Below are 50,139 nucleotides of genomic sequence, written 5' to 3'. Positions count from 1 at the left end.
CCACGACTCCACCAACTCCCGCTCGGTGTCGCCGAGCAGGACGACGTCCCCGAACGCGGTGTCCGGTTCGCAGACCATCGACTCCAGCACCCGCACGTAGTAGTCCCGCATCAACGCCACCTGGTCCTCGACCAGAACACCGAGGTGGTAGTCGAGGCTCAGGAGCAGCCGTGTGGAGTACGGATTGCGGATCACGCCGACACTCAGCGGGAAGTTGGTCGGCTCGGCACGCAGCGTGCTGAAGCTGTCGATCTTCCCGTCCACGATCGTCAGGCGACCCTCACCGAACTCGTCGGTGAGCACGTGGAAGTGGTTGTACACGAAGCTGGTCTCGAACAGGGCCTCGCCACCCATGCGACGCTGCAACGCCCCCAGCGGATATCGGCGGTGCGGCAGCATGTCCTGCTCGGCCTCGAACACCGCGCGTACGAGGTCCAGCCAACTGCCCTCCGGCAGTTCCAGCCGGAACGGGACGGTGTTCAGGAAGAGCCCCCGCACCTCGGTCGCCCCGGCCTCCTCCAGCCGTCCGTTGGACGAGAGCCCGGCCAGCACGTCCGTGCTTCCGGTGACCAGACTCATGACCCGCAGATGCGCTGCCAGCATCACGGACTTCAGCGGCACCCCACAGCGCTTGGCCAGCGCCAGCAGTTCGTCGCACAGCTCCGCCGGCAACAGCGTCTCGATCGAGCCGTGCTTCTCCGCCGTGTGCAGCACCCGCCACTCGTTCTCGCGCTCGGGCGTGGCCAGCCGGGCGTCGTGCCGGTCCGGCCAGCGCGGCAGCCGGCCCGTGGGCCGGTCCGTGAGCCGCTCCAGCCAGAACGCCTCGCTCTCCTCGGAGCGCAGCACCTCCCGTTCCGCCGCGATGAAGTCGCGGTACGCGGACTCGGGCGGGTCCAGGGCGACGACCGTACCCGCACCGGTCGCGAGCCGGTGGTAGAGGCCGGTGATCTCGGCGAGCGTGGAATGGAGGCTCCAGCCGTCGAAAATGGCGTGGTGCTCGGTCACCGTCCACTGGAACGCATCGTCGGAGAGCCAGTGGATACCGAACCGCAGCAACGGCGGCCGGGAGTGGTCGAACACATGGGAGCGTTCGAAGGTCACGTATGCGGCGATCGCCGCCTGTTGAGCCTCGTCGTCGAGTGTGCGCAGATCGGACACCACGCACGGCATCTCCGCCGTGGCATGCACCAGCTGGAGCGGCTCGCTGTAACCGCTCAGCTCCAGGGACGTGCGGAGAATGGGGTGGCGTTCCACGACCAGGCGGAGCGCCTCCTTGAAGCTGCGCTCGTCGAACCGGCCGTTGATGCGCATGCTGTCCACGTTGTGGTACGGCAGCCGTTCACGGTCCAGCTCCATCTCGTAGATCATGCCGACCTGGAGTTCCGCCATCGGATAGGCGTCCACGAGGCCCTGCGGCAGCCGCGCTTTATCTTCGGTGCTCACCATGGAGAACGGCTCATGGTCGCGCTGCGGGGTTTCGGAGGCCGAGTGGGTGGAGGCGGCCTCGGCCAGCCCCGCCGGGGTGGGCGTGCGGAAGAGGTCCTGCAGCTCGAAGCCGACCCCCTGGTTACGAGCCAGCCCCAGTACCTGGATGCTCCGGATGGAGTCGCCGCCGAGGTCGAAGAAGTTGTCGTGGCGGCCGACGCGGTCGACGCCGAGAACGTTGCTCCAGATCGTCGCGAGCAGCTCTTCGGTCCCGGGCAGCGGAGCGATGAACTCGGCTGTCAGTTCCGGGCGTTCGGTCGTCGGAGCGGGCAACGCCCGGTGGTTGAGCTTGCCCTGCGGAGTGAGCGGCAGGGCGTCGAGGAAGACGAAGTTCCTCGGGATCATGTAATCGGGGAGGTGGCCGGCGAGGGCGTCTCGGAGATCGCTGGTGGTGGGCCGGTCGGCGTCCGGCTCCGGCACGAGATAGGCGACGAGATCCGTGTGGTCGCCGAGATCGTCCCGGACGACCACGACGGCCTGTCGGATCTCGGGCTGCCGCCCCAGCCGGGCCTCGATCTCGGGCAGTTCGATGCGGTAGCCACGTACCTTTACCTGGGCGTCGGCCCGGCCGAGGTATTCCAGGTCGCCGGCGGGTGTCCAGCGGGCGAGGTCCCCGCTGCGGTAGAGCCGGGCTCCCGGCGTACGGCCGAGACGGTCCGGCACGAAACGCTGTGCGGTGAGCGCAGGTTGGCCTGTGTAGCAACGCGTCACGCCGGGCCCGCCGACGTAGAGCTCCCCGACGACACCGATCGGACTCGGATCGCCCGACGGATCCAGGACGTAGAGACGGAGATCGGGCAGCGCCCTGCCGATCCGGCTGAACGTACCGTCGAGCTGGCCCTCGTCCACCTCGGTGTACGTCACGTGCACGGTGGTCTCGGTGATGCCGTACAGGTTGATGAGAAGCGGTGAGGCGTAGCCGTGACGGGCGCCCCAGCGACGCACCGACGCCCGGTTCAGCGCCTCGCCCGCGAACAGCACCGCCCGCAGGGCCAGTTCACCACCCTCCATCGCGTCGACCGTCTCGAACTGCCGGAAGGCCGAGGGCGTTTGGCTGAGCATCGTGACTGATCGGTCGCGTACGAGTGCGTAGAACGCCTCCGAGTCCCGGCTGGTCAGGTACGGCACCACGACTAGACGCCCGCCGGTGGTGAGTGCGCCCCACATCTCCATGACCGACACGTCGAAGGCGTAGCTGTGGAAGAGGCTCCAGGTGTCGTCGGGACCGAACGGGAGGCGCTGTTGCGTGGCACTGAAGAGGCGGGTCACGTTGGCGTGGGTGACGGTGGTGCCCTTGGGCTGTCCGGTGGATCCCGAGGTGAAGATGACGTAGCAGGCGTGGTCGGGGTCGAGGTGCTGGGGGAGGGAGGCGAGGGTCTGGTCGAGGTCGGGCGGGGTGGTGGCGGCCTGGAGGGTGTCGATGTTCAGGGTGTGCCAGGGGCCGTGGGGGATGGTGTTGTGGGTGGGTTGGTGGGTGAGGACGAGGGTGGCGTCGACTTCGGTGAGCATGTGGTGCAGGCGGTCGGTGGGGAAGGCGGTGTCGAGGGGGACGTAGACGCCGTGGGCCATGAGGACGGCGAGGGTGGTGATGACGGTGTCGAGGGATCGCTCGACGCACACTCCGACGCAGACCTCGGGTCCTACACCGCGTTCGGCCAGTAGTGCGGCGATCTGGGCGGCGCGGCCGGCGAGTTCGGCGTACGTGAGGGTGTCGTCGTCGCAGACCACGGCCACGGCATCGGGGGTTTCCAGTGCCCGGCGTATCACCAGCTCGTGGATCGCGGCGACCGGGAGTTCTGCGCCGTCGCCCGCCCACGACTCCACCAACTCCCGCTCGGAGGGTGCCATGAGCGGCAGCCGGCTCACCGGGAGGTCGGGCGTGGCGAGGATCTGACCGAGCAGGATCTGCCAGTGGTCCACCAGGGTACGGATGGTGTCGGCGTCGAACAGGTCCGTCGCGTATTCGACCTGGAGATGGAGCCCGTCCGGGCGCCGATACACCGACCAGGTCAGGTCGAACTTCGCGGTCCCCGTGGCCACCATGGAGCGCTCGACGCTCAGCCCCTCACCGAAGGGCTCCAGCGGCTCCTCCTCGTGGAACGCGAAGAGCGTCTGCACAATCGGGTTGTGACTGAGCGACCGCTCGGGGTGCAGCTGCTTCACGGCGAGATCGAACGGGGCCCTGCTGCGGGAGAGCGCGCTCAGCAGCGACGCGCGGGAGCGCGCCACGAGTTCCCGGAAGCCGGGATCGTCCCCCAGATCCACCCGGAGGACGAGCGTGTCGACGAAGAAGCCGACCAGATCGTTGAGCTTGGCGTTGTCCCGGCCCGCCACCGGCGAACCGACGACGACATCGCTGCTCCCCGAGTGGCGCGCGGCGAGCACCTGGAAGGCGGCGAGCATCACCGTGTACAGGCTGACGTTCTCCTCGGCGGCGAACGCCTCCAGTGCCCCCGAAGACAATCCGGTGAGCGGGAAGTCGTCCGTCTCGCCCCGGTAACTCATCTCCGCCGGACGGGGGCGGTCCGTGCCGAGGTCCAGCACGGCCGGAGCGTCGGCCAGCGCGTCCGTCCAGGCTGCCAGGGCCTTCTCCGTGCGAGGGCCGCGCAGCGTCTCGCGCTGCCACAGCGCGTAGTCGGCGTACTGGACCGGCGGCGGCTCGGCCGACCCGCCGCCGGCACGATACGCCTCGTTCAGCCGGCGCTGGAACACATCGAGCGACCAGCCGTCGCAGGCGATGTGGTGGAAGGTCAGCTGCAACCAGTGGTCGTCCTCGGACAGCCGGTACAGCGACGCACGCAGCATCGGATCCCGGGCCAGGTCGAACGGCCTGCGGGCATCCGCCTCGACGGCCTCCTGTGCGCTGCGGACGCGGTCGGCGAGTGCGAGGCCGGTGAGGTCGACGAGCGGGCAGTCCGTCTCACGGGCGTCCAGCAACCGCTGGCGCGGCTCCCCGTTCCCGTCCGCCTCGAAGACGGTGTACAGGGCATCATGACCGGCCGCGGCTGTACCGACGGCGGCCGTCAGGCGGGCGGCGTCCAAGGGGCCGGTGAAGCGAAGAACGACCGGAATGTTGTAGACGGCGTTGTCCCCGAGCCAGCGGTCGAGGAACCAGAGCCGCTGCTGGCCGAAAGAGAGCGGACCGCGCTCATCCGGCCTGGCGCGGAGCCGGCCGGCCGACGACGGTCTCCTTCCGCCTCCCGTACGCGCGTCTTCTTCGGCGTTCTCGTCGGTCGTGGGGATGCCGTCCATGATGACGCCCTTCTCACCGGTCCACTAAAGGTCCAATAAAACGAAACGCGGCCGCGGTTTCCTGAAGAGCACACAGAGCAGTGCGTACGTGCATCGCCGAAGAGAACCTGTGAACGCTGCGAAGAACTGCGGGATTAATTGCACGGGACATGGAGGAGCGGTGTCACATTAGAGAGGCGCATCAGGGCCGGTCAACCCCCATGATCGGCTCCTGACCTGCGACTTTTAACGAGCGGAAGGGTTTTGGATCACATACTTAGCGTAAATTTAGGGAAGTAATAGAGCTAAATAAGCGCACGTTCGTCTTGTATATGAACGGCAGATTGAATCGCGTTCGGACGCGGCGTTCCTGCGCGGTCCGTCGAGGTTCGCGGGGGAGTTGCGAGGGACCGTCGGAGGGGCTGTCAGCAGGGCAGCCGTGACGGGATGTGCGCCGATATCGGGCCGGCGAGAGGAAATCGGTGTCCACGGCCGAACCGCCGCGCTGCCACCCGAGGGGGGATCACTGCCGAGCCAGCACGGTCGAACTGCTCGCCAGGCGACAGGAAATGGTCCACAGGCCGATTTCGGCCGCCTGCCGGCCCGCCGCCTCCACCTGGGCACGCTCCTGCTGGTACCAGGCGAACGGGTCCGCCAGCAGACGGTCGATCAGGCTCCGCGGCATCGCATGGCAGCGGATGGGCTCATCCGGTACGGGCGGGTCTCCGTACCCGCCGCGGCGCTGCGCTTCTCCGGTGAGATACGCCAAGGTGTCGAGCACGCGCCGCAACGCCGCCCGCTGGTCCTCCGGCGACTCCTCCGCAGCCAGGCGCTCCAGGGCGAAGGCCCGAACAAAGGCGGGGAAGCGGTACCGGACGGCTCTGGACGCCTGGTCCACCACCGCGTCGAGCAGGTAGGACTCGGTGAGCTCGTCCAGCAGGTCCTGGGCGCGGTGCGGTTCGCATTCGAGGAGGGGGGCGCCGACCCAGGGGGCGAAGTCGGGTATCTCCAACTGCGCGAGGCGGCGCAGAGCCCGCTGGGCCTCCGGGCTGAGCGCCTCGTAAGCAGGGGTCATGCATGTGCGGACCGCCTGCTCCACGTGGCGCAGTTCGTCCGGGCGGCGGGTCGTGTCGGCGCACCGGTCCACCGCCTCGGCCTGGATGACGGCGTCCGCCACGGCCCGGTGCGGCCGGGCGGCCAGGCGTGCGGCGGCAGCGCGCAGCACGAGCGGCAGATCGTCACAGGCACGGCAGAGCTCCTCGACGGCCAGCGGTTCGGCGGTGACCCGCCGCCTGCCGATGATTTTCATCAGCATTTCCACGGAGCTTTCCCGCCGGAACCGGGAGAGCTCGATGCGGGTGTCCGCGGGCAGCCCGGTGAAGCGCCGCCACGAAGTGATCAGCACCCGCGATCCGGACGACCCGGGGAGCAGCGGGGCGACCTGGCACTCGGACGCCGCGCCGTCCAGCACGACGAGGACCCGGCGCTCCGCCAGCAGGTCACGGTACATCTCGGCGCGCTCCTCGACGCTGCTCGGGACGGCTTCGTCGGCCACCCCGAGCGCGCGCAGGAAGCGCCGGAGCACCTCGGCGGCGTTCGTCGGGTGGCCCGGGGCGCCGGACAGTTTCGCGAAGAGCTGCCCGTCGGGGTAGTCCGGGGCGAGCCGATGGGCGACATGCACGGCCAGGGTCGTCTTGCCGGAGCCACCGCGTCCGGTGATCACGGTGACGGGGACGACAGTCCGGGGTGCGTCGGTGCGGGTGGGAGCGGCCAGAATGCGCTGGATCGCTCGCGTGCGGCCGGTGAAGTCGGCGATATCGGCGGGCAGCAGCCGCGGAATCTTGTGCGCCGGAACTGCCGGAACTGCCGGGAACGTCGGACGTACCGGGTCCGCCGGGCCGCTGCCGGGTCCGTCCGGCTCGGCGGTGGGCTCCGTCACCTTGATGAAGGGCTGGACCCGGAGCGGTGTGCCCCACTCCTCCTCCCCTGCCAGGATCATGCGGTGCAGTCGCTGCAGTTCCGCGCCGGGCTCGATGCCGAGCCTCTCGACGAGGGCCGCCCGCGCCTGGCGGTAGGCGTCCAGGGCCTCGGCCTGCCGTCCCGCGCGGTGGAGGGCGGTCATCAGAAGCACTCGCAGGCATTCCCGGAGGGGGTGGGCGGCGACCAGAGCGCCGAGTTCACTCACGGCGCGGTGGTGGTTGCCGAGCCGTAGTTCCAGTTCGAGACATTGTTCCTGTACGGCGAGGCGGCGCTCGTCGAGTTGGACGGCGTTTGCCCGTACCGGCTTGCTGCTGACATCGGTCAGGGCGTGGCCCTGCCACAGCCCTAACGCGGCCCGTAACTCCTTGACCGCTTGTTGGGGTTGATGGGCGGCAGCGGCTCTTGCGCCTGCGGCGACCCGTTCCTCGAAGACGTGGAGGTCGAGCTGCCCCTCGGCCAGCCGTAAGAGATAACCGGGAGAGCGCGTCACGATGGGCCCGGGATGGGGCCCCGAGCGGAGTATGCGCCGCAGCGCGCAGATGCCGATCTGTACCTGGGTGCGGCTCGTCGCCGGCGGCTTCCGCTCCCATATGGCCTCCACCAGACGGTCATTGGAGACGACGCGTCCCGATTCGAGGAGCAGCATCGCCAGAACCGTGCGTTGGCGCTGCCCGCTGACATCTATGTGTCTGCCGTCGTCCACGACTTCGAGCGGCCCCAGAATCCTGAACTGCATGGGTCCCCTCCGAGGCGGTGCCGGCTCGGAGAGGGTGATGGCGACCGGCCTGACGCACAGGCCCGCCGACCTCCACCGTGCCTGGCGTGTTCGAATGATGGAGCAGAGTGTACGAAAAGCGGATACAGGATGTGCATTCGAATGATTGCATGATCGAAAGGGGCCAGTCAACGACTCACTGCCCTGGCCTCGTCCGTCAACTTCTTTTCTGTTCAAACGCGTTATGAGGTGCCGCTATCCGTGAGTTCCGGAAAAAGAACGTCCGAAATTCCACGTTTGAAGTGCGGGCACCCTGGCTCTCTCCGGGCGTGCAGGAGTCGTTCGGGCGTGGGTCCGTGGCCGTAGCCGCACGGGGCGTGGGGAGTCCGTCCCGGAGTGGCGGAATAGGCGACTTCGCCCGTTGTCGTGAGCTGCCTGTGCTGGTCAGGGGGATGTTCGTGGCCGCGCCCGGCTTCTGGCCGGCTGGCAGCCGTTCGTCGGGAATGAGCTCGACGCGCGAACCGTGCGTACCTGGCCGCTCTTGTAGAAGTCGGTCAGCGGGTGAAGGACGACAAGGCCCGTGGGTGTGTCAGGGCCGCCGCGAAGGAGGGAACCCAGGGGGCGGTCGGCGCCGAGGACGACGGTGGTCGTGCCGCTGAGTGCTGGGGGATCGGCTTGCCGGAGTGGTGCGGAGATTTCTTCCGCGGCATCGATCCAGGGGACGTCGCGGGGGGCACCTTCGCCACCAGTAGACCTTCCGCCCCTCAACCTCGGCTTCCGGCCCTCCGGAGGCTATGTGCCCCGGCGCGCGAACCGACAGAACCCGGTCAGGCGGTCCTACGTGACTGCAGACTCAGGAGCGACGGCGTCCCCTACGCCATGCTCGATGCAGCCCGCCTGCGCAACTTGCAGTGACTGCCGCTCGGGCGACGACCGACATTCCCAGGTCGCCGCCGCCGACGCCCTCTTCTGCGCAACGGTCTCCTACGCCGTCGCCCACGCCTTCGAGCGAATCACCGGAGCTGCTGAAGAGGACTTCTACGAGGTGTTGGACCGGCACCGGGCCGTGGAGGCGGTCCAGGAGCATGACGCTGTGTTCCTCAGGCCCGTGGCGGGCCGAGGTATCCGTCCGTGGCGTCAGCCCGCCATCGGCAGGACCCTCCGCGACGGCACCGCGCCCAGTTCGTCCACGGCCACCGCCTCCCCGCTGTCCGCGTCGACATAACTGACACGGACGATCGGGTCGTCACCGGTGTCGCGGCCGGCCGTGGCGTCGAGTGCGAACACCACCGTGACCGGGCGCGCGCTCTCCCGGTCCCCGTACACACCCGAGTACTGGAGAATGCGCCAGCCGTCGTCCTCCCAGTGGTCCAGCAAGGCGGACCGGACCACTGGTGCGGCGGCCTGCCAGGCAAGGGAGTTCTCCAGGAGTTCGACGCTCGCCGCGACCGGCACCTGGTCGGTGGCGGTGCCGAGGAGGGGGTGACCGAAGACACGCAGCCTCGTCCGGCGCAGTGGCAGCAGCCACCACCGGTCGAGGTCGGCCGAGAGGGCGACCAGTACCGCCGCCGCCCCGGCCAGGAAGACAAGGGCACCGGCAGGCCGCTCGGAGACGGCCGACCACCAGGTGCCCTGTGCCACCGCCACCGTGGCCCCGCCGATGAGCACGACCGCCGCCCGCGCGAACGCCCGCCAGGTGATGGGGGTGTCCTCACTTGCCGAGCAGCCGCAGGAGGACTCCGGTGCCACGGCCCGGCCGTAGCCGAGGTAGCCGAGGAAGCCCGCCCCGAGGACCGCGGCGGCGGCCCCCGGCACCGGGTTCGCCGGGACCACCAGCAGACCTGCGGCGATCAGGAGTTCGGCTGCGCCGGTCGCCCGCAGCCCCGTCGTGGCCCGCTCACTGCTGCGCAGCATGCGGGCCAGCGCCGTCTTCGGCGCCTGCTGTGCGGTCCCTCGGCCGAACGCCTTGACCGCTCCGGTCCACCCGAGCAGGCCCGCAAGGACCAGCGGGGCGAGGCCCGTTGTCAGTGACAGCATCTCTTCCTCTCTCTGTGTCCTTGGGCCTGCATCAGTGCCCGACGGAGATGCGGACGACGTCCACGGAGTTGTCGGACGGCCGCCAGGCACCGAGCACCTGGGCGCTCTGTCCGATGCGCAGCCGGGACAGGTCGGACGTCAGTGCACGGCCCGCGTAGGAGGCGCTGGCGTCCGGGGCGACGTGACCGACCAGTTCGTGCTGCCCGTGGGCGAGGTGCAGCCGGTTCTTCGCGATGCCGCGGATCTGCGTGTCCAGGTTCACGATGTTCACCCACACCGCGTCGGCGGCCACGGTGCCGTCGGGCATCTTGACGCCGCGTGCGTAGAGCCCGTCGCCGACCTCGATCACTTCGGCCGTGGTGGCGCGCACCTTCCACACGCTGGTGACGTTGGTCATCTGCACCCGGGAGTGGCCGCCATTGGATCCGGCCACCTCCAGGATGCTGCCGGTGATTCCCGTGATGCGGCCCTCCACGAAGGTGGACCTGGCTATCGCGGGGTCGAGCGAGGGTTCCGCGGCGAAGGCGGCCTCGGCGTCGAGGCCGCCGAGCGCGGTCGCACCGATGATGGTCGCACCGCCGAGGGCGGCATTGGTGAGGAAGCGCCGGCGGCGCATCCCGTCGGCCCGGTCGTGTCGTACGGTCATGTCGGTCCTCCTCACTCGTAGATGTAGACCGGCAGCTTGCCCGAGCTCAGGTTGCCGATCGCCGAGAAGGCGGCCGGCGTCAGGTCGAGGACGCGGTTGGTGCGACAGGTGCCGTTGCAGCAAGTCGCCTCGCCGCACCAGTCCTTGGTGCGCGGGCCGCAGTCGGTGATCGTGATGCACACCGTCGCGCCCGAGCACTGGTGCTTGACGTTCATGACCGCACCGCAGCCGCGTCTGGGGATGTTCTCGCCACAGAGGTCGGGCCGGGTGATGTTCCAGCACGCCTGTGAGGCGTTGGGCCACGCACCGTGGTGTGCGCTGGACTGGCAGTTGCCGCAGGCGCCGCCGCCGGCACTGGAGCATGGCCCCCAGGCGTTGCCGCAGCAGAACCAGCTGGTTTCACCGGCCCACAGGCTGGTTGATCCGCAAGCCATCGTGTTGCCCCTCCTAGGAAATGACAAGTGCATGACAAGCACTGGACCGGCCGTCGACAGGCACATGCGAAGCAGGGATGCCCGTGTTGCGGCCGGGGATGGTTGTGCGAGCGAAGCAAGTCAATGATGCGCGTAGATAAGCCGGTTGCATAGATGGCCTGGTTCCGCATGGCCGAGGGCCTCGCTCCGCGTCGATCGATGGAGGCGAATCCGTCCGCGCGGCGCGCCGACGCTTAACTCCCTGGTCCTGCACGACGACCGAGGTGACTGGCGAACCACTCTCTGGCCAGGTCCGCCACCTTCCCGAGGGCACCGGGCTCCTCGAACAGATGAGTGGCGCCGGCGACCACGGCCAGTCGGCTCTCGCAGCGCAGCAGTGCCTGGGCCTGGCGGTTGAGGTCCAGCACCACCCCGTCTTCGCCTCCGACGATGAGCAGCGTGGGCGCGGTCACCGCCGGCAGCCGGGGTCCGGCCAGATCGGGCCTGCCGCCGCGGGAGACGACCGCCACAGCCGGGGAGTCCGGCTCCGCCGCCGCCCACAACGCGGCGCCCGCGCCGGTGCTGGCGCCGAAGTAGCCGACCGCGAGACCCTGCGTCTCGGGCTGGTCGAGCAGCCAGCGGGTGGCGTCGGCCAGGCGGCGGGCCAGCAGGGCGGTGTCGAAGACGTGGGCGCGGTCCAGTTCTTCCTCCGCCGTGAGAAGGTCGAACAGCAGCGTGGCCAGGCCGGCTTTGTTCAGCGAGGCCGAGACGAAGCGGTTGCGCGGGCTGTGCCGGCTGCTGCCGCTGCCGTGGGCGAACACCACGATGCCCGTGGCCCCTTCGGGGACAGACAGTTGCCCGTGGAGCCGGACCGGTCCGGCATGCACGACGACTTCCGGATCCGCGGCCGCCATCGCCGCTCCTCCCATGATTGCTGCGTCTACGCGCCGCTGCTCAATGACCTCAAGAAGGCGGGCTCCACTGACCGACGCTGTCCGAAAGGCGCAGGACGCCAAACTGTCATCACGGCTCTCGGCTGTCGACCGGACTTCTTGCCGACCCTTTACCCACGCTACTCGCGTTCCGCCGAGGCGCGAGCGGCTTCACCACCGGAGTCCACCGTGACCGCCTCTTCGGCGCGCCAGGGATCCATGCCTCTGCACCGGCTGGCCGCGGACACTACCGCCTCGTCGCGGACACCGGCCGCGGGCACCGCGGACCAGGTCCTCCGGAGAAGCTGCGCCCATCTCTCCCGCTCCGTACCGGCTCATCCCTTGATGACGCCCAGCGGCACCAGGCGGGCGACCGGCCGGGCGAGTCCGGCGCCCTCGGTGACGTAGGCGACCGCGTCGACGTCCTTGTACGCCTGCGGCGCCTCCTCGGCGAGACCACGCCACGAGGAGGGGCGCACGGCGATGCCTCGCGCCTCCAGCTCGCCGCGAAGCTGCTCCCCACGGACCATGCGCAGCGCGTGATGGCGGCTCCAGACCCGGCCGGCGCCGTGGCAGGCGGAGTGGAAGGCGTCGTTGCCGGGCAGGCCGACCATCACGTACGAGGCGGTGCCCATCGTCCCGGGGACCAGTACCGGCTGGCCCGCCTGGAGGAGGTCCTCGGGCAGGCTCGGGTCGCCGGGCGGCAGCGCCCGCGTCGCGCCCTTGCGGTGGACGCACAGTGGACGTGCCACACCGTCCACTTCGTGGGTCTCGATTTTGGCGGTGTTGTGCGAGATGTCGTAGACTAGTTCAAGACCGACTCCCGCAGCCGTCGCGAAGGCGTGGCGGGTGGCTTCGGACAACAGCTGGCGGTTGGCCCGGCCGTAGTTGGCCGCCGCCGCCATCGCCCCCAGGTAGGCGCGGCCCCGTGGCGAGTCGACCGGCGTACAGGCCAGCTGCCGGTCCGGGACCTGGATGCGGTGCCGGTGCATTTCCTGGTCCATCACGCGGACGTGGTCGGTGCACACCTGGTGTCCCAGGCCGCGCGAGCCGCAGTGGATCATGACGCACACCTGGCCCACCCGCAGCCCGAAGACCGCGGCGGTGGCCGTGTCGTAGATCTGGTCGACCGCCTGGACCTCCAGGAAGTGGTTGCCCGAGCCGAGGCTTCCCACCTGGTGGAGGCCGCGCTCGACGGCCCGCGTGCTCACCTGCCCCGGGGCCGCGCCGTCCAGGACGCCGCAGTCCTCGCAGCGCGCGAGGTCGCGCGGCACACCGTGCCCGCGCTCGACCGCGTACCGAGCGCCGCCGACCAGCAGCTCGTCCATCTCACCGGTCCCCGACAGCTTCCACAGGCCGCCGCGCCCCATGCCGCGCGGGATGGTGCTGTCGAGGATGTCCATCAGCCGCCGCATCCGGTCGTGGCCGAGCGCCTCGCGGTCGATGCCGGCGGCCAGCAGCCGTACGCCGCAGGAGATGTCGAACCCGACGCCGCCGGGCGAGATGACCCCGCCGTGGGAGATGTCGGTGGCGGCCACCCCGCCGATCGGGAAGCCGTAGCCCCAGTGGACGTCGGGCATGGCGAAGGAGGCGCGGACGATGCCGGGCAGCGTCGCCGCGTTCGCCACCTGCTCCATCGCCTTGTCCCCGGCCGCCTGCGGCAGCAGCGCCCGCGAGGCGAACACCACCCCGGGTACGCGCATCGGCTCCCGCTGCTCGATACGGAAGCGGTACGGGCTCTTCTCCACCAGTGCGATGTCCACGTTCCTCACCTCCAGTCGACCGTCAGCCGTCCGGTCCGGTCGGCGACGGCGGTGCCGAACTCGGCGCAGGCGGCTGTGAGCCGCTCGCGGATCCACTCCCGGTCCTCGCCGCACGCCAGGCGGGTGTGGCAGTAGTCCAGGGCCAGCGGCACCGCCTGCACCCGGGCGGGAACCAGATGCGCGGCATCCGGGCCGTCCAGGGTCACCAGGAAGAGGAGCCCCAGGTCGTTGCGGAGGACCGGGTCGACGGCATAGTCGTCGACGAAGTCGCCCAGGTCGTAGAGGATCCGGTCGGCGACCCCGTGGAAGACATGGGCGGAGTGCCCGGCGACCAGCGTCGCTCCCGCCGCCAGCAGTTCCGGGGCCGCGGCCGAGATGTGGCGCGGAGGCCGGGAGGTCATGTTGGGGCCCCAGTGCGGAGTGACCAGTACGACATCCGCCGCCGCGGCGGCCCGGCCGACCGACTCCGTCAGCCAGCCGGGCACCCCGGCGTGGAGATCGGCCCAGGCCACACCGGTACGGTCCGACCCGGCCGCGTACTCCTGCGGGTGGTCCGTGACGCCCACCACCGCGAGCCGCACACCGCCCGCCTCCAGCACCGTGAACTCCCGGGCCGCGTGTACGTCCGCCCCGGCGCCGACCGCGTGGACGCCCGCCCCGACCAGCAGGGTGCAGGTGTCGGCCAGGGCGTCGAACCCGTAGTCCAGGGCGTGGTTGTTGGCGAGCGTCACACAGTTCACCCCCAGTTCGGCCAGTACCTTCGCGGCGGCGGAGGGAGCGCGGAAGAAGAAGGCCTTCCGCGGGTCGGGCCAGCGGTGCCCGCGGTCGGAGACACAGCACTCCAGGTTGAGCACGAACAGGTCAGCCTCCGCGAGCGCTTTCCTGACCCCCATGGAGACCAGCGTCCCCGGCACCGGCGAGCGGCGCAGCTCCTCGGCGACGCTGCGCCCGAGCATGGTGTCGCCTGCCAGTGCCACCGTGAGCGCCATGATCCTTATCCCTTCCCCGCCCTGCACTCAGACGTCGAGGGTCACCCGGCAGGTCCAGCCGCCGGGGCCGCCCCGAAGCTCCAGGTCGTGCAGCGAAACGGCCTTCGGTACCGCACCGACCGCCACGGCGGTGTCGGCGTCGGCCATCCGGAAGCGGACCGACAGGCCCCGGCCGTCCCCCGCCGACCGGATCGCGCCCACCTGAACACCGAGCGGGATCTCACCGTCGGCATCCATCCGGTAGACGACCTCCTCCAGGACGGACACCAGCAGATCCTCGTCGGACTCCGCCGTCACCGCGCATGTGCGTTCCCCGACAACCGCGGCCCCGGACGTGTCGGCGAAGCCCTCCACCACCGCGCACACGGCCTCGCCGATGCACCCCTCGGCCGTCGGCGACCACGCCTCCACCCGCATGTCCGCGGTGTGTGGCACAGTCCAGTGTCCACTCGCGCCGGGCTGCTTCCCCACAGGTTCCCGACCGTCCACGGTCGGCGCCTCTCCGTCGTCTCCGGATGCACAGCCTGATGCCGAGTTTCCCGAGCCGCGGGCCGTGCCTCCTCCAGAGTCGTCCCGTACACCGCTCCAGGGCAACCTGCACGAGGCGCGACCACCCGTCGGCGTTGCACACAGTCACTCGTCTTTCCCCACCTCGTGACCACCGGCAATCGACAGATGACATACGGTAGTTGTCTCTCGCCGTTCTCGTGAAGGAGTGCCGGTGGCACACGCGGCGGACGACACCGGGTATGAGCGACTGTGGGTCTTCGAGCGCGTGCTCCTTGCCGAGCCGGCCACCCACGGTCTGCCTACCCCGTGGCCCGCCGCTGTGGCGCAGCGTACGTCCACAGTTCGCTTGCTCAAGCCTGGGCCCGGGCCTGCACGTTGCTCGGCCGAGGCGGCAGCGGCCCCGGGCGGATGACGATGACGTTCAGCTCGTGAGCCGCCGCGGCAGTGCGATGCTCCTCTCCGTGGTTGCCGTGCCGGACTCGCTGTGTGCGAGGTACGAGAGCTCGGCCGTGCCGGTCCCCGTGACCGCGTAGGTCACCTCGGCGGTCGGGACGGCGTGGAACTTCGGCGCGTCAGGAGTGGTGAAGACCCCGTAACCGGTGAGTCCGCCGCACGCGAGCAGTAAGGCGGCCGCGATCGCCAGGCCGCGCCGGTCCGGGCCGTGCTTCCCGGTGTTCTCCGGCTCAGGGATGACGACCAGGGGGATATCGATCACCGGGGCCAACGGTTCTCGTCCTTGAACTGGGACCACCTGCCGCCCCCGCAGTCGCCACCGCCGCGGTGCTGCACGCTGCGGACCACGTGCTCGCACTTCACCGGGCCTGGGCGAACCGGCTGTCGCGGGCCACCACGCCGGCGTCAGATGGCGACCTGGGGAGCGCCCTCCGGGGCACGCAGCAGGCCTTCCGGTAGATAGCCGGACCTGATGCGCAATTCCCACCCGTGCACCTGGACAGCCAGCGCGGCCAGAGCGATCGTGCCGACCGGCAGCAGGCTTCGGGGGACGGCATCGGCTGCTGCGTTCTCGCGGTGCTCGACGAGACGGCCGGCGAGGGCCCGCTCGAAAGCCGGCTGGTCGTCCTCCAGGAGCATGCGCAGGAGCTGCTGATCCGGTGTCAGCGTACTGAGGGCATCCAATCGCCGAGCCGCCTCGGCGCGCTCCTCGACGTCCGGCTTGCACAGCGTCACGGAGGGCCAGTCCCGGGGCAGGTGCCCGCGTGCCTTGGTCAGGTAGCCGCACAACGCATCCATCTCCGCGAGGCCCGCCGGATCCGACCGCGACTCCAGCGGCGAGTACGGTACTCCGTCGCGGATCGCGGGCGCATAGTCCTCCCGTAGCAGCAGACCGATCACCCGGTCCCGCTCCCAGACCGCGCCACTGACCAGGCACATCGCGAACGCGTCCAGCCAGGTCCTCGTGGTGGGTGCGTGGTCCACCGCGTCCCCGAAACTGAAGTCCTCGCTGCTGAGCGTCTCGTCGATGAGAGGGAAGGGGACCTCGAAGTCGCCGTCGGGGAAGGAGCCGAGGCTCAGCACCCCGAGCGCGCACTCCGCAGCAGTACGCAGGACTATGCGTGAGGGGGCGGCGCTGAGCGTGGGGTCCTGAAGGGTACGAGCGGCGACGTGGTCGTGGAGTTCGTCGCACATCTCCTGAAGGGACTTCAGGGACAGGTCGCCGTAGCGCAGCCAGTGCCAGCGGCCGAACGCCCGGCCGTAGATGTCCTCCAGGGCTTGGGAGATCCGCTGCTCACTGACGCTGTGGCACGTCGCTTCCTGCACGCTGTCATCCTTCCTTGATCCTTCCGGTTTACGGCGTCACGCTATCAACCCTTCCATCGCTGAGCGCATCAACTTTCGTCGGTGCCCCTCACTTCGGGACGCAGTGCCGTCCGCTTTCCCCGTTGCCGAAACGCTCTGGCGAAGGGGCTGCTCGCGTGCCGGCGCCCTGTGCACCGGTGACCAGGTTGAAGCCGCCGCCGAGGGTTTCGTCGCGCATCTCCATGAGGCGTTCGGAGTCCGGGCAGGTGCGGGAGAGTCCGGCGCTTTCGACCTGGAGTCTCGCCGAGCCGGCCGACTTATGGTCACCGAGGGGCGCGTGGCGACACCAGCATCATCTGTGGTGCCAGAGCTGCGGAGCGGTCGAGGACGTCGAATGCGTCGTCAGGCATCCGACCTTCCTGGATCCGGTGGACGACGCCGGTTCCCCGGTGGACAAGGCCGATTTCACGTTCCGGGAACCGTGCCGGCTGTGACGTCCGGAGGCCGGCTGACCGTGCGGGCACGCTCACAGGCTTGCCCCTGGTCGACCGCGGCTGTCTCGACGCCGCGCTGGAAGCCGACGGTGTCGGGATACTTCGGACTGAGGACGTCCAGGTCGGCCGGTGGGGGCCGACCTGGACATCATGATCAGACGAGGTCGAACCGGTCGAGGTTCATCACCTTGTCCCACGCAGCGACGAAGTCCTTCACGAACTTCTCCTTGGCGTCATCGCTCGCGTAAACCTCCGCGAGCGCGCGCAGCTCGGAGTTCGACCCGAAGACGAGGTCGGCGCGGCTTCCGGTCCACTTGACCTCGCCCGTGGCGGCATCGCGACCCTCGAACGTGTTCGCGTCCTCGGACCTCGCCTTCCAGGTCGTGCCCAGGTCGAGCAGGTTGACGAAGAAGTCGTTGGTCAGAGACCCGGGGGTCGTGGTGAAGGCCCCGAGCGGCGACTGCTGGTGGTTCGCGCCCAGGACGCGGAGGCCACCGACGAGGACCGTCAGCTCGGGCGCGCTCAGGGTCAGCAGGTTCGCCTTGTCGAGCAGCAGGTACTCGGCCGGGAGCCGGTTGCCCTTGCCGAGGTAGTTGCGGAACCCGTCGGCGGTCGGCTCGAGCGCGGAGAACGACTCCACGTCGGTCTGCTCCTGGGACGCGTCCACCCGGCCCGGCGTGAAGGGGACCTCGACGTCGAAGCCCGCGTCCTTGGCGGCCCGCTCGACTGCCGCAACGCCGGCGAGCACGATCAGGTCGGCGAGCGAGATCCGATTGCCGCCGGTCCGGGCCGCGTTGAAGGACTCCTGGATGCCCTCCAGGGTGCGCAGCACCGTCGCCAGCTGGTCGGGGTCGTTGACCTCCCACCCGCTCTGCGGCTGGAGGCGGATGCGCGCACCGTTGGCGCCGCCGCGCTTGTCGCTGCCGCGGAAGGACGAGGCCGACGCCCACGCGGCGGACACGAGCTGGGACACCGACAGGTCCGAGGCGAGGATCTGTGCCTTGAGGGAGGCAACGTCCTCGGCGTCGACGAGCTCGTGCGTCACCACGGGCAGCGGGTCCTGCCACAGCAGCGTCTCGCTCGGGACCTCCGGGCCGAGGTAGCGCACGACCGGGCCCATGTCGCGGTGGGTCAGCTTGAACCATGCACGGGCGAAGGCGTCCGCGAACGCGTCGGGGTGCTCGAAGAAGTGGCGCGAGATCTGCTCGTAGGCCGGGTCGAACCGGAGCGAGAGGTCGGTTGTCAGCATCGTCGGGGCCTTGCTCTTCGACGAGTCGTGGGCGTCGGGGATGGTGCCCGCACCGGCACCGTCCTTCGCCACCCACTGGTGTGCGCCGGCGGGGCTCGTCGTCAGCTCCCAGTCGTAACCGAACAGGTTCTGGAAGAAGCCGTTGCTCCACTGGGTCGGCGTGCTGGTCCACGTGACCTCGAGACCGCTGGTGATCGCGTCGCCGCCCTTGCCGGTGCCGAAGGTGTTCTTCCAGCCGAGGCCCTGCTGCTCGATCGGGGCGGCCTCGGGGTCGGGGCCGACATTGTCCGCCGGGCCCGCACCGTGAGTCTTGCCGAAGGTGTGACCGCCCGCGATCAGGGCGACCGTCTCCTCGTCGTTCATCGCCATCCGGCGGAACGTCTCGCGGATGTCGCGGGCCGCGGCGATCGGGTCCGGGTTGCCGTTCGGGCCCTCCGGGTTGACGTAGATGAGGCCCATCTGGACCGCGCCGAGAGGGTTCTCCAGCTCACGGTCGCCGGTGTAGCGCTCGTCGCCGAGCCAGGTGGTCTCGGGACCCCAGTACACGTCCTCGTCGGGCTCCCAGACATCCGCACGGCCGCCGCCGAAGCCGAAGGTTTGGAAGCCCATCGACTCCAGGGCGACGTTGCCGGCGAGGATCATGAGGTCGGCCCACGAAAGATTCTGACCGTACTTCTTCTTGACCGGCCACAGCAGGCGGCGGGCCTTGTCGAGATTCCCGTTGTCCGGCCAGCTGTTGAGAGGGGCGAAGCGCTGCTGGCCGGCTCCGGCGCCGCCGCGGCCGTCGCTGATCCGGTAGGTGCCCGCACTGTGCCACGCCATCCGGATCATGAACGGGCCGTAGTGGCCGAAGTCGGCGGGCCACCAGTCCTGCGAGGTCGTCAGCACCTGCGCGATGTCCCGCTTCACTGCCGGGAGGTCGAGGGTCTTGAACGCCTCGGCGTAGTCGAACTCCTCGCCGAGGGGGTTGGCCACGCCGGGGTTCTTGGCAAGGATCTTCAGGTTGAGCCGCTCCGGCCACCACTGGCGGTTTCCGCCGCCTTGAGTCGGGTGCGGGGCGCGCCCGTGTGCGACCGGGCAGCCACCTCCGCCCTCCGTCTTCGCGTCTACGACGATTGCATCATGGTTCTCAGACATGGGAATCCTTCCGGACCAGGCGGATCACGGTGCTCAGGAACTGCGGGACGCGGAACAGTCGGGCACAGGCTCCAGCAGACGGCGTCGGGCGACGAGGCGATGCGTTCCTCCAACCGGGCCGGGCTTCCGGTCGGCTCGATGCGGCATACGAGTCGCGTCGCGTTGAGCGCGTGGAGGGCCTCACACACGACGCGAAGGAAGATACGGCCCACGCGATCGCGCACTCCGAAGACGATCGTCTCCCCGCCGAGGTGGTCACCGTCCTGGACGGTCCAGAGCAGCGCACCGCGGGCGGCCGTGACCCACAGGCCGGCACTGCGCAGCTCCTCGGGGGTGGTCCGTCACGTCTCTGTCTCCTGCCGTACTGGAGTCTTCCTGTCCCTTGGCCATCAACGAAACCGATCCTACGATGGACGGAATCCAAGTCAAGAAGAACGCCAAACCCATATCCAATAGGAACCCGGACGTGCGTCAGTAGACTTCGGGTATCCCGCCGGACCTGAATAGGTGAACCGATATGAGTGACCTGCTGGAGCGACTGCGAGGGCGTGGCTGGCGGATGACCTCTCAGCGGCGTGTCGTTGCGGAGGTCCTCGATGGCGACCACGTGCATCTCACGGCCGACGAGGTGCACGCCCGTGCGGTACAGCGGCTGCCCGAGATCTCCCGGGCGACTGTCTACAACGCCCTGGGCGAGCTGGTCGCTCTCGGTGAGGTCGTAGAGTTCTCCACTGACGGCCGTGCAAAGCGATACGACCCCAACGCACACCAGCCGCACCAGCACTTGGTGTGCTCCAGCTGCGGCGTCATCCGCGATGTCCACCCGAGCGGCGATCCGTTGGCCGGCCTCCCGGCGGAGGAACGGTTCGGTTTCACGGTGTCCAAGGTCGAGGTCACCTATCGCGGGCTGTGCCCGTCCTGCGCCCGTGGGAGATGATCGGCGCATGCCTCAAGCGAGAGACGAGCGTGGTCGTCCGGGGCAGAAGCCAAAGTCATCACTGCTGTCCTGCTTCGGCGGACTCTTCGAAGGCCAGGCCGCGCAGGGCGAGCTGTGGGGTCTCGTAGCGGCCGTCGGCCGTGGGCTCCACGTCAAATGGCGCTGAAGATCCGTATCGCGTCGTAGACGATCCGTGAGGCCCGGAGCAGGCCGGAGGGCCCGAACGCCGCCGCGAGGCCCCACAGGAGCATCCCGCACGCATTGCCCAGGACCGTGGCCATACGGCTTCTGTGGCCATTCAGCTGCTCGGCGCAGGATCGCGGCCGTACTGGCCCCGGGACCGTCGCAATCAGAGAAGCCGCACCGACGAACGCAACGACGGCGGTCAACATCGAGCCGGCGTGCCGCGTGTTCACGTGCCTCACAAGCCCATTGCGTGCCTGGCGAATTACCGGCGGCTGGAAGGCAGATGTCGCCGACGGTCGGTGCGTGCTCTGGGAAGCGTTCAGGTGCATGTGGTTCCCGTGGCCGGCCTGAACCGGACGAAGGACCAAGTGTCCCGTGCTGCGGCCCCTGCACCGTGCTTGTCCTTCACGCCACCGGCATCAGGGTTGTGAGGTGGTGCAACCGGTCCGGGCGTGCTTCCGACGGGGCCGAGGCCGTCGCCATGTGCCTTCGGTCCTCGGGGGGGTTGGGGCCGAGTTCGTCCCGCGGTCGCCGGCGGAGCGTTGGGCGCTGTTCGGGCCGGCTCACCGAACTCTCCCTGAATGTCGCTCGGCCGGTGGCACTGAAGCCACTGGCTGCGGAGGGCGAACCTCATCGCGATCGCACCCCTCTGCCGGCAACTGGCCATGGATTCCGCGCCGTCCTGCTCAACCGCCTTGGTGGGCAGGCGTCCAGTAGTCGATGACTACGTTGTTCCACCGCCGCCGCACTGCGTTTATCAGCGCCTGTGGGTCGCCGATCGAGACGACCTCTTGGCAAAGGGGCGAACGAACAGGTCTGACCCCCGTGGAACACGGTAAGTCCGGTTCCAAGACGCACGTACGTTGGCTTGTTGGGCCGCCCCTGGGCGGACGTCGTTGCGAGGAAGCGTCGCCGATCGACGATCGCCCGGTCGATCTCGCCCGTTGCGACCAGCTCTCCCGAGCTGTTCATGGCCCGAACGAGGAAGGTGAGCCGCCGGCCTGCCGCGGCGGCCGACGGCTCGGCGATGACGTCAACCCAGCCGCCCACCCCCGTCGCACGGAGGTGCTCGATGCGGATTGCGGTTCCAACGGTCCTCTGGCCCGTCGTGGTGAAGGGACGCAGCGGCCTGCATAGTTACCGCTTCCATCCACGCGATCAGCCACGGGGTGGAGAACACGGGCAGGTCACCGCTTTGAAGCACCTTCTTGAGGCCACCACCGACGCGCAACATGGGGCGGCGGATGCTCGCAGGACAGGACAGGACAGGACAGGACAGGACAGGGCAGGGGCAGTCAGATGCCGTCCGGCGGGGCGGTGGCCGGGCAACAGCCGGCTCGGCTGGTCAAGGGCCGCTACCGCTGGTGGTGGAGCCGCTCCAGCAGGAGGTAAGCGCGCTGCTCAGCGGCCGCGAGTTCGGCGGGATCGATCCCCGCCGGCCACAGTTCCCCCGCAGCGGCGTCGTCGGCATCACGCAACTCCACCACTGCCACCACCAGATGCACCTGGACGATCGGGAGCGGCGGCCCAAAGCGCTCGGTCAACGACCGCTCCGCCTGCCCGGCCGCCTCCGTGCATGCGGCCAGCGCACGTTCCACGCGCACCGCGGCATGGTCATGGACGACCAGCAGCGCACAGACCAGCCCGACGGCGATCCCCAGAACGCTACCCAGCACCCGGTCGTGGACGAGCTCCCCGGCAGGGGCAGGCGAGGCCAGGTCGCTCAGCAGCAGTGCCAGCGGCGTGAGGAAAACGACGCCCAGACCGTAGTTGCGGGCTACGACGTACTCCAGCAGAAATTCCAGGAGCACGACCACGCAGGCGAGTGCCACAGGATCCAGGTGTGCGGCCAGCACACCGAAAGCGAGCAGCAGCCCGACGACCGTGCCCAGGGTTCGCTGGACGGCACGCTGCGCCGTCGTGCGGAGGTTGACCGAGTGGAGCACTGCGGCGGCTGAGATCGACGCCCAGTAGCTGTGCTCCAGGCCCAGGACCACGGCCAGCCCACCCGCGATCCCGGTGCCCAGGACCATCCGCAATGCGGGAACGGCCAGGACGGCCCTGTGGTGAGGGCCACCGGGGCGGTGCCCCACCAGCAGTTCGGAGGCGCGCCGGGCGACGGGTGCGGCCGGTGCCACAGAGGTCCCTGCCGCGCGGTAGGTCACGCCGTCCTGTGCCGCTGGAGACGGGAACGACAGCTCGGGCAGAACCAAGGGAAGTCGCCGGCGTCGGTCGGTGAGGAGACGAGCCTGTCGGCGCAGGTGCTGTGCCGTGGCGGTGGGGTAATGGGGCGACCGGCGTGCGGAGCCGATCAGCAGCGACCAGGACAGGTCGGTCAGGCGTACGAAGGTTTCGTTCCGGCCGGCTTGCTGCGCTTGCGTCGGCGGCGCGAGACCGAGGGAGTGGTAGGCCTGCAGGACCGCAACGGTCGCGCGGTGTCGCGTGTGCCGGGCACCGCCCCCCGGTCCAGGTGCCTCCAGCAACTCCGCGAGCTCACGCAGGGCCGTGGCCACAGCAAAACGCTGCGGACGGTCTGGGTGCACGAGCCAGCCCGATACGCCAAGCACCCATGCAGCCGCTGCTCCGGCCGCGGCCAGCGCGGTCTGCGGGAGAATATCGGCGAGAGCGGTCGAGCCATTGGCCGCCACCGCGAAGGAGAACAGCAGCAGTACCGCGCCCAGGCCGCTCAACCGTGTTGCATCACAGGCAAACTTAGCCAGTCCGGCGACCACGGCCGTCGCCGCAACCACCACGGCAGCACCGGCTCCTCCTGCCCACGGATGGATCCAGGCAGCGAGAGCGGACCCGCAGCCCACGCATGCCGTCATGGCCACCGCGACCAGCGCGAGAACGCGAGCGCGGCGCGGGTAGGGGAGGTTGCGTCCAAACGTGGTGGTGAACGCGCCCAGCATGGCGTAAACAGCGAGATCGGGCCGCCCCGCCTTCGCTACTGGAAGTGCCACCAGCGCCATGGCCAGGGCAGCACGCACGGCGAAGAGGAGCGCTCCGTCGACCTTGTGCAGCGCGAGCGAGCCGCGCGGGGAGAGCACGTGCGCCGCGCTTGCGACGGAAGGCCGCCAACCGTGCCCGGTCACGGCAGAGAAAGGGCGGCGGGAAGAAGGCATATCCGGTATATATCACCTGTGTCCGGCAGGGTTTCTGAGCGCTGAATCGAGCCTGCCTCTACGCGTTCGCCGGCGTCGCCCTCGTCGACTGCGCCAGGACCTTGCCTGCTCAGCGCGATCGACCTTGTCCCTGCCGGCGCCCTGGCCAAGCGCGGCAGGTGCACGCCGGGGAAGGCCCCTGCGGGCGTGTGTGGTGCCGAAGTCGGCACTATGCAAGGCGTTGATCACGCGGCTGACGGGCGGGGCCCCGTCGAGTATTCCTCGCGAGACACAGCGCGCGGCTGTCCTGGCCGCTGACGCACACGCCCGCATCGCGGTCAGCCAGCTGAGGTTCCTTGAGTCCCTGACGCGGGCTTCGTCAGGCTGGACGGCGACGAAAAGACTACTGTTATTACTCGTGAGCACCCGGTTGCCGTTGTCTGCGGTTCCCCGACTTGGTGGCGCGGTGGTCGTCGGAGCGGTGGCCGGCGCAGTCGTCGGAGTAGCGACCGGCATTCCGCTGGGGGTTCTCGCCGGTATCGCTGCGACAGAACTGATCTTCGTTGTGGCGGGTTGGATGGTGCTGTGGCCGATGGATGCCACAGCCACCCGGGGCCATGCCCGACGTGAGGACTTTCAGCCCGTCACCGAGGAACTCGTGGTCGTTGCCACTGCCCTGTGCGGACTGGTTACCATCGTGCTGCTGCTCCTGCTCGGTAAATCCGACACCGGCCACGCCGCAGCCGCGGCCGCGCTCGGCGGTGTGTTCATGTCCTGGGCGGCGCTCCATTTGATGTACGCCACCCGTTACGCGTACCTGTACTACATATCCGCGAGCGGGATCGACTTCAACTCCGATCACCCGCCGGCGTACAGAGACTTCCTCTACTTCAGTTACAACCTCGGCATGACCTACCAGGTATCCGACACCGACGTCTCAAGTTCGACGATCCGTGCGGTGGTGCTACGGCACTCGGTGCTGTCCTACGTCTTCGGCACCAGCATCCTTGCCACGACCATCAACCTCGTCACAGGAATCGTCACTGGCTGATCCGGTCCAACCCCGTGCCTGGCCGGAGCCCCACGGTGCGGCAGTCCTCCCAGGTCTGTTTCGAGAAATGGGCACTTTGACGTGATGCTGACTAGGCTTGCTCCATGAAAGGGTTGGCGGCTGCGCCTCACGCCCTGACCGCTAAGTCGCACTGACCCTTGGACGCTGCCTGCTACCGCGCCGGAACTGCTGGTGGACGGCTGATCGGAACCAGGGAGTCACACCATGGCACCTCTATTTCACGGAACTTCCAAGGTGCGCCGAGAGCCCACGCTCGCCGTCAACCCCTTCTATGGTGAAGCGAATCCGGCGGCCGGTATGACCGAGGACCTACCCAAGGACCGGCTGCCCCAGGGACCCCTGACGCCCTCAACGGTGTACCAACTTGTGCACGACGAGCTGATGTTGGACGGCAACGCGCGCCTGAACCTGGCCACGTTCGTCACGACGTGGATGGAGCCGCAGGCCGGCGTCCTCATGGCCGAGTGCCGCGACAAGAACATGATCGACAAGGACGAGTATCCGCGCACCGCCGAATTGGAGCGGCGGTGCGTGGCGATGCTCGCCAACTTGTGGAACGCGCCTGACCCGGATGGCGCGGTCGGGTGTTCGACCACCGGGTCGAGTGAGGCGTGCATGCTCGCAGGGATGGCGCTCAAGCGGCGCTGGGCGAAGAGACACGCTGATCAGTACCCGTCGCGCGATGCCCGCCCGAATCTGGTGATGGGCGTGAACGTTCAGGTCTGCTGGGAAAAGTTCTGCAACTACTGGGAGGTCGAGGCGCGCGAGGTCCCCATGGAAGGAAACCGGTTTCACCTCGACCCGGCGGCCGCGGCGGAGTTGTGCGACGAGAACACGATCGGCGTCGTCGGTATCCTCGGCTCCACCTACGACGGCTCGTACGAACCGATCGCAGACCTCTGTGCGGCTCTTGACGTCTTGCAGGAGCGGACGGGGCTCGATATTCCCGTGCACGTCGACGGGGCCTCCGGCGCCATGATCGCGCCCTTCCTCGACGAAGGCCTGATGTGGGACTTCAGGCTGCCGCGCGTGGCGTCCATCAATACTTCGGGGCACAAGTACGGGCTGGTCTACCCCGGCGTCGGCTGGGCGCTGTGGCGCGGCCAGGAGGCGCTGCCCGAGGAGCTGGTCTTCCGTGTCAACTACCTGGGTGGCGATATGCCGACCTTCGCGCTGAACTTCTCCCGGCCGGGCGCGCAGGTGGCCGCGCAGTACTACATGTTCCTCCGGCTCGGGCGCGAGGGCTACCGGGCCGTGCAGCAGGCCACCCGGGACGTGGCACGCGCACTGGCCGAGCGCATCGAGGCACTCGGCGATTTCCAACTCGTCACGCGGGGCGATGAGTTGCCTGTGTTCGCGTTCACGACTGCCCCGGACGTGAAGGCTTACGACGTCTTCGACGTCTCCCGGCGTTTGCGGGAACGGGGCTGGCTGGTTCCGGCGTACACGTTCCCAGCGCACCGGGAGGACCTCGCGGTCCTGCGTGTGGTGTGCCGCAACGGCTTCTCGTCCGACCTGGCGGCACTGCTCCTCGAAGATCTCCGACGCCTGCTGCCGGAGCTGCGCCGGCAGCCCTACCCAATGGTTCACGATCGGCAAGCGGAGACGATCTTTCATCACTCCGAGGGCCGTCGCCCGCACGAGGCAGCAGGCCGTCCAGGCCAAGACGGGAGACACTGAGAGTCGAAGGCGGAGCGGTGTCTGGCCGCCTCCGCGATGGTGCCCCGGCACGGGGCGCTCCGGCCCGGGACAGCTTTCCGCATTGATGATCTCCCGGACATTCGCCGAGAGCGATGGATACACGAGGCTGTCCTGCCGCACGGTCGCGCACGGTAGAAGCCGTCGGTCCACGAATCCCATCAACGCTCCGCAGCCCCTTGTGGGTCTGGGCCTGCTTGAGCGCTGGATCCTGCCGTTGGATCGTTCACCCCGCAGTCGCAGTCGCAGTCGCAGTCGCAGTCGCAGTCGAGGGCGTGCAGGTGGGCAAAATGTCGTTCGGCCGCCTGCGAACTCGGGTCGAATGCCGACGCTCAGTCAAGCTCGTCGTTATCCGCTGCGCGGATCTCGATCGTTCGCCGCGTCACCACACCGGTTTTCGGCAGACGTAGAGTCAAGACACCGTCAGTCAATTCAGCCTGGACACCTTCTGTATCAACGTCACCGGGCACCCGAATCCCATAGGAAAACGCCCCTGACCGGCGACGCAATGCATTGCCGTCCGTCGTCTCATCAAGGGAGCCATGGACGTGCAGCTCCCTGCCGTCCACCTCTACGTTCACGCGTTCACGAGGGACACCAGGCAGTTCTGCGCGAACCACGTATGCGTCGCCCGAGTCTGCTTCCTCGACCACTGGCATCCAGTGCTGCACGGGGCCAGTTGTCTGCGACGACCGCTCAAGCAGGCGGCTGACCTCACCCCACAGCTGCTGCAGCTCCGTTGCTGGATCATTCCCGGCCCACCAGGCCGTTCTTGCAGGCTTCGACCGGGCGATGTCTGCGCGTTCATCCATGATTTCCTCTCCGACTTCGTCGTCCCTCTCGGCGCTCATCCTGCCTGTGTTCTCTGTCGACAGCCTGCGTCCCAGGTTTCCCGATAACCATTACGTCTACGCCGTTGTGGTGAGGAGTCCCGTTTCACGGGACGAGACGGTGCCATCTGCCCAGCCTCGGGGGAGGGGGCGTGCTCTGCGCCACACGACTCAAAATGACCCTGGCGGAAACTTCAGCAACTGCGCGAAGCCCGGACCGGCCCGGTACGAGTCATATCGATATTAATCAACATGGCTCAAGTCCGAGCAGGAACCGATACTGCTCCGGTCTCGGCGCCCTGCACTCGAAGCGCAGTTGCTTGCCCCCCATCTTATTTCTGGGGCATGTGTTTCGTTGCGCTTGCGGAGCAGGGGACATCGCGCTTGAGTTGTATAGACCCCCGGTATCAGGAGCAGCCATGTCGATGTCATTCGGTTCAGGGTTTGGTTCTTCTGACCCCTTCAGTGAGTTGTTGAACCGGTTCTTTGGGATGTCACCGGCCTCGTCGCCGCCGGCCGTCCAGCGAGTTCCAATCGGACGGCTCCTGACAGAGTCGTCGCAGGAACTCCTCAATATGGCTGCGCAAAGAGCGGTCGAGGACGGAACCTCCGATCTCGACACGGAGCATCTGCTCTGGGCGGCAACAAAGGTCGACCCCGCACGAAAGCTGCTCTCTCAGGTAGGCGTGAACCCCGACACGCTCGCGTCGGAAGCCGCTGAGGTCCTTCCGCGGGAGTCTGGTGAGCCGTCCGCGGAACCGGGACTCACACCAGCAGCCAAGCGCACACTTGCAGCTGCCTACGCTCACTCACAGGCAGCCGGGGTTTCGTATATCGGCCCCGAGCACATTCTCAGTGCACTACTGGACGACGTCGACTCCGGTGCTGCCCGGCTGCTGCGAGCGGAGGGCCTGGACCTGGAGAAGCTGGCGGGCCTCGCGGACCAAGCGGCTCGCGCAGAAGGGATTCCGGCTGACGGAAAGCAGCCGTCTACGACCTTGGACGAGTACGGTCGGGACCTGACGGAAGAAGCGAAGGCTGGAAAGCTCGACCCTGTGGTTGGGCGGGCTGAGGAGATCGAGCAAACCGTCGAAATCCTCTCGCGGCGCTCCAAGAACAACCCCGTACTCATTGGCGAGCCCGGCGTCGGGAAGACCGCCATCGTAGAGGGTTTGGCCCAGCGCATCGTGGCGGGCGAAGTCCCGGAAACCCTGAAGGGCAAGAGAGTCGTGGCGCTCGATCTCTCTGGCATGGTGGCCGGCGCACAGTATCGCGGGCAGTTCGAGGAGCGCCTGAAGAAGGTCATCGAGGACGTCCAAGCCGCCAGCGGTGACATCATCCTGTTCATCGATGAGCTTCATACGGTCGTGGGCGCGGGGGCGACCGGCGAGGGGGCGATGGACGCAGGCAACATGCTCAAGCCCGCGCTGGCGCGCGGAGAACTCCACGTCGTGGGCGCGACGACCATCGACGAGTACCGCAAACACATCGAGAAGGACGCAGCCCTTGAGCGTCGCTTCCAGCCCGTACTGATTCCGGAGCCGACCGTCGAGGAAACGGTGCAGATCCTGGAGGGGCTGCGGGACGCATACGAAGCCCACCACCAGGTCCGCTTTGCTGACGGCGCCTTGGCAGCCGCGGCTGAGCTGTCCGACCGTTACATCAGTGATCGATTCCTGCCCGACAAGGCCATCGACGTGATGGACCAGGCAGGCGCCCGCGTGCGCCTGCGCAGCGCGGGCCGCTCCACCGAGGTCGTCAGCCGAGAGGACCGCATCGCCCAACTGCGCCGTGAGCAGGACCATGCCGTGGCCGGTGAGGACTTCGAGAAGGCTTCGCAGTTCAAGCGGCAGATCGCTGAGGTGGAAGGCGAACTTGCGGGGATCAAGGAACGTCGCGAGGGCATCGTCTCCGTCACCGCTGCCGACATCGCTGATGTCGTTTCCCGCCGCACGGGCATCCCGGTCTCTCAACTCACTGCCAGCGAGAAAGAAAAGCTTCTCAAGCTCGAAGAGGAGATGCACGCCAGGATCGTCGGCCAGGACGAAGCGGTCACCGCAGTTTCGGAGGCCGTGCGCCGCAACCGCGCGGGCATGGGTGACCCGAATCGCCCAGTAGGCTCGTTCCTCTTCCTGGGCCCCACCGGTGTTGGAAAGACCGAACTTGCCAAGACTCTCGCCGAGTTGCTGTTCGGCGATGAGGATCACATGATCCGCTTCGACATGAGCGAGTTCCAGGAGAAGCACACCGTCGCCCGGCTCGTCGGTGCCCCTCCGGGATATGTCGGCTACGAAGAAGCCGGCCAGCTCACAGAGAAGGTCCGTCGGCAGCCCTACAGCGTGGTGCTCTTCGACGAGGTGGAAAAGGGCCACCCTGACGTCTTCAACACGCTGCTGCAGATCCTCGACGACGGACGTCTCACAGATGCCCAGGGGCGCACCGTCGACTTCCGTCACTGTGTCGTCATCATGACGTCCAACATCGGCGCTCACCGCATTCTCGCGTATCAAGGCGATGTGTCCGAGATCAAGGACGAGTTGATGGAAGATCTGCGGGGCCGGTTCCTGCCCGAGTTCCTCAACCGCATCGATGACATCATCATCTTCCACAGCCTCACCGAGGACGACCTGTCGCAGATCGTGGACCATCTCTTGGACCAGAGCAAGCGCCGGGTGCAGGCACAGGGAATGAAGCTGGAAGTCACGGAAGCGGCCAAGAAGCTTCTCGTCGCCCACGGTCATCAGCCAGAATTTGGTGCCCGTCCGCTGCGACGCACGATTCAGGCTGAGCTCGACAACCGCATTGCCTCGATCCTGCTCGGCGGTGAGGCAGAGCGGGGAGACACCATCGTCGCCGATGTGCAGAACGACTCGATCCACTGCACGGTCGAGGGGCCCGGGGCACACCCGACTACCGAGGCGCACGAAAAAGAGGAGAACTCCTGATACAGGGGGAGGGCGCTGCTTCGTAAGCACACCCGGGCCCATTGGCGCCCGGGTGTTCAAACAAGGAGGACACATGGCGCATCACCACAAGACCAACCGAGCAGTCGAAGGTAATCCGGATGACGGTCATGGGAGAGGCATACCTCTGCGGCCCGACGAGGAAGAACTCAAGGAGCGCACCGAAGAAGATCGACGAGACGTGGGACTTCCTGAAAAGAAGCAGGAGGATCCCGCAACACAGTACGAAGAAGCGCAAGCTGAGATCGATCAGGAGGTTGATCGGGGCGAGATGCCGACGGGCACAACTCCACGAGAGAAGCGAGAGTCGTTTCCGCCGACCGACTACGAAAGCTGAAGCGGGCGCCGCAATTCTTCGACCGTTACCGAGCTGTACCGGCAGCACACGGGAGCAGGAATGACCGGAGAACCGATCAGCGCCACTGCACGTCGCGCGCTCGAGCAAGAACTTGCCGACCTGCGCGTCGAACGAGGGGCGGACGCCTCGACGCTGCAGGACACCGACGAAGTGGGCGACCGCGCTGACGAAGCCGACGAGTTGCAGCGCGCCAATGAGGTCGTACGCCTCGATGCCCGCATCAAAGAGATCACCTTGCGACTTCGTGAGGCCGACGAAGCAGGCGGGCCTTGTACCGACCTGGTCGGCGTGGGCAGTACTGTCACCGTGCAGTTCTCGGACGACACGGTGGAAACCATCCAGATCGGCGAGGGCGCCGAGGTGCTGGACCAGGCGTTGATCACTGCTGACAGTCCCCTCGGCCGCGCGCTGCTCGGCCGCCGTGCCGGCGACAGCGTCAGCTATGACACGCCCGAAGGGCAGGCGACCGCGATCGTGGTGTCTCTCGGCGAGCCCCACCCGGCAGGGGACAATTAATCGAGTAGTGATGGGGGCGGACCGGCGGCGGGCAGGTCAGTAATGGTTGGACGATACGCCAGCTCTCTTCCACTGCGTCCCCGGCCATTGCCCTGGTAGGGGTTCGTGAGAAGGTGCCGGTGAAGCCACCCTCAGGTGGCTGGGTTGATGGTGACCTTGACGTGTTTCATGATCGGCTGGTCGCTTTGTGTGCTGTAGTCGGCGAGTGCGCACAGGACGTTCATCTCGGGCATGTAGCCGGCCGCGCAGCCGCGGGGGATGTTGTAGGGGATGGCGAGGTAGCCGTTGAGGTGGCGGTGGCTGCCGTCCTTGGCGGTGCTGGTGATGTCGACGGGGCCGAGGTCGGCGATACCGCGTTGGCGCATGTCGGCCCGGTTCATGAAGACAAGTGTGCGCAGGTTCTTGATGCCGCGGTAACGGTCGTTGTCGGAGTAGATGGTGGTGTTCCACTGGTCGTGGGACCGCATGGTGCCCAGTGCCAGGGTGCCGGGGGCGGGGACGACGTCGGGCAGGAGCGCGGTGGAGAACTCGGCACGTCCGGACGGGGTGAGGAAGACCAGTTCACGGGCGGGCTGCTTGATGCGGAAGCCGAGGGGCAGGCGCACGCGGCGGTTGAAGTCCTCGAAGCCGTCGAGGGCTTGGGCCATGGTGTCCCGGATTCGGTCGTAGTCCTCGATGTACCACTCCCAGGGGGTGGGGCTGGCGGGCAGGGCTGCGCGGGCCATGCCGGCGACGATGGCGGGCTCGGACAGCAGGTGCGATGAGGCGGGGCGCTTCATGCCGATGGACAGGTGGACCATGCTCATCGAGTCCTCGACGGACGTGCTCTGGACTCCCTTGCGCTGATGGTCCTTCTCGGTACGGCCGAGGCACGGCAGGATGAGGGCCTGGCGGCCGTGGACGAGGTGGCTGCGGTTGAGCTTGGTGCTCACCTGGACGGTGAGGTCGCAGTTGCGCAGGGCCTCGTAGGTGTAGGGGGTGTCGGGCGCGGCGAGGGCGAAGTTGCCGCCCATGCCGACGAACACCTTCACATCGCCGCGGCTCATCGCCTGGATGGTGCCGACGGTGTCCAGACCGTGCTCACGCGGCGGCTCGATCCTGCAGGCCTCGGCCAGGCGGTCCAGGAACTCGTTGTCGGGGCGGTGATCGATACCGCAGGTGCGGTTGCCCTGGACGTTGCTGTGCCCACGCACCGGGGAGGGGCCGGCTCCTTCACGCCCCAGATTGCCGCGCAGCAGAAGGACGTTGACGATCTCCCGGACCGTATCGACGCCGTGCTCGTGCTGGGTCAGGCCCAGGCACCAACTGACGATGCTGCGGTCGGCCTCGCTGTACACGCGCGCTGCTTTGAGGATGTCGTCGCGGGTGATCCCGGACTGGTTCTCGATCTCGTCCCACGGCGTGGCCTCGCACAGGGCCCGGTACTCCTCGAAACCGGCCGTGTGACGGTCGATGAACTCCCGGTCCAGAGCCTTGGGGTCGGTCGCGGACTGCTCCAGGATCGCCTTGGCCATGCCGCGCAGAAGAGCCATGTCGCCGCCGATCCGCGGCTGCAGGTTCAAGGTGCTGGTCCGCGTCGTCTTGAACAGCGCCATGTCCGTGAAGTCATGCGGAACGATGGTGCGTGTGGCGGCCGCCTCGACCAGCGGATTGATGTGCACGATCTGGGCGCCGCGATGGTACGCCTCAGCAAGGGCGGTGAGCATCCTGGGCGCGTTGGAGGCGGCGTTGACTCCCACGATGAACAGCGCGTCCGCGCTCTCCCAGTCCTTGAGGTCGACGGTCCCCTTGCCGGTGCCCAGAGACGCATGCAGAGCGCGGCCGCTGGCCTCGTGGCACATGTTGGAGCAGTCGGGCAGGTTGTTCGTGCCCAGTTCACGGGCCATCAACTGGTAGAGGAAGGTGGCCTCGTTGCCGAGACGGCCGGAGGTGTAGAACGCGGCCTGATTCGGGTTGTCCAGCGCGCGCAGGGCACGTCCGACTACCTCGAACGCGTCCCTCCAGCTGATGGGAACGTAGTGGTCCGAGTCGGGGTCGTACACCATCGGTTCGGTCAGCCGGCCCTGATTTTCCAGGTCGTAGTCGCTCCACCCGAACAGCTCGGTCACCGAGTGGGTGGCGAAGAACTCACGCCCGACACGCTTACGCGTCATCTCCCACGTGACGTGCTTGATTCCGTTCTCACAGATGTCAAGGTGCAGACCCTTGGTGTCGTCCGGCCACGCGCATCCCGGACAGTCGAAGCCGGTGTTCTCGTGATTCATCCGCATGATCGCCCGCGGCCCGTCCACCAGCGCACCCTCACGCACCAGGAACCGGGTCACGCTGTTGGCGGCGCCCCATCCGGCGGCGGGATGGTGATAGGGATGGAATTCCGCATCGCCTGTGGGGCCGGGCCCCACACTGGGCTCCAGTCGTTCCTGCTTTTTATTGGACAGGCTCAAGACTTTCACTCTTCCGCCACGCGGACGTGGGTATATGGACGACGCTTTCGCTCAGGCTAGGCGCGCTGATCAATCTATGCCACTCGACTCTCGGAATGCTCATTCAAGGTTATTTTCAGTAACCCGATTGCGTGGGATGACCACGTCGGTAGTTACGAAATGGCCCCTTTGCGAAATGGCCCCTTTACGGAAGCGGCCGGCTCGCCGTCGACTGACTGAACGTCTGTCGGGTGTTGTGAGTGGACAGGTGATGGGCCACTGGCTGGTGGTCCGGCCAGGTCGTGCGGACTTGTGGCTTCGCCGTGGTCCCCTGAACGCGCGTGACTGGATTTCCCCTTCCGAACGAAGATAAAGAGGCGTCCATGCGCCTGAGTATCCGTAACCAGATCCCCGGTACCGATACCTCCGCCACGGAGGGCGCCGTGACGGCCATCGTGAAGATTCAGCCGCCGGCGGGTCAGGAAATGACGGTGGCGGTCACGGTGGGCGCGGTCAAGGAGCTCGGCATCGCAGCCGGGAGTCAGGTCCAGGCTCTGGTGGAGTCCACCGAGGTCTCACTGCAAGCTCCCTGATCAGCCGCCTGGACGACATCGGTGCGACGGCGCTTCCGGCTCCTCCTGACCACCGGCCCCGGGTAACGGAAAAGGCCGGCTCGACGCCGTTGGCGCCGAGTCGGCCTTTCCGGTGGTGCATCCCCCTCGGGGGTGCCGAGCCTTCCGCTCGACGGGGCCGGTCAGTCCGTGCCGAACTCCATCGCGGCGCGGTCCAGCATCTCGTCGTCACCGGAGACCTCGCCGCGGGAGGCGATGGCCTCGGCGCCGCCCTCCGGCATGGTGCCGATCAGCCCGGTCGCGGCCGCCTGGGCGGCACCGATGGCGGGATTGGCGGTGCCGATCAAGCCGAGCCCGGCGTACTGCTCCAGCTTGGCGCGCGAGTCGGCGATGTCGAGGTTGCGCATGGTGAGCTGGCCGATCCGGTCCACCGGGCCGAACGCCGAGTCCTCGGTGCGCTCCATGGACAGCTTGTCCGGGTGGTAGCTGAACGCCGGGCCTGTGGTGTCGAGGATCGAGTAGTCCTCACCGCGCCGCAGCCGCAGTGTCACCTCGCCGGTGACGGCCGCGCCGACCCAGCGCTGCAGCGACTCGCGCACCATCAGCGCCTGCGGGTCCAGCCAGCGGCCCTCGTACATCAGCCGGCCGAGGCGCCGTCCCTCGTTGTGGTACTGGGCGAGGGTGTCCTCGTTGTGGATCGCGTTGACCAGGCGCTCGTACGCCGCGTGCAGCAGGGCCATGCCGGGCGCCTCGTAGATGCCGCGGCTCTTGGCCTCGATGATCCGGTTCTCGATCTGGTCCGACATGCCCATGCCGTGCCGGCCGCCGATAGCGTTCGCCTCCATCACCAGGTCGACGGGGGAGGAGAACTCCTTGCCGTTGATCGTCACCGGGCGGCCCTGGTCGAAGCCGATCGTCACGTCCTCTGTGGCGATCTCGACCGAGGGGTCCCAGAACCGCACGCCCATGATCGGCTCCACGGTCTCCACGCCGGTGTCCAGGTGCTCCAAAATCTTGGCCTCGTGGGTGGCGCCCCAGATGTTGGCGTCGGTGGAGTACGCCTTCTCTGTGCTGTCGCGGTAGGGCAGGTCGTGGTCGAGAAGCCACTCCGACATTTCCTTGCGGCCGCCGAGCTCGGTCACGAAGTCCGCGTCCAGCCAGGGCTTGTAGATCCGCAGGTGCGGGTTGGCGAGCAGGCCGTACCGGTAGAACCGCTCGATGTCGTTGCCCTTGAAGGTCGAGCCGTCGCCCCAGATCTGTACGTTGTCCTCGAGCATCGCCCGGACCAGGAGGGTGCCCGTGACGGCGCGGCCGAGCGGCGTGGTGTTGAAGTAGGCACGCCCGCCCGAGCGGATGTGGAACGCCCCGCAGGTGAGCGCGGCCAGGCCTTCCTCGACCAGCGCCGCGCGGCAGTCGACCAGGCGCGCGATCTCGGCACCGTAGGTCTTCGCGCGGCCGGGCACCGAGGCGATGTCGGGCTCGTCGTACTGGCCGATGTCGGCGGTGTAGGTGCACGGGATGGCGCCCTTGTCGCGCATCCACGCGACCGCGACCGAGGTGTCGAGGCCGCCCGAGAAGGCGATGCCGACGCGCTCGTCGGCGGGAAGGGAGGTGAGGACCTTAGACATAGGAAGAGTATGCACGATCACGCATGAACATGCAAAAGCGAACGGCGATGGAGGCGGCGGCAGCCGGCCATCCAGGACACCGTGCGCTCGGCCACCCAGCGGTGTCGGCCGAGGCGTGTGACGACTCGATGCCCTTGCGGGCGATGCGGTGGCTGATACCGCGTTCGCGGAGCCAGTTCCGCAAGTGGCCGCAGTCGCTGCCGCCGTAGTACGACCAACCAGCCTTCCGGCACCGGAAGTTCCCGGTGGTCGAGCTCTTCGGCGGCTTACCCGGATCGGCGAAGGCGTGGTTCGGCGGCCTGCGGGTGCAGTCGCAGCTGGGGGCCGGGATGCGGAGTGGGGCAGGTATCGGTCGAGGACGGGGTCTTCGGTCCGCTCGCGCAGGAGGCATTGTGCGGCCACCGCGGCGTACGCCACCGGGCGCGAGCCAAGCGCCGTCACGGTCAGCCAGGCCCGTCTGCCGGTTCGTATGGCTGATGCGGGCAACGTCAGGCACACCGTGGATTTGCTGTTCGCCGCCGAAAGCTCCGCGAACGGGCAGACGCCGACAGTCGAGGCACTCCCTGTCACGCGAGACAATGCCCGATGCAGCCGTCGCCCCTACCGTGGTGGCATGGCGGTGATCAGCGGTTTGAGGCGGGGGGCGCGGCCCCGGATCGGTGTGGTGGACGCACTGGGCGTGGCGCTGCTGTTTGTGCTGTCGGTCGTGGCTGCCTCGGTCGTACGGCACGGGCACCAGTTCTCCCTGCGGTGGCCTGTCGTGGTGCTGGCGGGTGTCGGTTGCGCTGCGTTGGTGTGGCGACGCCGCCACCCTTTCGGCGTACTGGCCGTCGCGGTTGCCTGCGGGGTGGCCTTTCAGATGCTCGGGATTCGGGAAAGTCCGCTGGTGATCAGCCCGGTCCTGGTGTCGGTCTACAACGTGGCCGCGCTGACCGACCGGCGTGCCACCTGGGCTGCGGCATCATTTTCGGCCGTCGTTCTGGTGGGCGCCGCCGTGATCTGCGACCCGCACTCATGGCTGGCCCCCGACAACGCGGCGATGCTGGCGTGGACGGCGCTGCCGGCTGCTGTCGGGGACGGGGTGCGCTCACGTCGCGCCTATGTGGCGGCCGTGGAGGAGCGGGCGGAACACGCGGAGCGCACGCGTGAGCAGGAGGCGCAGCAGCGGGTGGCGGCCGAGCGGGTGCGGATCGCGCGTGAGCTGCACGACATCGTCGCGCACCACATCGCCTTGATCAACGCTCAGGCAGGCGTGGCCGTCCATCTGGTGGAACGGCGGCCGGAACAGATCCTGGCCGCTTTGGAGGACATCCGGGACACCAGCCGGTCCGCGCTGGACGAACTACGGGTAACCGTAGGGCTGCTGCGGCAGTCCGGTGATCCGGTGGCGCCGCGTGATCCGATGCCGGGCCTTGCGCGCGTACCGGCGCTTCTGGCGTCGTTCGAACGCGCCGGCCTGACCGTGAGCCATACCCGGCGGGGCATCGCCGAACCGCTGGCGCCGGCGGTCGACCTGGCCGCGTACCGCATCGTGCAGGAGGCCCTGACCAATGTGCACAAGCACGCCGGTGCCGAACATGCCCGGTTGTTCCTGCACTACCGCCCTGAGCGGCTGACGATCACCGTTGAGGACGACGGACGGACCGGAGGGAACCACGCCCATCCGGGGGCGGGTCACGGGCTGATCGGGATGCGTGAGCGGGCTTCCACGGTCGGGGGTTGGCTGTGCGCGGGGGTGCGCCCGGAGGGCGGTTTTACCGTGACGGCCGAACTGCCGCTACGTCCCGGCCTGGTAATGGGCAAACCACCGAGGAGCGACGGGCATGACGATTCGTGTACTGCTTGCCGATGACCAGGCCCTGCTGCGGGGTACCTTCAGGATGCTGTTCGACTCCACGGACGACATGGAGACGGTCGGGGAGGCGTCCAATGGGCAGGAGGCACTGGAACTGGCACGTGCAGAGTGCCCCGATGTGGTCCTGATGGACATCCGCATGCCGGAGATGGATGGCCTCGACGCCACACGGCTCATCAGTGAGTCCGAGGACCTCACAGGGGTGAAGGTGCTCATCCTGACCACCTTCGAGGACGACGAGCACGTCGCCGAGGCTCTGCGCGCCGGTGCGAGCGGCTTTCTCGGCAAGGGGGCCCGCCCCGAGGAGCTTCTCGACGCCGTCCGCACGATCGCCGCCGGCGAGGCGCTGCTGTCCCCGTCAGCGACGCGTGCGCTGATCAAGCGTTTTCTTGCGCAGCCGGACCCGTGCCCGGCGGCCGTGCACGAGCGGCTGGAGCGCCTGACGCGGCGGGAACGCGATGTCGTGGGGCTGGCAGCACTGGGGCTGTCGAACGACGAGATTGCAGAACATTTTTTCGTCAGCCCACTGACCGCCAAGACCCACGTCAACCGGGCCATGACCAAGCTGGCGGCTCGTGACCGGGCCCAGCTCGTCGTCATCGCCTATCAGTGCGGCCTGGTCAGTCCAGCAACGGAGTCTGGGCGTTCACAGACGTCCGAGTAATCGTCGGCGCAGTATGTGCATGTCGTCCCAGTCGTAGGCAGGCGTGGCAGCTACCGCAGTCGTGGTAGCCGGGAATCGCTGCGGGGGGACGACGCGCGAGGGGCCATTCCTGGGCGAAGGTGAGAAGGCGAACGGAGGTGTCGCCATGATCGAAGCCCACTGCCTGACCAAGCGATACAACGCCGAATCGATCAAGCCGCACAACGCGCCACGATCACACTGCTCGCCGCCACGGCGGCCACGGTCAAGCACTCCACGGGAACCATTCGCGCCACACTCATCGCGATTCCCCGGCGGCCTTGTGCTGGCGGCCAAGGTCTCGGTCCTCACGGACGTCGTGCTCGCATCGATGACCGCGGCGTGCGTCGCCGCCCTCTTCGGCGGCCAGGCGGTCCTGTCCTCCCATCACCTGACCACACACTCTCCACCCCCAGCATCACCCGTGTGATCTTCGGTACCGCCCTCTACCTCACCACCGGCGGACTGCTCGGTGCCATCATCCGCAGTTCCGCCGGGACCATTGCAGCTCCGGTGGGCATCCATCTCGTCCCGGTCTGGCAGCCCTGCTGCCGACGGACTGGGCCCAGCTCACCACCCCCTACATGGCCGCGACGACCACGCGACCGGCACCCCAGCACAGGAAGGACACCCTCCCATGCTCACGGCAACCGAGAAGCGCCGCACGATCAGTGAACGACCGGCAACCTGCCCCACGCGCCGGGACGGGGACGACTGCCGTGCAGCCCTGCCCGTACACCTGCTCCTTCTCCACGACGCCCTGGCCGACAGCACCGGCCGATCCCCGGGGACGTCCAGGGACGGCCAGGCCGACGGCCGCCATGTGGCACCCTGCCGGCGCAGTCCGGCCCGCACGGCCGGGGCCACGCAGCTCACCCTGTCCCAATGGGTCAGCAGGACCGCGAAGATCGGGGACGGAAGCTGACGCGAAAGCAACGACGAGCCCGGGGCAGCCCGGCACACGGCCACCGGGGCGGAGCGGTCCCACCGCATGTCGGGGCAGCGCAGCTGGTACCTCTGATCCTTCCGCTCGGGCTCGGGCTCGGGCGGCCGGGCGGGGAGCGGGGTACCGGGCGCGGATGGACGCGGGCCGGCCGTGCTTGGTGCGGTGGTCGGTGCCGACCTGAAGGGACTCCCCGGCGCGGACCATCAGGTCGGTCCACTCCTCGGTGCGCGGCTCCCGCTGTAAGCGATCCGAACGAGAGGCGTCTGACGGGCAAAAGCCCGGTCAGGCGCCTCTTTTCGTGTGGCTGGAAGAAGCCGATCTTCTTCGGCGAGTACGGGACCAGGAGATTCTTGGTGTGCTGGTGGTACAGGGTCCGCACCTGTGTTGACCAGCGAAAACGATCGCCCTGCTGGTCTTTGGCCGGGACGTGGCCCGGGAATGGACCGGATCTTGGAGCAGCCGAGTGTTCGGTCTACGGCCCGCCGCTGCAGGGCAAGGCCCTCGCACGGCCTGCTCGCCGAGGCCGCGGCCAGTATCCGCCGGTTCGATCCCGCGGCGCTCGGCGAGGTTGCGGCCACGATGAGCGCGGTGTCGCCGCCGCCGAACGGGATCGGGAAGGCAGGTCGCCGCTCCTTGCCGGTCAGGGCATCGTACGACCCGCGCCCTGCTCCACGCGGAGAAGCGCCGGTGCGCGGTGGGGCCGGTAGGGCCGAAGCACGGTGGCAGATGCAGCCACGTGCAGCCCGAGGTCGACACGGACACGATCGCGGCGGCGGCCCGCACCCTGCGAGCGCGTCGGCGGCGCCGGCACCACATGCTGAAACAGCTCCCACAACCCGTCAGGAACCAACGTCTCCACGATCATCACGGCCGCAGCCTACTGGGCCAAATCAGACCATCTCCAAGGATGGATGTGCTGGCCCAAACGGCCCGTCCGCGACGGCATCCGGTAGCCGACTCCGGTCACACTGGTCCCATAGGCCTCGATCACTCCAGGGCAGTGAGCGGGAGAGGCCTGGACGGAGTCGACCATGAACGCGCGAAGGGACACCGCCGAGCGCCGAGGCGGGCAGCATCCGCCTCGCGGCGCTTGGTTGGTGCTGGACGAGCATGGCTTGGTGGCCGAGTGGAGTCAGGAGGCACGGGAGCTGCTCGGGTATCGGCCGGAGGAGATCGTGGGCCGGCCGGTGGTAACGCTGCTGGCCCGGGAGCAGCCGGCCTGCGGAGGTGGAACGTCGGGAGCGACTGTGGCCGCGCGGCACCGGGACGGGCACCAGCTCGATGTCCGCGCCAGGGTGTCTGCGCTGCTGGGCGAGGACGCGACCGTGCGCTGGTGTGTGCTTCTCGACCCCGCGGACCGAACCGAGGAGGACATGGTCGACGCGGCGCTGCTCAGAGCATTGCTGACCGAGTCCCCCCTCGGTGTGCAGGTCCTGGACCGGCAGCTGCGGATCGTCCGGCTGAACCTTGCCGGGCCGGGAACGCGGGGAGCGGTGGGCCAGGAGGCCATCGGGCGCCGGGCTCGCGAGGTGGCTCCGGGCCTGGTCGACGACGAGGCGGAGCGGAGGTTCCGGTCAGTGGTGGAGACCGGCCGGACGATGGCCTTCGCCCACGCCGGCCGCCCGCCGGCCGACCCCGACCACGATCACACCTACGCCGTGACCCTCCTGCCGCTGAAGGACCCGGCCGGCGCCGTCCACGGGGTGGTCGTCGCCTCACAGGACGTGACCGAGCGCCGACGGGCCCAGACCCGTCTGAATCTGCTGGTGAAGGCGGGCGCCCGGATCGGCACGACGCTGGATGTGATGACGACGGCCGAGGAACTGGCCGAGGTCGCGGTGCCTGCCCTTGCCGACATCGCGGCGGTGGAGGTCCTCGACGACGTACTCGCGGGAGAGGCGCCGCCCCCCGGCCCGGTGAGCTCCGAGGCGTTGCTGCGGCGTGCCGGTTACCGCGCCGCCGAGGGGCTGGACGTGCCGCCCGCCTACAGTCCGGGCGAGGTCATCCCGGGCTACCCGTCGTCCTTCACCGCGTGCCTTGCCGACCTGCGCCCCCGTCTGGTAGCGGAACTGCAGGTCGACCACGAGTGGCTGGTCCATGACCCCCGCCGCGCAGAGCTGGTGCGCCGGGCCGGAGCACACTCGATGATGGTCGTACCGCTCACCGCCCGCGGGGTGGTGCTCGGCCTGGCCAGCTTCTACCGGGTGCAGGGACCTGATCCGTTCGATGAGGACGACCTCGCCCTAGCCGCCGAACTCGGCGCCCGGGCAGCCGTCTCCCTCGACAACGCGCGCCAGTACACCCGCGAGCGCAACGCCGCCCTCACCCTGCAGCGCAGCCTGCTGCCCCAGACCTTTCCCGCCCAGAACGCCGTCGAGGTGGCCTGGAGCCACGCGTCCACCCGCGGCGGCGGGGACTGGTTCGACGTCATCCCGCTGTCCGGGGCACGCGTGGCCCTGGTGGTGGGACACCTGGTCGGGGACGGCATGCAGGCAGCAGCGGACATGGGCCGGCTGCGCACCGCCGTCAACACACTGGCCGCCCAGGACCTGGCCCCCGACGAACTGCTCGCCCAACTCCACGACCTGGTGTCCGGCCCCACCAGCGAACACGCCCACCCGGCCGACGACGACTCCGCCGGCCCACACCTGGCGGGAGCCACCTGCGTGTACGCGGTCTACGACCCCATCTCCCGCCGCTGCACCTTCGCCCGAGCCGGCCACCCCGCACCCGTGATCGTCCACCCGAACGGCTCGCTCGAGGTCCCCGACGTCCCGGCCGGTCCACCCCTGGGAAGTGACCACCCTCCGTACGAGACCACCGAGGTGGAACTACCGACCGGAAGCACCATCGCCCTGTCCACCCACAGCCTCGCCCGGCCCGGTGAGCTACCCGAGGAGCCGACCTGGCCCTGGCGGAACCTCGGCAACCCCCACCAGGCCCTCAAGGACACCTGCGACGCCGTGGTCCGAGCACACCAGGGCAGCGGCGAGGAGAGCATGGTGCTGCTGCTGGCACGCACCAGAAGTCTCGACGCCGACCAGGTGGCGACCTGGACCCTGCCCAACGACCCCGCACTCGTCGCCACCGCCCGAGCCCTCACCGGCCGGCAGCTGGCCTACTGGGACCTGGAGGAACTGGAGTTCACCACCGAACTGATCGTCAGCGAACTGCTCACCAACGCCATCCGATACGCCACCGGCCCCATCCAGCTGCGCCTGATCCGTGACCTCACCCTCATCTGCGAGGTCACCGACGACAGCAGTACCGCACCGTGCCTGCGCCACGCGTACGACACCGACGAGGGCGGGCGCGGCCTGTTCCTCATCGCCCAACTCACCCGACGCTGGGGCACCCGCTACGCCGCCCGAGGCAAGACCATCTGGGCCGAGCAAGCCCTGCCCATGACAGAGTCCCGCGCCGAGGAGCCGGTACCCACGCCGCCGGCGACCGCCTGAGGCACCGACGTTTCCGCCGGACCGCGCAATCCCACTGCGCACGGCCGACTCGGAACTCGGCACCGCCGCCCACGCCCGCGCCTTGCACCTCGTCAGGGCTGACGGCCCCGGTGGCGCAGCCGAACAACCGCGGTTGCTCCCACAGGAATGGCGACTGATGGCCGCGATCCTTGTGCAGTGGCGGTCTCTCTGCACAGTCGGAGGGGGCATGTGCGGCCTCCTGCGCATGTCCGTCAGCTGTTCTGCTCGACGTGCAGATGAATCGGACCTCGAAGGACGGGGCTCGGCCGGTTCGGCGGAAGATCGGCGACCAGTCGGGGCCCGTCAAGACGGCGTACCAGCGCGTCCAACGCGATCTGGGTCTCCAGCCGGGCCGGCGGTCCACCGAGGCACGGATGGATGCCGCTGCCGAAGCCCGGGCGCTGGTTGTCCTGCCGGTCGGGGTGGTCGAAGCGTTCCCGGTCGCGGCTGCCCGAGGCGGGCATGAGCATGATTTGCGAGCCCTTGGGGATGACGGTGTCGGCGACGCCGGATCTACGTGAGATGTGGTGGAACTTCATCGGTCGGTCCCATGAGGCAATCGAGGAGGCTCGGAGGGGCTGGATGGAGCGCTCCCGCTTCGGTGCGGTGAAGGGCTGCGACGGCGACCGGCTGGCCGCCCCCGAACTGTCGCCGGTGGCGCTGAAACTGCGAGGACGGGTGCGCTGACCTGCTGGTTTCGGCGCCTGCCCGGATAAGAGAAGGGCTGTTCGTCGACATGAGCGGCCGGAACAACCCGCAGGCGCCCCGGCGGATGCCGGCCGCCCCTGCGCTTCCCCGTCGTGAGGGCGGCCCGGTGCCCCTCGCCGCGGATCAGCGGCGAGGGGCACCGTCAGGTGGAGCGGTCAGGGCTGTGCTGTGAGCGTGAAGCTCTGTGCGGAGGAGCCGTCACAGGGTCGCTGGGTGAGCTGGACACCGTTCGCCGAGGAGCTCGCGGAACTCAGGCACTGGCCGCTGTGGCGGGCGGTGAAGCGGTAACGCCCGGTGCTCTCCTTCACGGGCTGCCACTGCTGGTTCTGCCCGCCCGCATAACTCCACAGCTGGAGTGGCGCGTTGGCGGCGGTCGAGCGGTCGGTCACGTCGATGACCTGCTGCGGGTTCCCGCGGATGGTGATCCGTGTGTATCCGCTGTCCGTCGAGCGGAACTGGAACTGCTGTGCCGGGGTTCCGTTGCAGGAGTACTGCTGGATCGCGGTCCCGTTGGCCGTGGCGGCGGAACGAGCGTCCACACAGGTGCCGTTGGCGGCGTTCGTCAACGAGTACCAGGCCGTCTCGGAGATCTGGTCCGCTGGCGGCGCGGTGCCTCCGGCCCCGCCCAGCCACTTCAGCCCGTCGAGCAGGAACCGGTTCTGTATCTCACTGGCGAACGTCGACGACAGTGCGGTGTTGGATGCGTAGTCCATCGCGTTGTGACCGAAGTTCGCGTACAGCATCTTGTACTTCGTGTTGGTCCACAGGATCGGGTAATAGCCGCTGTACCAGGTCTGGTTGGGGTCCGTTCCCAGAGGGAAGCTGCTGGGGTCTATCGATGCGAGGATCTTGATGTCCGGATTCTGACGCAGGTCGTTGGACCAGCTGTACCACTCGCTGACCGACGACGTGAATGTCGCGGACAGGTTCATGGTGGACGGGTGAGTGCGGTCCTCGACCTTCAGGACGGCCGTGGTCGGACCCCAGGTATTGGACTTGAAGGTGCCGCTGCCGAGGAACTGGTTGTGGTACCAGGGCCAGGCCTGCGCGTCCGTCGTGAAGGCGGAGACGTGGAAGCCCATCCAGGCGCCGCCACCGCGCATGTACTGCTCGAACCCGGACCGCTGGGCGGCGGTCTGCGGTAAGTCGTCGAGGAACAGGACGACTTGATAGGCGTTCACGCCACCGTTGCTGAGCAGGTCCCAGTTGTTGCTGGCCGTGTAGGTGAAGCCGTTCTGCGTGGCCTGCTCGGGGAACCAGTCGTTGGCCTCGTGGACGAAGCTGATGTGCGCGGCGTCCCAGGTGCCGTTGTACAGGGCGAGCACCTTGAACGGCGTCGCCGCCGTGCTCGCCCGGGCGTCGGGCGGTGCCGCCAGGCCGAGCAGCGTCGCCAGCAGGACGAGGACCCACAGGGTCGCACGCGCCGGACCGGATCTGCTGATGTCCGTGCTGATGTCCATCGACGATCCTTCCTTGAGCATCAGGGGTAGCTGACGAGGTTGGCGACGTTTGTGGTGGAGTTGGACGGGCCACCGCGGTCGTTGATGACGTGCCGGATCGTCCCGGTGCCGCCCAGCGAGACCGTCACCATGTCCTTGAAACGCACATTCGCGTTGTTGGGCGCCTCGATGGCGTGCTCGGCGGTCACACTCGAATTGACATTGAAGTAGCAATAGCTGCCGAATCCGTACACCTGATGACTCGTTACGGAGTCCGCGACCTTGTACGCGGCGTAGCCCTGCGTCGAACCATTCATCCAGGAAGCCTGGTTGGGCGGGTCGTACGGCATCTCGTTCTGGTAGAAGTACGTGCGGCCGCCGTTGCCGTTCCAGATGGTCTGGTGCTTCTGGTAGTGCTCGACGAACAAGCCGTACATCGTCACGTTGTTGCCATTGACTACGAGCCCCGTGGCGCCGGTGTTGCTGGTCCAGCCCACGCCACTGCCATGGTCGGCGCGCCACAGCCACAGGTGGTCGCCGATGACGCCGTTGCTGTTGATGGTCAGGCTGGTGGTGGCCTTGCCGACGCCCGCACCGCCGACGCGGAAGAACACGTCGTGCAGGGAACTGGGGTCGGCGCTGTGGTCGGCCGACGAGCCGCTCGGCCCCATCTCCAGGAGCTGGGACGAGTTCGTGGTGCCGGCGTCGATCAGCAGCCCGGCCAGCTGGACACCGTTCACGTCGGCGACCGTCATGGCGGTGATCCCGTTGTCGGGAATGAGCGTGGCCAGGCCGAGGCCCAGGACCACGGTGTCGGCCCTGGTCACCTTGAGCGTCTGGCCGAGGTGGTAGACGCCCGGTGTCACCAGCAGGTTCTTACCCTGGGTGAGCGCGTCGTTCATCTGCGCGGCCGTCGCGCCCGGCTTGACGATGAAGAAGTCGGACAGGGGCAGAGGCGTGCCCGTGGGCGGGCCCGAACTCCAAGAGGTGCCGGACGAGTTGGTGCGCACGCCGGGCACGAACACCTTGTAGACGCCCGATGGGTCGACGTACAGGAAAGGCTTCTCACGCGACACAGGGGTCTGGTCGACCGTGGTGTACGACGGGCTCGGGAAGCTGTTCGCGGGAGCGTTCTTGGCGCCGACGTAGACCATGTTCCAGTTGGAGCCGGTCCAGCTCGACCACTCGGTGTTGCGCGACAGCCACTGCTGCTGCGAACCCGAGTTGACCTGACCGTCGATCTTCGTGTCGGCCATGTAGCCGCCGCTGGACCAACCGCCGTCGTCCAGCAGGAGGTTGCCGCGCAGATGCATCCTGCGGTACGGAGCGGCCTGCGACACCGCCCAGCGGTCCGTGCCGGAGGTCGGGGTCACGGACAGGTTCTCCGCCGACCGCCAGAAGTTCTGGGTGGCGTTGCCCTGGAACCAGTCCGCCTCGGCGTGTACCGCACCACGGATGGTGACGTCGTCGGGGGAGAGGCCGAGCCCCGCGACCTGGGTGTAGAAGCCGACATTGGCATCGGCGTCGTAGGTGCCCGGCTTGAAGAGGAAGGCCTTGCGGGCGGTGCCGAACTGGTTGGTCTCCTGCTGGGCGAAGGCCGCGTTCAGGCTGCTCTGGATGGTGGCAGCGGGTGTGGACGGGTCGAAAACGGTGACATTCGGGCCGAGGTCCGGTGCCCCGGGCGGCTGTTGGGCATCCACGGGGTCGACGTGGAAGGACTGGCCGCGCTGCCGTTGCAGGCGTACTGCTGGAGCTGCACGCTGTCCGCGGTCGAGGCGCTCGGCACGTCGAGGCACTTGCCGCTGTTGCGGTTCACGAAGTGGTACGCGCCGCTGGACTCCGCCACGGCCTGCCACTGCTGGTTGTTTCCGCCGCCGTACGTCCACAGCTGCACGAGCGCGCTGTCCGTCGTCGAGACGTCGGTGACGTCCCAGGCCTTGGTGGCGTCGGTGCCATTGTCGACCTGGGCGTATCCGCCGGAGGTGGCCGCGAACTGCCACTGCTGGGCCTGGCTGCCGTTGCAGGCGTACTGCTGGACAACGGTACCGTTCGTCGTTCCAGCAGCACGCGCGTCGACGCACTTGCCGCTGCCCACGTTGACCACGGTGGCCCAACTGGTCGGCAGCGCGGCGGTCTGCGCGGTCGCCGTGTCCTTCGAGACGGCCGCGACACCGGTTCCGGCCGTGGCCACGAGGGCGATCAGGGTGAGCAGCTTCGGTATCCGGCTACGGCCGGTTTCTCTCTTGGATCCGGGCACGGTGGGATCTCCTGTACGAGTCGGGGTGGGGGTGGGAGGGGCGGACGTGTCCGTCAGCCGGTGTACTGCGCGAGGACGCGCGTGCAGTCCCAGTCCTGCCGGCTCATTCCGGAGCACCTGTCGGCGACGCTGCAGGCCCATAACTGGACCTTGGCTCCGTCGGGGGTCGAATTGCCGGTGACGTCGATGCGCTTGCCCGAGAGTCCGGTGGTCGTGCCGGTAGCGGCCGTGGTCGGCGACACGCTGAGGGGACCGGCCGAGAGGGCGAGCACTGCTGTCGAGAGGGTGCCGCGCAGCGTCGTGGAGCGCAGGAGGAGATGTCTGGCCATCGAGGGGTCACAGCCTTTCGTGCGTGGCCGACGGTGGGGGGTGGGGGCGTGGCGCGCAGGTGCAGGCATCAGGACGGAAGGAGCGTGACCCGTCCAGATATATGAACGTCGAGTGCATTCATGGAACGGTGATGATCGGTGAACCTAAAGGTCTGAACCAGGCACGTCAAGATGTGAAGCAAGGAGACCCCGTAATTGCCCTGCATGTGCAAGGAGTTGAACAGACGGTCGCAGCGGCGGCTTCGTATCGTTGCCGGACTTGTGTGGTGTCGGCGGCACCCGTGTTCGCGGTTGGAGCGCCGACCTGGCCGTCGCGGGCCCGCGGGACTCCTGGGGGGGAAGGCCGCCCCGCGCTTCGGCTGGAAGGGCCCGTGCGCACCTTCCGTCCGGAGAATTTCGGGCCAAAGACGCCTGCCCGGCTCTTGCCGCGTTCACCCACAACCTCATGCACGCCCTCGCTCACTGACCGCCGTCTTCCCCGCCGGGGCCGCCACCGCCATGATCCGAACCCGGCTCGTCACCGTGCTGGCCGTACCGCCCGAGAGGCACGGCGCTGGCGCTGCACCCTCCCGAGGGCCGGCCCGGACGGGACGCGTGGCTCCAAGTCTTCGCCACCCTGCGTGCCCCCGCAGCTGACGCCTCATCCGGCCTGCCCCAGTCCCAACGGCCGCACCTGGCATCCGTGTCGGCCGGGTCGCCGATGGAATGTCGCGGCTGCGACCGGCCGGCGGCGCCGCGACCGGCAGTTCGACTACCGGGCGAGCACTTCGGCGACAGTGCCCACTGGCCAGCACTGCGGCGTGGCCTGGATTCAGTTCCGACCCAGTTCGAAGCCATGGATCGCACCGCTGATATTGCAGCGGCGTCTACGCGTCTACGCGTCTTCTGCTCGGGCAGTTGGGCGGGGAGAGGCGCATTCTGCGTACCACTCAACTTTCTGTTCGGCTGGGCTGGTTGTTGCGGCTTGCCGACCTGGCCGACGTCACCGGCGTGCGGGGATACCTGTGTGGCCCCGGTGGCATGCGATGCCTGCGAACTGAACCGTTCGCCACCCGCGGCATCACAGTGACTCCGTTTGTCACACCCAGGGACGCTGTGCCAATCCCCAGGCAGTCGGGAGAGGGCTGGGGCGTCAGTGCGACCCGCACAGCCGGGGTCGGAGAGCACTGCGGTGGTTCAGCCGTGAGCTTCGGCGGCGCTCGTGACGTAGGTACTGATCTCGATCAGGTTGCCGTCGGGGTCGCGCAGGTAGGTGCTCGTGATCGGGCCTTTGGCACCGGTGCGCCGCACGGGGGAATCGCCTCTGACGGCGCGAACCGGCACGACTCGCCGCTGCTCGGCCCTACCCTGGCAGCGGCGAAAGAACAGGCCGGTGCGATGCCGGAGACCGTCAACGTCAACCTCGACCGCGGCTACGACAGCGCAAAGTCACGTGTGCTGATCAACGAGTTGGGCTTCCCGGCCGAGATCGCTTGCCAAGGCGTTCCTGCCCCGGTGCAAGCCGGCAAGCGCTGGGTGGTGGAACGTACGCACTCATGGATGAACGACTACGGCAAGCTACGACGCTGCACCGAGAGGAGCGGCAAGGTCGTGGACTTCTACCTCTACCTCGCCGCCACTCTGGTTACGCTCCGCATCCTCATCCGCCGCACAACTCGCCTCTACCGCTGGGACGGACGCCCCACCACCCGAAGGCTCAAGTGACTTCTAATGTCGGACGGACGGTACAAGCACGCGCGGACCCCCAGTTTCGCGGAGGCGGGAACACATCAGCCGCTCTCTGCGGGATCAGGGTCCGGATAGATCTCGTATGGCTGGTCGGTCAGATCCCCGTCCACCCACACCTGCATCCCGTAGCCAATTGGCGTGTCGGGGTACAGGAGAGGCAAGTTGCTCTGAGTGTCGGCGAAATCGTCTTGAGCGGCCAGAAGCCGCAGTTCCTCGCCATGGCGTAGTACCGAACCGGTGAGGAAGGCCGGGACGAGCTCGTCGAAGCGGACCCAGTCGACCAACACCCGTCTCGTGCCTGCATCGTCAGGAATCGAGATGAGGGAATGCAGATCGACGTGTCCGACACGACGCCCGTTTTCGATCAACCAGAGGTCAGCCGTCTGGTCGAAGTGTGCGTCGACCATGTCCGGATCATCGTTCTCAACGAAGATGTTCCGTAGCAGGAAGCGGATGTGCTCGCGGTCTCCGTAGACGAAGTAGACGCTCCAAGCCATCTGGGCGTCATTTGCGGTCTCGAGCACGTAGCAGCTTCGGCCCTCAAACTCGTCTGGTGTTGTAATGATCCCACCTTATTCTCATCGGTCAGTGTCGCCCACAAGCATGGTGCCAGACACGGCGGAGACGGCGTCCGCCGCGGGTGAGGCGGGCGGCGACGTGCAGCAGCTGGTAGCGGAGTAGGGCCTCGTCAAGGCGCACATGGAGACGCTGCTGGCCCCTTCACCCACGGAGTTGAGGGCGTGGAGGTATCGCTCGGGTTCGGCGGCCAGAAGGCTGCGTTCGTCCCGGCAGGACGCCCGACGGCAAGACCCTCGCCACCGGCAGTAACGACGGCACAGTGCGGCTGTGGGATACGACCTCTGCCGGGTCCTCGACGCTGCGGGACACGCTCACCGGCCACACCGATCGGGTGGCCTCGGTGACGTTCAGCCCGATCGAGGGATGCGCGGACAGCAGTGAACCTGGCTGTCGGTTACGGAGATCGGTTCCGCGACTGAAACAGCATCAGCAACACCTTCGTCGTCGACTTCACGGGTGACGGTGGGGGTGACCTCGGCGGTGTCGAGACGTCGATCGGAACGCTTTGCCT

The 50,139-nt window shown here is 68.1% G+C and carries 32 protein-coding genes and 6 pseudogenes; 14 read left to right on the top strand and 24 right to left on the bottom strand.

Annotation, left to right across the window (positions count from 1 at the left end):
* From ACGFU7_RS39840 to katG, 13 genes and pseudogenes are all read right to left on the bottom strand, one after another.
* Window positions 1–4,737: amino acid adenylation domain-containing protein (locus tag ACGFU7_RS39840; RefSeq protein WP_393702804.1), on the bottom strand; the 4,737-nt coding region annotated here is incomplete at its 3' end.
* A gap of 502 nt (window positions 4,738–5,239) precedes the next feature.
* On the bottom strand, window positions 5,240–7,432 hold the full coding sequence (locus ACGFU7_RS39835; RefSeq protein WP_393702802.1) for a BTAD domain-containing putative transcriptional regulator: 2,193 nt from the start codon (window positions 7,430–7,432) through the stop codon (window positions 5,240–5,242).
* Between the two features lie 1,116 nt (window positions 7,433–8,548).
* Complete coding sequence (locus ACGFU7_RS39830) at window positions 8,549–9,448, bottom strand: MauE/DoxX family redox-associated membrane protein (RefSeq protein ID WP_393702800.1); 900 nt, start codon at window positions 9,446–9,448, stop codon at window positions 8,549–8,551.
* A gap of 31 nt (window positions 9,449–9,479) precedes the next feature.
* Window positions 9,480–10,094: a cell wall protein gene (locus tag ACGFU7_RS39825; protein WP_093895290.1), complete on the bottom strand. Its 615-nt coding sequence runs from the start codon at window positions 10,092–10,094 to the stop codon at window positions 9,480–9,482.
* An 11-nt stretch (window positions 10,095–10,105) separates the two neighbouring features.
* Window positions 10,106–10,528 (bottom strand): RlpA-like double-psi beta-barrel domain-containing protein, encoded by a 423-nt coding sequence (locus ACGFU7_RS39820; protein ID WP_030926101.1) that lies wholly within the window; start codon window positions 10,526–10,528, stop codon window positions 10,106–10,108.
* A gap of 233 nt (window positions 10,529–10,761) precedes the next feature.
* Window positions 10,762–11,427, bottom strand: a pseudogene (locus tag ACGFU7_RS39815) (dienelactone hydrolase family protein); the annotation flags it as partial.
* Between the two features lie 347 nt (window positions 11,428–11,774).
* Complete coding sequence (locus ACGFU7_RS39810; protein WP_393702798.1) at window positions 11,775–13,202, bottom strand: RtcB family protein; 1,428 nt, start codon at window positions 13,200–13,202, stop codon at window positions 11,775–11,777.
* A gap of 5 nt (window positions 13,203–13,207) precedes the next feature.
* Window positions 13,208–14,191 (bottom strand): CapA family protein, encoded by a 984-nt coding sequence (locus ACGFU7_RS39805; RefSeq protein ID WP_393702797.1) that lies wholly within the window; start codon window positions 14,189–14,191, stop codon window positions 13,208–13,210.
* Window positions 14,192–14,218: 27 nt separating this feature from the next.
* Window positions 14,219–14,626, bottom strand: coding sequence for an archease (locus ACGFU7_RS39800; protein WP_393702796.1), 408 nt, complete (start codon window positions 14,624–14,626; stop codon window positions 14,219–14,221).
* 496 nt (window positions 14,627–15,122) lie between these two features.
* Entirely contained in the window at window positions 15,123–15,416 is a 294-nt protein-coding gene (locus tag ACGFU7_RS39795) for a hypothetical protein (protein ID WP_393702795.1), read from the bottom strand.
* A gap of 143 nt (window positions 15,417–15,559) precedes the next feature.
* Entirely contained in the window at window positions 15,560–16,480 is a 921-nt protein-coding gene (locus ACGFU7_RS39790) for an immunity 49 family protein (RefSeq protein ID WP_393702793.1), read from the bottom strand.
* An 88-nt stretch (window positions 16,481–16,568) separates the two neighbouring features.
* On the bottom strand, window positions 16,569–16,703 hold the full coding sequence (locus ACGFU7_RS39785) for a hypothetical protein (protein WP_393702791.1): 135 nt from the start codon (window positions 16,701–16,703) through the stop codon (window positions 16,569–16,571).
* A gap of 404 nt (window positions 16,704–17,107) precedes the next feature.
* A complete protein-coding gene (gene katG / locus ACGFU7_RS39780) occupies window positions 17,108–19,339 on the bottom strand; it encodes a catalase/peroxidase HPI (RefSeq protein WP_393702790.1) in 2,232 nt (743 codons plus the stop codon).
* A 517-nt stretch (window positions 19,340–19,856) separates the two neighbouring features.
* Here katG and ACGFU7_RS39775 point away from each other — a divergent pair.
* Window positions 19,857–20,276 (top strand): Fur family transcriptional regulator, encoded by a 420-nt coding sequence (locus tag ACGFU7_RS39775; RefSeq protein ID WP_393702789.1) that lies wholly within the window; start codon window positions 19,857–19,859, stop codon window positions 20,274–20,276.
* 152 nt (window positions 20,277–20,428) lie between these two features.
* On the opposite strand, the gene ACGFU7_RS39770 is transcribed toward ACGFU7_RS39775, so the two are convergent.
* The 3 genes from ACGFU7_RS39770 to ACGFU7_RS39760 form a co-directional block, all read right to left on the bottom strand.
* Window positions 20,429–20,557: a hypothetical protein gene (locus tag ACGFU7_RS39770; protein ID WP_393702787.1), complete on the bottom strand. Its 129-nt coding sequence runs from the start codon at window positions 20,555–20,557 to the stop codon at window positions 20,429–20,431.
* 535 nt (window positions 20,558–21,092) lie between these two features.
* Complete coding sequence (locus ACGFU7_RS39765; RefSeq protein ID WP_393702809.1) at window positions 21,093–21,536, bottom strand: hypothetical protein; 444 nt, start codon at window positions 21,534–21,536, stop codon at window positions 21,093–21,095.
* 281 nt (window positions 21,537–21,817) lie between these two features.
* The gene (locus tag ACGFU7_RS39760; protein ID WP_393702785.1) at window positions 21,818–23,587 is read right to left on the bottom strand and encodes an FUSC family protein; all 1,770 of its coding nucleotides are present in this window, start codon (window positions 23,585–23,587) and stop codon (window positions 21,818–21,820) included.
* A 397-nt stretch (window positions 23,588–23,984) separates the two neighbouring features.
* Here ACGFU7_RS39760 and ACGFU7_RS39755 point away from each other — a divergent pair, with 397 nt between their 5' ends.
* Entirely contained in the window at window positions 23,985–24,617 is a 633-nt protein-coding gene (locus ACGFU7_RS39755; RefSeq protein WP_393702807.1) for a DUF1345 domain-containing protein, read from the top strand.
* 225 nt (window positions 24,618–24,842) lie between these two features.
* Window positions 24,843–26,258, top strand: a pseudogene (locus ACGFU7_RS39750) (glutamate decarboxylase); the annotation flags it as partial.
* A 410-nt stretch (window positions 26,259–26,668) separates the two neighbouring features.
* Here ACGFU7_RS39750 and ACGFU7_RS39745 read toward each other — a convergent pair.
* Entirely contained in the window at window positions 26,669–27,187 is a 519-nt protein-coding gene (locus ACGFU7_RS39745) for an Hsp20/alpha crystallin family protein (RefSeq protein WP_393702783.1), read from the bottom strand.
* A 398-nt stretch (window positions 27,188–27,585) separates the two neighbouring features.
* On the opposite strand from ACGFU7_RS39745, the gene ACGFU7_RS39740 reads away from it, so the two are divergent.
* From ACGFU7_RS39740 to ACGFU7_RS39730, 3 genes are all read left to right on the top strand, one after another.
* Window positions 27,586–30,111: an ATP-dependent Clp protease ATP-binding subunit gene (locus tag ACGFU7_RS39740; RefSeq protein WP_393702781.1), complete on the top strand. Its 2,526-nt coding sequence runs from the start codon at window positions 27,586–27,588 to the stop codon at window positions 30,109–30,111.
* 73 nt (window positions 30,112–30,184) lie between these two features.
* Window positions 30,185–30,466 carry a hypothetical protein gene (locus ACGFU7_RS39735; RefSeq protein ID WP_393702779.1) on the top strand — a complete coding sequence of 94 codons (282 nt, stop codon included), beginning with the start codon at window positions 30,185–30,187 and terminating at the stop codon, window positions 30,464–30,466.
* A gap of 60 nt (window positions 30,467–30,526) precedes the next feature.
* Window positions 30,527–31,003: a GreA/GreB family elongation factor gene (locus ACGFU7_RS39730; protein WP_393702777.1), complete on the top strand. Its 477-nt coding sequence runs from the start codon at window positions 30,527–30,529 to the stop codon at window positions 31,001–31,003.
* Window positions 31,004–31,134: 131 nt separating this feature from the next.
* Here the strand turns inward: ACGFU7_RS39730 and ACGFU7_RS39725 are convergent, their stop codons facing one another.
* Window positions 31,135–33,447: an FdhF/YdeP family oxidoreductase gene (locus ACGFU7_RS39725; RefSeq protein WP_393702775.1), complete on the bottom strand. Its 2,313-nt coding sequence runs from the start codon at window positions 33,445–33,447 to the stop codon at window positions 31,135–31,137.
* A gap of 362 nt (window positions 33,448–33,809) precedes the next feature.
* Here ACGFU7_RS39725 and ACGFU7_RS39720 point away from each other — a divergent pair, with 362 nt between their 5' ends.
* A complete protein-coding gene (locus ACGFU7_RS39720) occupies window positions 33,810–34,019 on the top strand; it encodes a molybdopterin-binding protein (protein ID WP_393702773.1) in 210 nt (69 codons plus the stop codon).
* A 161-nt stretch (window positions 34,020–34,180) separates the two neighbouring features.
* On the opposite strand, the gene argG is transcribed toward ACGFU7_RS39720, so the two are convergent.
* A complete protein-coding gene (gene argG, locus ACGFU7_RS39715; protein ID WP_393702771.1) occupies window positions 34,181–35,626 on the bottom strand; it encodes an argininosuccinate synthase in 1,446 nt (481 codons plus the stop codon).
* 613 nt (window positions 35,627–36,239) lie between these two features.
* Here argG and ACGFU7_RS39710 point away from each other — a divergent pair.
* The 4 genes from ACGFU7_RS39710 (at window position 36,240) to ACGFU7_RS39695 (ending at window position 42,567) form a co-directional block, all read left to right on the top strand.
* Window positions 36,240–37,478: a sensor histidine kinase gene (locus ACGFU7_RS39710; protein WP_393702806.1), complete on the top strand. Its 1,239-nt coding sequence runs from the start codon at window positions 36,240–36,242 to the stop codon at window positions 37,476–37,478.
* Window positions 37,450–38,145 carry a response regulator gene (locus tag ACGFU7_RS39705; protein ID WP_393702769.1) on the top strand — a complete coding sequence of 232 codons (696 nt, stop codon included), beginning with the start codon at window positions 37,450–37,452 and terminating at the stop codon, window positions 38,143–38,145. Before ACGFU7_RS39710 ends, ACGFU7_RS39705 begins: the two co-directional genes overlap by 29 nt.
* A 655-nt stretch (window positions 38,146–38,800) precedes the next feature.
* Window positions 38,801–39,088: a hypothetical protein gene (locus ACGFU7_RS39700; protein ID WP_393702768.1), complete on the top strand. Its 288-nt coding sequence runs from the start codon at window positions 38,801–38,803 to the stop codon at window positions 39,086–39,088.
* Window positions 39,089–40,140: 1,052 nt separating this feature from the next.
* Window positions 40,141–42,567, top strand: a complete 2,427-nt coding sequence (locus tag ACGFU7_RS39695) for a SpoIIE family protein phosphatase (RefSeq protein WP_393702766.1) — start codon at window positions 40,141–40,143, stop codon at window positions 42,565–42,567.
* Between the two features lie 233 nt (window positions 42,568–42,800).
* On the opposite strand, the gene ACGFU7_RS39690 is transcribed toward ACGFU7_RS39695, so the two are convergent.
* On the bottom strand, window positions 42,801–43,127 hold the full coding sequence (locus ACGFU7_RS39690; protein WP_393702811.1) for a cytochrome P450: 327 nt from the start codon (window positions 43,125–43,127) through the stop codon (window positions 42,801–42,803).
* Between ACGFU7_RS39690 and ACGFU7_RS39685 the strand changes: the two are divergent.
* Window positions 43,111–43,275, top strand: a pseudogene (locus tag ACGFU7_RS39685) (pirin family protein); the annotation flags it as partial. The gene ACGFU7_RS39690 and the pseudogene ACGFU7_RS39685 overlap by 17 nt on opposite strands.
* A 176-nt stretch (window positions 43,276–43,451) precedes the next feature.
* Here the strand turns inward: ACGFU7_RS39685 and ACGFU7_RS39680 are convergent.
* The 3 genes and pseudogenes from ACGFU7_RS39680 to ACGFU7_RS39670 all read right to left on the bottom strand — a co-directional run bounded on the left by ACGFU7_RS39680 (window position 43,452) and on the right by ACGFU7_RS39670 (window position 47,321).
* Window positions 43,452–44,756, bottom strand: a complete 1,305-nt coding sequence (locus tag ACGFU7_RS39680) for a ThuA domain-containing protein (RefSeq protein WP_393702765.1) — start codon at window positions 44,754–44,756, stop codon at window positions 43,452–43,454.
* Between the two features lie 20 nt (window positions 44,757–44,776).
* Window positions 44,777–46,926: pseudogene (locus ACGFU7_RS39675) on the bottom strand (RICIN domain-containing protein).
* A 119-nt stretch (window positions 46,927–47,045) separates the two neighbouring features.
* Entirely contained in the window at window positions 47,046–47,321 is a 276-nt protein-coding gene (locus tag ACGFU7_RS39670; protein ID WP_393702763.1) for a hypothetical protein, read from the bottom strand.
* Window positions 47,322–48,614: 1,293 nt separating this feature from the next.
* Between ACGFU7_RS39670 and ACGFU7_RS39665 the strand changes: the two are divergent.
* Window positions 48,615–49,025: pseudogene (locus ACGFU7_RS39665) on the top strand (transposase); the annotation flags it as partial.
* A 65-nt stretch (window positions 49,026–49,090) separates the two neighbouring features.
* Here ACGFU7_RS39665 and ACGFU7_RS39660 read toward each other — a convergent pair.
* The gene (locus tag ACGFU7_RS39660) at window positions 49,091–49,573 is read right to left on the bottom strand and encodes a hypothetical protein (RefSeq protein WP_393702761.1); all 483 of its coding nucleotides are present in this window, start codon (window positions 49,571–49,573) and stop codon (window positions 49,091–49,093) included.
* Window positions 49,574–49,869: 296 nt separating this feature from the next.
* Between ACGFU7_RS39660 and ACGFU7_RS39655 the strand changes: the two are divergent.
* Window positions 49,870–50,088, top strand: a pseudogene (locus tag ACGFU7_RS39655) (hypothetical protein); the annotation flags it as partial.
* Window positions 50,089–50,139 lie beyond the last annotated feature (51 nt).

This window comes from Streptomyces sp. NPDC048473 (genome assembly GCF_043200155.1).
In the GTDB taxonomy this organism is placed as follows: domain Bacteria; phylum Actinomycetota; class Actinomycetes; order Streptomycetales; family Streptomycetaceae; genus Streptomyces.
This window is presented reverse-complemented; position numbering and strand designations above follow the sequence as displayed.

Bases quoted from the DNA above. Each gene is read 5' to 3' on its own strand.
- ACGFU7_RS39835 (WP_393702802.1), bottom strand. From the start codon at position 7,432: ATGCAGTTCAGGATTCTGGGGCCGCTCGAAGTCGTGGACGACGGCAGA.
- ACGFU7_RS39830 (WP_393702800.1), bottom strand. From the start codon at position 9,448: ATGCTGTCACTGACAACGGGCCTCGCCCCGCTGGTCCTTGCGGGCCTG.
- ACGFU7_RS39825 (WP_093895290.1), bottom strand. From the start codon at position 10,094: ATGACCGTACGACACGACCGGGCCGACGGGATGCGCCGCCGGCGCTTC.
- ACGFU7_RS39820 (WP_030926101.1), bottom strand. From the start codon at position 10,528: ATGGCTTGCGGATCAACCAGCCTGTGGGCCGGTGAAACCAGCTGGTTC.
- ACGFU7_RS39805 (WP_393702797.1), bottom strand. From the start codon at position 14,191: ATGGCGCTCACGGTGGCACTGGCAGGCGACACCATGCTCGGGCGCAGC.
- ACGFU7_RS39785 (WP_393702791.1), bottom strand. From the start codon at position 16,703: ATGGAGATGCGCGACGAAACCCTCGGCGGCGGCTTCAACCTGGTCACC.
- katG (WP_393702790.1), bottom strand. From the start codon at position 19,339: ATGTCTGAGAACCATGATGCAATCGTCGTAGACGCGAAGACGGAGGGC.
- ACGFU7_RS39775 (WP_393702789.1), top strand. From the start codon at position 19,857: ATGAGTGACCTGCTGGAGCGACTGCGAGGGCGTGGCTGGCGGATGACC.
- ACGFU7_RS39770 (WP_393702787.1), bottom strand. From the start codon at position 20,557: ATGGCCACGGTCCTGGGCAATGCGTGCGGGATGCTCCTGTGGGGCCTC.
- ACGFU7_RS39760 (WP_393702785.1), bottom strand. From the start codon at position 23,587: ATGCCTTCTTCCCGCCGCCCTTTCTCTGCCGTGACCGGGCACGGTTGG.
- ACGFU7_RS39745 (WP_393702783.1), bottom strand. From the start codon at position 27,187: ATGAGCGCCGAGAGGGACGACGAAGTCGGAGAGGAAATCATGGATGAA.
- ACGFU7_RS39740 (WP_393702781.1), top strand. From the start codon at position 27,586: ATGTCGATGTCATTCGGTTCAGGGTTTGGTTCTTCTGACCCCTTCAGT.
- ACGFU7_RS39735 (WP_393702779.1), top strand. From the start codon at position 30,185: ATGGCGCATCACCACAAGACCAACCGAGCAGTCGAAGGTAATCCGGAT.
- ACGFU7_RS39730 (WP_393702777.1), top strand. From the start codon at position 30,527: ATGACCGGAGAACCGATCAGCGCCACTGCACGTCGCGCGCTCGAGCAA.
- ACGFU7_RS39720 (WP_393702773.1), top strand. From the start codon at position 33,810: ATGCGCCTGAGTATCCGTAACCAGATCCCCGGTACCGATACCTCCGCC.
- argG (WP_393702771.1), bottom strand. From the start codon at position 35,626: ATGTCTAAGGTCCTCACCTCCCTTCCCGCCGACGAGCGCGTCGGCATC.
- ACGFU7_RS39710 (WP_393702806.1), top strand. From the start codon at position 36,240: ATGGCGGTGATCAGCGGTTTGAGGCGGGGGGCGCGGCCCCGGATCGGT.
- ACGFU7_RS39705 (WP_393702769.1), top strand. From the start codon at position 37,450: ATGACGATTCGTGTACTGCTTGCCGATGACCAGGCCCTGCTGCGGGGT.
- ACGFU7_RS39700 (WP_393702768.1), top strand. From the start codon at position 38,801: ATGCTCACGGCAACCGAGAAGCGCCGCACGATCAGTGAACGACCGGCA.
- ACGFU7_RS39695 (WP_393702766.1), top strand. From the start codon at position 40,141: ATGAACGCGCGAAGGGACACCGCCGAGCGCCGAGGCGGGCAGCATCCG.
- ACGFU7_RS39690 (WP_393702811.1), bottom strand. From the start codon at position 43,127: ATGAAGTTCCACCACATCTCACGTAGATCCGGCGTCGCCGACACCGTC.
- ACGFU7_RS39680 (WP_393702765.1), bottom strand. From the start codon at position 44,756: ATGGACATCAGCACGGACATCAGCAGATCCGGTCCGGCGCGTGCGACC.
- ACGFU7_RS39670 (WP_393702763.1), bottom strand. From the start codon at position 47,321: ATGGCCAGACATCTCCTCCTGCGCTCCACGACGCTGCGCGGCACCCTC.